This is a genomic window from Kitasatospora sp. NPDC091276, assembly GCF_040684355.1.
Classification (GTDB): domain Bacteria; phylum Actinomycetota; class Actinomycetes; order Streptomycetales; family Streptomycetaceae; genus Kitasatospora.
Window position 1 is genome coordinate 224,718 of sequence record NZ_JBFBFU010000006.1, and the last position, 56,686, is coordinate 281,403.

General features: G+C 74.2%; 50 protein-coding genes and 1 pseudogene (1 of these 51 running past the window's edge). 21 read left to right on the forward strand and 30 right to left on the reverse strand.

Features of this window, described 5'->3' with window-relative positions; translation table 11 throughout:
• The 4 genes from AB0O19_RS10265 to AB0O19_RS10280 form a co-directional block, all read left to right on the forward strand.
• A protein-coding gene (locus tag AB0O19_RS10265) for a carboxylesterase family protein (protein WP_363618985.1) crosses the window boundary here: on the forward strand, window positions 1-1,236 show its 3' portion. 324 nt of this gene lie to the left of the window's left edge; the window shows 1,236 of its 1,560 coding nt (coding positions 325-1,560); its start codon lies beyond the left edge, outside the window; it ends in the stop codon at window positions 1,234-1,236.
• 137 nt (window positions 1,237-1,373) lie between these two features.
• On the forward strand, window positions 1,374-1,829 hold the full coding sequence (locus AB0O19_RS10270; RefSeq protein ID WP_363584142.1) for a GNAT family N-acetyltransferase: 456 nt from the start codon (window positions 1,374-1,376) through the stop codon (window positions 1,827-1,829).
• A gap of 142 nt (window positions 1,830-1,971) precedes the next feature.
• Window positions 1,972-3,225 (forward strand): iron uptake transporter deferrochelatase/peroxidase subunit, encoded by a 1,254-nt coding sequence (efeB, locus tag AB0O19_RS10275; protein WP_363618986.1) that lies wholly within the window; start codon window positions 1,972-1,974, stop codon window positions 3,223-3,225.
• Window positions 3,226-3,423: 198 nt separating this feature from the next.
• Window positions 3,424-4,125, forward strand: a complete 702-nt coding sequence (locus tag AB0O19_RS10280; protein ID WP_363618987.1) for an exonuclease domain-containing protein — start codon at window positions 3,424-3,426, stop codon at window positions 4,123-4,125.
• A 34-nt stretch (window positions 4,126-4,159) separates the two neighbouring features.
• Here the strand turns inward: AB0O19_RS10280 and AB0O19_RS10285 are convergent, their stop codons facing one another.
• Entirely contained in the window at window positions 4,160-5,176 is a 1,017-nt protein-coding gene (locus AB0O19_RS10285) for a polysaccharide deacetylase family protein (RefSeq protein WP_363618988.1), read from the reverse strand.
• 269 nt (window positions 5,177-5,445) lie between these two features.
• The gene (locus tag AB0O19_RS10290; protein WP_363618989.1) at window positions 5,446-6,339 is read right to left on the reverse strand and encodes an aminoglycoside phosphotransferase family protein; all 894 of its coding nucleotides are present in this window, start codon (window positions 6,337-6,339) and stop codon (window positions 5,446-5,448) included.
• A 470-nt stretch (window positions 6,340-6,809) separates the two neighbouring features.
• Here AB0O19_RS10290 and AB0O19_RS10295 point away from each other — a divergent pair, with 470 nt between their 5' ends.
• From AB0O19_RS10295 to AB0O19_RS10315, 5 genes are all read left to right on the forward strand, one after another.
• Window positions 6,810-8,957, forward strand: coding sequence for an MMPL family transporter (locus AB0O19_RS10295; RefSeq protein WP_363619081.1), 2,148 nt, complete (start codon window positions 6,810-6,812; stop codon window positions 8,955-8,957).
• Between the two features lie 323 nt (window positions 8,958-9,280).
• Window positions 9,281-9,487: a cold-shock protein gene (locus tag AB0O19_RS10300; protein WP_350881634.1), complete on the forward strand. Its 207-nt coding sequence runs from the start codon at window positions 9,281-9,283 to the stop codon at window positions 9,485-9,487.
• Window positions 9,488-9,878: 391 nt separating this feature from the next.
• Window positions 9,879-11,393, forward strand: coding sequence for a DEAD/DEAH box helicase (locus AB0O19_RS10305; protein WP_363619082.1), 1,515 nt, complete (start codon window positions 9,879-9,881; stop codon window positions 11,391-11,393).
• 183 nt (window positions 11,394-11,576) lie between these two features.
• Entirely contained in the window at window positions 11,577-11,798 is a 222-nt protein-coding gene (locus tag AB0O19_RS10310) for a type II toxin-antitoxin system VapB family antitoxin (protein WP_363618990.1), read from the forward strand.
• Complete coding sequence (locus AB0O19_RS10315) at window positions 11,795-12,205, forward strand: PIN domain-containing protein (RefSeq protein WP_363618991.1); 411 nt, start codon at window positions 11,795-11,797, stop codon at window positions 12,203-12,205. Before AB0O19_RS10310 ends, AB0O19_RS10315 begins: the two co-directional genes overlap by 4 nt.
• A gap of 13 nt (window positions 12,206-12,218) precedes the next feature.
• Here the strand turns inward: AB0O19_RS10315 and AB0O19_RS10320 are convergent, their stop codons facing one another.
• From AB0O19_RS10320 to AB0O19_RS10370, 11 genes are all read right to left on the reverse strand, one after another.
• Window positions 12,219-12,947: a sirohydrochlorin chelatase gene (locus AB0O19_RS10320; protein WP_363618992.1), complete on the reverse strand. Its 729-nt coding sequence runs from the start codon at window positions 12,945-12,947 to the stop codon at window positions 12,219-12,221.
• 11 nt (window positions 12,948-12,958) lie between these two features.
• A complete protein-coding gene (locus tag AB0O19_RS10325; RefSeq protein WP_363618993.1) occupies window positions 12,959-13,897 on the reverse strand; it encodes an ABC transporter permease in 939 nt (312 codons plus the stop codon).
• Window positions 13,884-14,696, reverse strand: a complete 813-nt coding sequence (locus AB0O19_RS10330) for an ABC transporter ATP-binding protein (RefSeq protein ID WP_363618994.1) — start codon at window positions 14,694-14,696, stop codon at window positions 13,884-13,886. Before AB0O19_RS10330 ends, AB0O19_RS10325 begins: the two co-directional genes overlap by 14 nt.
• 232 nt (window positions 14,697-14,928) lie before the next feature.
• Entirely contained in the window at window positions 14,929-16,089 is a 1,161-nt protein-coding gene (locus AB0O19_RS10335; protein WP_363618995.1) for an aliphatic sulfonate ABC transporter substrate-binding protein, read from the reverse strand.
• Between the two features lie 195 nt (window positions 16,090-16,284).
• A complete protein-coding gene (locus AB0O19_RS10340; RefSeq protein WP_363618996.1) occupies window positions 16,285-17,619 on the reverse strand; it encodes a GTP-binding protein in 1,335 nt (444 codons plus the stop codon).
• 2 nt (window positions 17,620-17,621) lie between these two features.
• The gene (gene cysD, locus AB0O19_RS10345) at window positions 17,622-18,581 is read right to left on the reverse strand and encodes a sulfate adenylyltransferase subunit CysD (RefSeq protein WP_363618997.1); all 960 of its coding nucleotides are present in this window, start codon (window positions 18,579-18,581) and stop codon (window positions 17,622-17,624) included.
• On the reverse strand, window positions 18,578-19,174 hold the full coding sequence (cysC, locus tag AB0O19_RS10350; RefSeq protein ID WP_363618998.1) for an adenylyl-sulfate kinase: 597 nt from the start codon (window positions 19,172-19,174) through the stop codon (window positions 18,578-18,580). Before cysC ends, cysD begins: the two co-directional genes overlap by 4 nt.
• 34 nt (window positions 19,175-19,208) lie before the next feature.
• The gene (locus AB0O19_RS10355; RefSeq protein WP_363618999.1) at window positions 19,209-19,910 is read right to left on the reverse strand and encodes a phosphoadenylyl-sulfate reductase; all 702 of its coding nucleotides are present in this window, start codon (window positions 19,908-19,910) and stop codon (window positions 19,209-19,211) included.
• Window positions 19,891-20,139: a hypothetical protein gene (locus AB0O19_RS10360; RefSeq protein WP_363619088.1), complete on the reverse strand. Its 249-nt coding sequence runs from the start codon at window positions 20,137-20,139 to the stop codon at window positions 19,891-19,893. Before AB0O19_RS10360 ends, AB0O19_RS10355 begins: the two co-directional genes overlap by 20 nt.
• The gene (locus tag AB0O19_RS10365) at window positions 20,136-21,860 is read right to left on the reverse strand and encodes a nitrite/sulfite reductase (RefSeq protein ID WP_363619000.1); all 1,725 of its coding nucleotides are present in this window, start codon (window positions 21,858-21,860) and stop codon (window positions 20,136-20,138) included. The genes AB0O19_RS10360 and AB0O19_RS10365 overlap by 4 nt, the downstream gene beginning before the upstream one ends.
• Before the next feature lie 198 nt (window positions 21,861-22,058).
• Window positions 22,059-22,142: a putative leader peptide gene (locus AB0O19_RS10370; RefSeq protein ID WP_347878562.1), complete on the reverse strand. Its 84-nt coding sequence runs from the start codon at window positions 22,140-22,142 to the stop codon at window positions 22,059-22,061.
• Window positions 22,143-22,320: 178 nt separating this feature from the next.
• Here AB0O19_RS10370 and AB0O19_RS10375 point away from each other — a divergent pair, with 178 nt between their 5' ends.
• Window positions 22,321-23,613, forward strand: coding sequence for a YihY/virulence factor BrkB family protein (locus AB0O19_RS10375; RefSeq protein WP_363584111.1), 1,293 nt, complete (start codon window positions 22,321-22,323; stop codon window positions 23,611-23,613).
• Between the two features lie 188 nt (window positions 23,614-23,801).
• On the opposite strand, the gene AB0O19_RS10380 is transcribed toward AB0O19_RS10375, so the two are convergent.
• Window positions 23,802-25,478: an FtsW/RodA/SpoVE family cell cycle protein gene (locus AB0O19_RS10380; protein ID WP_363619001.1), complete on the reverse strand. Its 1,677-nt coding sequence runs from the start codon at window positions 25,476-25,478 to the stop codon at window positions 23,802-23,804.
• Between the two features lie 301 nt (window positions 25,479-25,779).
• On the opposite strand from AB0O19_RS10380, the gene AB0O19_RS10385 reads away from it, so the two are divergent.
• From AB0O19_RS10385 to AB0O19_RS10400, 4 genes are all read left to right on the forward strand, one after another.
• Window positions 25,780-26,775, forward strand: a complete 996-nt coding sequence (locus AB0O19_RS10385; protein ID WP_363619002.1) for a cytochrome c oxidase assembly protein — start codon at window positions 25,780-25,782, stop codon at window positions 26,773-26,775.
• 339 nt (window positions 26,776-27,114) lie between these two features.
• A complete protein-coding gene (gene rsgA / locus AB0O19_RS10390; protein ID WP_363619004.1) occupies window positions 27,115-28,248 on the forward strand; it encodes a ribosome small subunit-dependent GTPase A in 1,134 nt (377 codons plus the stop codon).
• Window positions 28,249-28,688: 440 nt separating this feature from the next.
• Window positions 28,689-30,206 carry an AlkA N-terminal domain-containing protein gene (locus tag AB0O19_RS10395; RefSeq protein ID WP_363619005.1) on the forward strand — a complete coding sequence of 506 codons (1,518 nt, stop codon included), beginning with the start codon at window positions 28,689-28,691 and terminating at the stop codon, window positions 30,204-30,206.
• Complete coding sequence (locus AB0O19_RS10400) at window positions 30,203-30,712, forward strand: methylated-DNA--[protein]-cysteine S-methyltransferase (protein ID WP_363619006.1); 510 nt, start codon at window positions 30,203-30,205, stop codon at window positions 30,710-30,712. The genes AB0O19_RS10395 and AB0O19_RS10400 overlap by 4 nt, the downstream gene beginning before the upstream one ends.
• Before the next feature lie 28 nt (window positions 30,713-30,740).
• Here AB0O19_RS10400 and AB0O19_RS10405 read toward each other — a convergent pair whose 3' ends face one another.
• Window positions 30,741-31,256 (reverse strand): GNAT family N-acetyltransferase, encoded by a 516-nt coding sequence (locus AB0O19_RS10405; RefSeq protein WP_363619007.1) that lies wholly within the window; start codon window positions 31,254-31,256, stop codon window positions 30,741-30,743.
• A 123-nt stretch (window positions 31,257-31,379) separates the two neighbouring features.
• Window positions 31,380-31,886 carry a MarR family transcriptional regulator gene (locus tag AB0O19_RS10410; RefSeq protein ID WP_363584097.1) on the reverse strand — a complete coding sequence of 169 codons (507 nt, stop codon included), beginning with the start codon at window positions 31,884-31,886 and terminating at the stop codon, window positions 31,380-31,382.
• Window positions 31,887-32,057: 171 nt separating this feature from the next.
• On the opposite strand from AB0O19_RS10410, the gene AB0O19_RS10415 reads away from it, so the two are divergent.
• Window positions 32,058-33,647, forward strand: coding sequence for an MFS transporter (locus AB0O19_RS10415; RefSeq protein WP_363619008.1), 1,590 nt, complete (start codon window positions 32,058-32,060; stop codon window positions 33,645-33,647).
• A gap of 23 nt (window positions 33,648-33,670) precedes the next feature.
• On the opposite strand, the pseudogene AB0O19_RS10420 reads toward AB0O19_RS10415, so the two are convergent.
• The 5 genes and pseudogenes from AB0O19_RS10420 to AB0O19_RS10440 form a co-directional block, all read right to left on the reverse strand.
• A pseudogene (locus AB0O19_RS10420) lies at window positions 33,671-34,555 on the reverse strand (IS5 family transposase).
• A 120-nt stretch (window positions 34,556-34,675) separates the two neighbouring features.
• Window positions 34,676-35,263 carry an aminoacyl-tRNA hydrolase gene (gene pth / locus AB0O19_RS10425; protein WP_363619083.1) on the reverse strand — a complete coding sequence of 196 codons (588 nt, stop codon included), beginning with the start codon at window positions 35,261-35,263 and terminating at the stop codon, window positions 34,676-34,678.
• 110 nt (window positions 35,264-35,373) lie between these two features.
• The gene (locus AB0O19_RS10430) at window positions 35,374-35,958 is read right to left on the reverse strand and encodes a DUF305 domain-containing protein (protein ID WP_363619084.1); all 585 of its coding nucleotides are present in this window, start codon (window positions 35,956-35,958) and stop codon (window positions 35,374-35,376) included.
• A 140-nt stretch (window positions 35,959-36,098) separates the two neighbouring features.
• A complete protein-coding gene (locus AB0O19_RS10435; protein ID WP_350881589.1) occupies window positions 36,099-36,764 on the reverse strand; it encodes a DUF3105 domain-containing protein in 666 nt (221 codons plus the stop codon).
• Window positions 36,765-36,867: 103 nt separating this feature from the next.
• Window positions 36,868-37,395: a hypothetical protein gene (locus AB0O19_RS10440; RefSeq protein WP_363619009.1), complete on the reverse strand. Its 528-nt coding sequence runs from the start codon at window positions 37,393-37,395 to the stop codon at window positions 36,868-36,870.
• A gap of 342 nt (window positions 37,396-37,737) precedes the next feature.
• On the opposite strand from AB0O19_RS10440, the gene AB0O19_RS10445 reads away from it, so the two are divergent.
• The gene (locus AB0O19_RS10445; protein ID WP_363619010.1) at window positions 37,738-39,234 is read left to right on the forward strand and encodes a hypothetical protein; all 1,497 of its coding nucleotides are present in this window, start codon (window positions 37,738-37,740) and stop codon (window positions 39,232-39,234) included.
• 521 nt (window positions 39,235-39,755) lie between these two features.
• Here the strand turns inward: AB0O19_RS10445 and AB0O19_RS10450 are convergent.
• The 4 genes from AB0O19_RS10450 to AB0O19_RS10465 all read right to left on the reverse strand — a co-directional run bounded on the left by AB0O19_RS10450 (window position 39,756) and on the right by AB0O19_RS10465 (window position 43,984).
• Window positions 39,756-40,355, reverse strand: coding sequence for a TetR/AcrR family transcriptional regulator (locus AB0O19_RS10450; protein WP_363619011.1), 600 nt, complete (start codon window positions 40,353-40,355; stop codon window positions 39,756-39,758).
• 124 nt (window positions 40,356-40,479) lie between these two features.
• Window positions 40,480-41,526, reverse strand: coding sequence for an agmatine deiminase family protein (locus tag AB0O19_RS10455; RefSeq protein WP_363619012.1), 1,047 nt, complete (start codon window positions 41,524-41,526; stop codon window positions 40,480-40,482).
• Between the two features lie 35 nt (window positions 41,527-41,561).
• Window positions 41,562-43,277 carry an urease subunit alpha gene (locus AB0O19_RS10460; RefSeq protein ID WP_363584086.1) on the reverse strand — a complete coding sequence of 572 codons (1,716 nt, stop codon included), beginning with the start codon at window positions 43,275-43,277 and terminating at the stop codon, window positions 41,562-41,564.
• Window positions 43,274-43,984 carry an urease subunit gamma gene (locus AB0O19_RS10465; protein WP_363584084.1) on the reverse strand — a complete coding sequence of 237 codons (711 nt, stop codon included), beginning with the start codon at window positions 43,982-43,984 and terminating at the stop codon, window positions 43,274-43,276. Before AB0O19_RS10465 ends, AB0O19_RS10460 begins: the two co-directional genes overlap by 4 nt.
• A 590-nt stretch (window positions 43,985-44,574) precedes the next feature.
• Between AB0O19_RS10465 and AB0O19_RS10470 the strand changes: the two genes are divergently transcribed.
• Both AB0O19_RS10470 and AB0O19_RS10475 read left to right on the forward strand, forming a co-directional pair.
• The gene (locus AB0O19_RS10470; protein WP_107452835.1) at window positions 44,575-45,090 is read left to right on the forward strand and encodes an ATP-binding protein; all 516 of its coding nucleotides are present in this window, start codon (window positions 44,575-44,577) and stop codon (window positions 45,088-45,090) included.
• A gap of 369 nt (window positions 45,091-45,459) precedes the next feature.
• Entirely contained in the window at window positions 45,460-47,811 is a 2,352-nt protein-coding gene (locus AB0O19_RS10475; protein ID WP_363619013.1) for a SpoIIE family protein phosphatase, read from the forward strand.
• Between the two features lie 6 nt (window positions 47,812-47,817).
• Here AB0O19_RS10475 and AB0O19_RS10480 read toward each other — a convergent pair whose 3' ends face one another.
• The 5 genes from AB0O19_RS10480 to AB0O19_RS10500 all read right to left on the reverse strand — a co-directional run bounded on the left by AB0O19_RS10480 (window position 47,818) and on the right by AB0O19_RS10500 (window position 52,938).
• Window positions 47,818-48,876, reverse strand: a complete 1,059-nt coding sequence (locus AB0O19_RS10480) for a DUF2637 domain-containing protein (protein WP_363619014.1) — start codon at window positions 48,874-48,876, stop codon at window positions 47,818-47,820.
• Window positions 48,877-49,090: 214 nt separating this feature from the next.
• Window positions 49,091-50,026 carry a (2Fe-2S)-binding protein gene (locus tag AB0O19_RS10485; protein ID WP_363619015.1) on the reverse strand — a complete coding sequence of 312 codons (936 nt, stop codon included), beginning with the start codon at window positions 50,024-50,026 and terminating at the stop codon, window positions 49,091-49,093.
• Between the two features lie 168 nt (window positions 50,027-50,194).
• Window positions 50,195-50,992, reverse strand: coding sequence for a hypothetical protein (locus tag AB0O19_RS10490; protein ID WP_363619085.1), 798 nt, complete (start codon window positions 50,990-50,992; stop codon window positions 50,195-50,197).
• A 318-nt stretch (window positions 50,993-51,310) separates the two neighbouring features.
• A complete protein-coding gene (locus AB0O19_RS10495) occupies window positions 51,311-52,162 on the reverse strand; it encodes a hypothetical protein (RefSeq protein ID WP_363584078.1) in 852 nt (283 codons plus the stop codon).
• Between the two features lie 164 nt (window positions 52,163-52,326).
• Entirely contained in the window at window positions 52,327-52,938 is a 612-nt protein-coding gene (locus tag AB0O19_RS10500) for an NTP transferase domain-containing protein (RefSeq protein WP_363584076.1), read from the reverse strand.
• A gap of 146 nt (window positions 52,939-53,084) precedes the next feature.
• Between AB0O19_RS10500 and moaA the strand changes: the two genes are divergently transcribed.
• The 3 genes from moaA (at window position 53,085) to AB0O19_RS10515 (ending at window position 56,591) form a co-directional block, all read left to right on the forward strand.
• Window positions 53,085-54,080 carry a GTP 3',8-cyclase MoaA gene (gene moaA / locus AB0O19_RS10505; protein ID WP_363619016.1) on the forward strand — a complete coding sequence of 332 codons (996 nt, stop codon included), beginning with the start codon at window positions 53,085-53,087 and terminating at the stop codon, window positions 54,078-54,080.
• Window positions 54,081-54,200: 120 nt separating this feature from the next.
• Window positions 54,201-54,959: an HNH endonuclease family protein gene (locus AB0O19_RS10510; protein ID WP_363619017.1), complete on the forward strand. Its 759-nt coding sequence runs from the start codon at window positions 54,201-54,203 to the stop codon at window positions 54,957-54,959.
• 60 nt (window positions 54,960-55,019) lie between these two features.
• Entirely contained in the window at window positions 55,020-56,591 is a 1,572-nt protein-coding gene (locus tag AB0O19_RS10515; protein WP_363619018.1) for an alpha/beta hydrolase, read from the forward strand.
• The last annotated feature ends 95 nt before the right edge of the window (window positions 56,592-56,686 follow it).

The window sequence follows — 56,686 nt, forward strand, 5'->3', positions numbered from 1 at the left end:
CCCGTCATGGTCTTCCTGCACGGCGGCGCGGACGAACTCGGGGCCGCCGGCCAGCCCGTCTTCGACGGCGGCCTGCTGGCCGAGCGCGGCGACGCAGTCGTGGTGAACCTGGACTACCGGCTCGGCATCCTGGGCTGGACGGAACTCGGCGCGCTCGACCCGTCCTACGCCGGCTCGGGCAACAACGGGCTGCGCGACGAGAGCGCCGCGCTGACCTGGGTGCGCCGGCACATCGGCGCCTTCGGCGGCGACCCGGGCAACGTCACCGTCTTCGGCCAGTCGGCCGGCGCGATCTCGATCAGCGCCCTGCTGGCCGGCGACCACCCCGAGCGCCTCTTCCGGCGCGCCATCGTCGAGAGCGGGCCCGGCTACCTGGTGCACACCGCGGCCGCCGCGCGGGCCACCGCCGGAAAGGTCTTCGCCACCGGCGGCATCCACACCGTCGCGGACCTCGACCGGCTGAGCACCCAACAGGTCCTCGAACTCCAGGAACAGGTCCAGCACGGGCTCTCCGGACTGTCCTCCGCGGTCTTCTTCGGCCCCTCCATCGACGGGGCGCTGGTGCCCGGCCCGGTCGTCGAACGGATCGCCGCCGGCAGCGCCCGCGACGTCGACGTGATGACCGGCACCACCGAGAACGAGACCGACTACTGGGCGCTGTTCGACCCCACGCTGCCGGACCTCCCGCTGAGCGCCTACCGCAACCTGCCCCCCGTGCTCGCCGACCGCAAACAGCAGATGTACGACCGGTACGCCGCCGACCGCCCCGGGGCCACCGAGGGCCGGGTGGTGAACGCGATGCTCACCGACCAGACCGAGCGGATCCCCACCCTGCGCCTGGCCGAGGCCCAGTCCCGCTGGCGGCCCACCCACGTCTACCAGTTCGACTGGCACGTGCCCTACGTCCCCGGCCTGCCCGCCGCCCAGAACCTGGGCGCCATGCACACCCTGGAACTGCCCTTCGTCTTCGGCGGCCTGGACCTCGGCGCGATTCCGCGCGGCGCGCAGACCGTCGCCGCCCAGCGGCCCGAACTCACCCGGCTGTCCGAGCGGATGGCCGACGCCTGGGCCTCCTTCGCCCGCCAGGGCGACCCGGGCTGGCCGTCCTACACCGCCGACGCGCGGGCCACCCGGATCTGGGACCTGAACCCCAGCGTCCGGTACGCCCCGCACGACGACGAACGCGCCCTCTGGGACGACTACTCCTTCCCCGCCCTGGACCTCGGCACCCGCTGAGGCCTTCCCGCCTTCCCGCCTTCCCGCCGGAGCAGGGGGCCGGGCCACCGCCCGGCCCCCTCGGCGCGCCCCGCCCCGGCGTCCGGCCCCTGAAACCCGCTGGCCAGGCCGGTGCGGCCGCTGCCACACTGCGAGCCGTGAACAGCCTTCCCGCCTGGACCCTGCGCCCCGCCACCGCCGCCGACGTCGAACCCGTCGCCGAACTCAAGGCCGTCGTCCTGCGCGCCGACCTCGAACGCCTCGGCCGCTACGACGACGACCGGGTCCGCCGGCGCCTGCGGGCGGGCTTCTCCAGCCGCCACAGCTCCGTCATCCTCGTCGACGGCGCCTTCGCCGGCTCCGTCACCGTCCGCCCCGCCGAGCAGGGCGGCCGCTGGATCGAGCACTTCTACCTCGCCCCCGCCCACCAGGGCCGCGGCCTCGGCACCGCCGTCCTGCGCCACCTCCTCGCCCAGGCCGACGCCGCCGGCGAGCCCGTGCGCCTCGACGTCCTCCAGGGCAGCCCCGCCCGCAGCCTCTACGAACGCCACGGCTTCGTCCTCGACCACGAGGACCCGATCGACGTCTACCTGGTCCGCGAGCCCGCCGCCTGAACCGGGGCCGGCCCGCTGGTCGGGGCGTGGCGCCCGGTGACGCTCGCCCGGGTGACGCGAGTAGGCCGGACGGATGGTGACCGGCGGTCGGGCGCGGCGCTCACCCGAGCACCGGGCCCGACGGCTTGTTAGCGTCCCGTCCATGATCGACAGCCCGCACTCCACCGGCTCCGAACACCCCCGCGCCACCCGCCGCGGCCTGCTGCGCACCGCCCTCGGCGCCACCACCGCCGGAGCCCTCACCCTCACCGGCGCCAGCCCCGCCCAGGCCGCGCCCCGCACCGCCACCCGGCGCATCGACTTCCACGGCCACCACCAGGCCGGCATCACCAACCCGCCCCCCGGCTACGGCACCTTCCTCGCCCTCGACGTCAAGGCCCGCGACCGCAAGGCCCTCGAAACCCTCCTGCGCACCCTCACCGACCGCATCCGCTTCCTCACCGCCGGCGGCACCCCGCCCGACCTCGGCCCCGCCGCCGCCCCCTCCGACAGCGGCACCCTCGGCCCCGACCTGCCCGCCGACGACCTCACCGTCACCGTCGCCGTCGGCGCCTCCCTCTTCGACACCCGCTACGGCCTCACCCGCCACCGCCCCCGCCGGCTCACCGCCATGCGGCCCTTCCCCGTCGACGCGCTGCGCCCCGCCGAATGCCACGGCGACCTCTCGCTCCAGATCTGCGCCGAGAACCGCGACACCGTCCAGCACACCATCCGCGACCTGCTGCGCAGCACCAACGGCCTGATCCGCCCGCGCTGGCAGCTCGACGGCTTCCAGAGCCGCTCCCGCCCCACCGGCGCCGCCCGCAACCTGCTCGGCTTCAAGGACGGCATCGAGAACCCCGACACCACGAACGCCCGCGAGCTGGACGCCCTCGTCTGGGTCGGCGAGGGCGGCGACGAACCGCGCTGGGCCGCCGGCGGCAGCTACCAGGTCATCCGCGCCATCCGCACCCTCGTCGCCGGCTGGGACGAGGTGCCGCTCAAGCAGCAGGAACGCCTGATCGGCCGGCGCAAGAACGACGGCGCCCCGCTCGGGGCGGCCGGCGAGACCGACACCCCCGACTACCGCAACGACCCCGACGGCGCCGTCATCCCCCTCGACTCCCACATCCGCCTCGCCAACCCCCGCACCGACGGCACCCGCGACAGCCGCATCCTGCGCCGCGCCTTCAACTACGACCGCGGCCTCGATTCCGACGGCGAACCCGACCTCGGCCTCGCCTTCTGCTGCTACCAGCAGGACGTGGCCCGCCAGTTCGAAGCCGTCCAGACCCGCCTCAACACCGAACCCCTCGCCCGCCACCTCCGCCCCACCGGCGGCGGCTACTTCTACGTCCTCCCCGGCGCCCACGACACCACCGACTGGCTCGGCCGCACCCTCCTCACCGCCACCTGACGCCCCGGTTCGCGCGCCCGTCGCCCAACCGGGGCGCGGGCGACCGCCGTTGGGGCGACCTGCCGAAACCGAGGGGACCGTCCGCCGCCGTCCGCCGCCGCACCGGCCCGCACCCCGACCGCCCCGGCGGCCGGGATGTCGGTGGGGCGGGTGATGATGGGGGCTGTTTCGAGAGGCAGGACGGAAGGACACCCCCTTATGAGCTGGTGGCAGCAGCCACTGGTCGGCTTCGACCTGGAGACCACGGGCACCGACCCGGCCGTGGACCGCATCGTCACGGCCGCGCTCGTGGACACCGTCGGGGCCCGCCGGGTGGGGGCCGCGCACTGGCTGCTCGACCCCGGGGTCCCGATCCCGGCCGAGGCGGAGGCGATCCACGGCATCGGCGACGACCTGGCCCGCGGCAAGGGCCGGCCGGCCAAGGAGGCGGTGGAGGAGATAGCCGGCGCGCTCTGCGAGCGGCTCGCCGCAGGGCGCCCGGTGGTCGCGTTCAACGCGCCGTTCGACCTGTCGCTGCTCGACGCCGAGCTGCGCCGGTACGGGCTGGTGCCGCTCGCCGAGCGCCTCGGCGCCCCGGTCGGGCCGGTGCTGGACGCGCTGGTCGTCGACCGGGCGGTGGACAAGTACCGCAAGGGCTCGCGCACCCTGCAACGGGTCTGCGAGGTGTACGGCGTCGAGCTGACGGACGCGCACGAGGCGGGCAGCGACGCGCTGGCGGCCGTCCGGGTCGCCGTCGCCCTCGCCGAGCGCTACCGGCCCGAGGTCGGCGACGTCGCGCCGGCCGAGCTGCACGAGCGCCAGATCGGCTGGTACCGGGAGTGGGCCGAGGGCTTGCAGGCGTGGCTGCGCCGCGGCAAGGACCCGCAGGCCGTGGTCGACCCGCGGTGGCCGATGAGGTGACCGCCCCCGGTGAGGCCGGCGGGCCGGGCGGGGCCTAGCCGGCCGGCCAGTCGAAGGTGTAGCCCTGGGCGACCAGCCAGGGCAGCAGCTGCTTGAGCGCGGCCACGGTCTGGGTGCGGTCGCCGCCGCCGTCGTGCATCAGGATCACGCCGCCGGGCTTGAGCTGCTTCTGCACGGTGGAGACGATGGCGGGCACGCCCGGGCGGGACCAGTCGCGCGGGTCGACGGACCAGCCGAGCGAGGACATGCCGAGGCTCGCGGTGATCTGCTCGTTGTCGGCGTTGAAGCCGCCGCCGGGGGCGCGGAACCAGCTGACCCGGGTGCCGGGGCCGCCGGCCTTGACGATCATGTCCCTGGCGGCGGAGATCTCGTAGGCGGCCTTGTCGTGGGGGAGCTTCGCGAACGGCTGCGGGTGGTGCACGCTGTGGTCGCAGAGCCGGTGGCCGGCCGCGAGGACGCGCTTGACCAGGGCCGGGTTGGCGGCGGCGTTCTGGCCGATCTCGCAGAAGGTGGCCTTGGCGTGGTACTGGGCGAGCAGGTCGAGGATCTGGCCGGTGGCGGGGCCGGGGCCGTCGTCGAAGGTGAGCGCCACGGTGTGGCCGCCGGAGGCGGTGGAGCCGATGACGGTGCCCGGCTTGACCGGCGCGGGCGTCGGCGCGGGGGTGCCCGAGGGCGTGGTCGCGACGGGGGTGGTGGTGACCGGGGTGCTCGGCGTGCCGCTGTGGGGCGCGGCGGTCGTCTCGGCCGGCGCCTTGGGCGTGCGCGGCTTCGGGACGGCCGGCGGGGCGGCGGAGGCGGGTGCGCTGTCGGAGCCGGGGGCGGGCGCGACGGTGGCGACGGGGCCGTCGGTCGGCCGGGAGTCGGTCGGCGCGATGGTGATCGGGGGCTGGGTGCTGACGCCGGCCGTCGGCTGGAGGGCTCCGCTGGCGGTGCCGCACGCGGCCAGGCCCAGGGTGGCGGCCGCCACGACGCAGCCTGCGACCAGCCGGCGGCGGGCCGTGAGGGCCGTACGGGTCGGAGGGGAGGGCCGGCGGGTGGCGGAGTGGGGCATGGCGGCGGCTCCTGTGGTGCAGAGGGGTGCAGAGGACGGGTGCCGATCCCTCGGTCAGGATGACTGTCCGATAGGACGCCGAGCGTACGTGCCCCGGTTGCGGAGCGGACCGGAGCGCCGTAGGAGTCTTCTCACACGCGCCCGGGTTGGCGCCCCCGCGGCCCGCCGGGTATCCCGGGGGCCGTGACGGGGGCGTCCCGGCACTTCAGAGGCCCGGCACTTCAGGAGCCCGTCACTTCGGAAGCCCGACGCCCCGGGAGCCCGACGCCTCAGAACGGGTACCAGCGCACCTCGGTGGCACCCTCCCGCAGCGAGGCGACCCGGCGCCGGAACTCCGCCAGCGCGGCCGGGTTGCCGGGCACCTGCTGGGCGACCCAGGAGGCGCTGGCGGTCTCCCGGGCCCCGCGCAGCACCGCGAAGCCGGGCCAGGCGCGCACGTCCCAGCCGTACGCCTCGACGAAGGCCCGGTACTCCTCGCCGGGCGCGCCGTACCGGTCGTGGCTGAGCGCGAGGACCACCAGATCGTGTTCGCGCAGGTCGTGCGAGACGTTCTCCAGGTCGAGCAGGACGGGCCCGTCCGGGCCGACGTGGACGTTGCGGGGCAGCGCGTCGCCGTGGATCACACCGGGGTGCAGGTGCGGGGCGAGGTCGGGCAGGGCGGCGGCGAAGCCGTCGCGGCGGTGGCGCAGGAAGGCGACGTCGGCCGGGTCGACGTGGCCCTCGGCGGAGGCCAGCCAGCGTTCGACGGGGGCCAGCAGGTCGCGGTGGGCGAGCGGGAAGGGCGGCAGCGGCAGCCGGTGCAGGGCGCGCAGCAGCGGGGCGAGGTCGGCGGGGCGGGCGGGGCGGACGGCGGGGGCGAGCCGGTGCCAGAAGGTGACGGGGTGCCCGTGGGCGAGCTGGGGCTCGGCTTCCACCGCGTCGTACGGGCGGACCACCGGGACGTCCTGGGCGGCGAGCCAGTGGGCGACGGCGAGTTCGTGCCGCGCCCGTTCGTACAGTTCGGGGCCGCGGCCGACCTTGGCGACGACGGCCGGGTCACCGAGGTCGAAGACGGCGTTCTCGCCGAGCGCGAGCAGCCGGGCGTCGCCGGGGCCGGGCAGTCCGGCGGACTCGCAGGCGTGGGCGAGCAGCAGCCGGGCGCGGCCTTCGTCGAAGGGGATCATGGCGGTGCTCCGTTGGGGCGGCGTTCATCCGGAGGCCTCCGGACGGTGATCATCATGACGGACCGGGGTGGGGTTTTCCCTACCCTCCCACCCTGACATCTCCTCCCAGGGGGTAGGGGAGAGATCCACCCTGAGGGGGAGCTGTCTCCACCCGGAGCACGAGGTCAAGGGGCGTGCGCCCGGGAGAGACTGGGTCGGGGCCGCTTCGGAGCGGCCTGACGGGGGTTGGACCACGGGGGCTCCTTGCCGGGCGGCAAGCAAGTACTCGTAGGATGACGCCCGAATCCACTTACCTGCCGACCGGCTAGGGGGCGCCGCCGCGCGTCTCCCACCGGTCCAGCCGTCGCCCGGCGTCCCGTCCCCCAAGGGCTGCGGTGAACCATGCCCAGGAGGCATCGAGCATGTTCCACCGACTAGGACAATTCGTCGTACGCCGTGCGTGGTGGGTGATCATCGCGTGGGTGATCGGAATGATCGCCGTCCTCATGACCGCGCCGAAGGTCAGTTCGCAGACCGACGAAGCCGCGTTCCTCCCCAAGCACTACGAGTCCATCCAGGCCGCACAGGTGCAGGAGCGGGCCTTCCCGGCCGCCTTCACCCCGGGCGCGCTCGCACTCTTCGAGCGCAACGACGGCGCCGCGTTCACCGACGCGGACAAGGCCGCGATGGGCAAGCTCGTCCAGGACCTGACGGCCAAGAAGATCGACGGCGTCGAGAAGATCATCCCGCCGTCCGACCAACTGGGCATATCCCCGGACCACAAGTACGCGATGGCCATGATCGCCGTCGACAAGTCGAAGCAGCAGGACCAGAACGGGACCGCGGACATCGCCAAGGCCCTCCGCGACGACGGCAAGGCACTGGCCTCCGGCACCGACCTGAAGTTCCAGCTCGGCGGCCCCGCCGCCCAGGCGCTCGACCAGAAGGAAGCCTCCGGCTCGGCCGAGGGCATCATCACCATGGCCACGGTGCTCCTGGTCATCGTGATCGTCGGCATCATCTTCCGCGGCATCCTGGCCGGCCTGCTGCCGGTCCTGGTCTCGCTGATGATCGCGCTGCCCGCCTCCATCGGCCTGATCAACTACGCGACCGACATCTTCAACCTCAAGAGCACACCCATCCTGATGGCGATCCTGATCGTCGTCGTGCTCGGCGTCGGCACCGACTACTTCCTGTTCCTCGCCTTCCGCTACCGCGAGCGACTGCGGGCCGGCGACGACCGCAACGCCGCCGTGGCCAACGCGGTCGGCCGGGTCGGCGAGGCGATCGCCTCCGCCGCCGGCGCCGTCACCATCGCCTTCGCCGCGCTGATCCTCTCCAGCCTCGGCATGTTCCAGGCGCTCGGCCCCGCGCTGGCGATCGCGGTCGTGGTCACCGCCCTGGCCTCGCTCACCCTGGCCCCCGCGCTGCTCGCGGTCATCCCCGCCCGCGCCGTCTTCTGGCCCGGCAAGAAGTGGACGGACGAGCCGAGCACCGCGCGCTTCACCGCGCTCGGCCGGGTCGTCCAGAAGCGCCCGGCGCTGGCCGCCGTCGCCTCCGGCGGCGTACTGGTCGCCCTGTCCGTGGGCGCGCTCGGCTACAACGGCCTCTTCGACATGGCGGGCAGCTCCATGCCCAAGGACAAGGAGTCGATGGTCGTCCAGGACAAGATGGCCAAGGGCTTCTCCGCCGGCGCCGCCGACCCGAGCCAGGTCTACCTGAGCAGCACCGACGGCAAGAAGCTCGACCCGGCCTCCTTCCCGGCCTTCGCCGACAAGCTGCAGGGCGTCGGCGGGGTGTCCAAGGTCTACCTGCCGAGCGCCGACGCCAAGAGCATCAGCGCCGACGGCGCCACCGCCCAGTTCACCGTCATGCTCAAGGACGCCCCGGCCAGCAACGAGGCGATCGACGCGGTGACCGAGCTGCGCACCGTCGCCCACGCGCAGGCCCCGGCCGGCAGCGAGGCCAAGGTCGGCGGCCTCACCTCGGTGTTCAAGGACATCAACCTGGCGATGACCCACGACTACAAGCTGGTCTTCCCGATCGCCGGGCTGCTGATCCTGCTCATCCTGGCCCTCCAGCTGCGCAGCGTGGTCGCCCCCTGGTACCTGATGGCCTCGGTTGGCCTCGGCTTCAGCGCCACGCTGGGCGCCACCACGCTGATCTTCCAGAAGATCGGCAACGAGACCGGCCTGATGTTCATGATGCCGATCCTCATCTACCTCTTCGTGGTGGCGATCGGGACGGACTACAACATCCTGATCATCGCCCGTCTGCGCGAGGAGGCCCGCGCGGGCCGCAGCCCGCGCGAGGCGGCCCGTGAGGCGCTGCGCCACGGCGGCCCGACCGTCGCCGCGGCCGGCTTCATCCTGGCGGCCTCGTTCGGGACGTTCATGCTCGCCGGCAACACCTTCATGATGGAGTTCGGCTTCGCGATGGCCTTCGGCATCGTGCTGGCGGCCTTCGTGATGGCGATGTTCTTCACCCCGGCGCTCACCGCGCTGATCGGCAACCGGGCCTGGTGGCCAGGCCACGGCGCCGACCCCGAGCACGGCCACGGCGGCAGCCACGGCGCAAGCCTCGGTGCCGGCCCGGCGGCGGACGCGTACGGCGTGCCGGAGCCGGCCGGACGGCGCTGATCGCCTCGTTCGGACACGGTCGACGCCCGACCGGCGCGCCACACAGGCGGCGTCCCGCTTCGGCGGGGCGCCGCTTGCCCCCTTTCCCTGGCCGTCAAACGTGATCTGTTGAGCACAAAAGTCCCCGGTCAATCGGGGTGTCGCCGTGCTACAGTCGACTCAGTTGCAGTTTTGGTTCCCATGAACGTATGTGTGCGCCTGCTGGTCCAACCAACAGGCGCATTTGTTTTGTCCGGTGTTTCAGTCTCCGGATGGGGATCGCGGCTACTCCGGGGTTCACGCGGTGTGAATCCCTGATGCCCCAGTTTTTTGAGGAGACGGTTATGGCTACCGGCACCGTGAAGTGGTTCAACAGCGAAAAGGGCTTCGGCTTCATCGAGCAGGCCGAGGGCGGCCCGGACGTGTTCGCGCACTACTCGAACATCCAGGCCAACGGCTTCCGTGAGCTCGTCGAGGGCCAGGCCGTCGAGTTCGACGTGACCCAGGGCCAGAAGGGCCCGCAGGCCGAGAACATCCGCGTCATCGGCTGACGTCAGCCTCCACGCTGACTCGCGATCTCGCGAAGCGGGGGCCCGTACCACACGGTGCGGGCCCCCGCGCATGCCGCCGTACGGCCGGGGCGGCGAGTTTCCTACCGACGGCCGACCAGCCCCCACCCGGGGCTGCCGACCGACGTACGGAGACTTCGTGACCACCCCTGCCCGCCCGCCGCGTGACCGCGCCGCCCGCACCACCGACCAGGCCCGCCGCGGCGAGAACCCGCGCCGCAGCGCCGGCGCCGGCCGCGGCGAGAACGCCGGCCGCACCGGCACCGGCGACCGCGCCCGCCGCGGCGAGAACCCGCGCGCCACCGGCGACGCCGAGCGCGCCCGCAAGCCGCGCGGCCGCACCGGCGCCCCCAAGAACACCCGCGCCGCCGCCGTGCCCGAGGCCGCCGACTTCACCGTCGTCGAGGGCACCCCGGCCCGGCCCCCGGCGGACACCTTCGCCGAACTGGACCTGCCCAAGGGCATCCTCAGCACGCTCACCCGCGAAGGCGTCACCGCGCCGTTCCCGATCCAGGGCGCCACGCTGCCCGACTCGATCGCCGGCCGCGACGTGCTCGGCCGCGGCCGCACCGGCTCCGGCAAGACCCTCGCCTTCGGCCTGCCGCTGCTCGCCCGCACCGCCGGGCGCCGCGCCGTCGCCCGCTACCCGCTGGCGCTCGTCCTGGTGCCCACCCGCGAGCTCGCCCAGCAGGTCACCGACGCGCTCACCCCCTACGCGACCGCCGTCAACCTGCGGATCACCACCGTCGTCGGCGGCATGTCGATCAACCGCCAGGCCAACGCCGTCCGCCGTGGCACCGAGGTCCTGGTCGCCACCCCCGGCCGGCTCGACGACCTGATCGGCCGCGGTGACGTCAACCTGTCCGACGTCGCCATCACCGTCCTCGACGAGGCCGACCAGATGGCCGACATGGGCTTCCTCCCGCAGGTCAGCAAGCTGCTGGAGCAGGTCGCCGAGGGCGGGCAGCGGATGCTGTTCTCCGCGACCCTGGACCGCAACGTCGACCGCCTGGTCAAGCGCTTCCTCACCGACCCGGTCACCCACTCGGTCGACCCGTCGGCCGGCGCGGTCACCACCATGGACCACCACGTCCTCCAGCTGGACCAGGCCGACAAGGCGTCCACCACCGCGCACATCGCCTCCCGCGACGGGCGCGTGATCATGTTCGTGCACACCAAGCACGGCGCCGACCGCCTCGCCAAGCAGCTGCTCGCCACCGGCGTCCGGGCCGCGGCCCTGCACGGCGGCAAGTCCCAGCCGCAGCGCAACCGGGTCCTCGACCAGTTCCGCGACGGCCACGTCACCGCGCTGATCGCCACCAACGTCGCCGCCCGAGGCATCCACATCGAAGGCCTCGACCTGGTCGTCAACGTCGACCCGCCGGTCGACCACAAGGACTACCTGCACCGCGGCGGCCGCACCGCCCGGGCCGGCGAGTCCGGCACCGTCGTCACCCTCGTCCTGCCCGAGCAGCGCCGCGAGGTCAACCGGCTGATGACGGTCGCGGGCATCCGCCCCACCGTCACCAAGGTCCGCCCCGGCGACGCCGACCTCGCCAAGATCACCGGTGCCCGCACCCCCAGCGGCGTCGCGGTCGCCGTCGCCGTCCCCGCGCCCGCCGAGGCCCCGGCCGCCAAGGCCGACGCCAAGTCCGGCAACCCGCGCCGCCGCCCCGGCAAGCGCTCCGCGCTGCCCGCCGACGTCGACATGAACGGCAACCCGCGACGCCCCCGCCCCAAGCAGCGCATGGGCGCCGCCGCCGCCCAGGGCGACCGCCCCCAGGCGGCCGGTTTCATCGGCCGCTCCTCCGGCCGCGCCAAGCCCGGCAGCGGCGCCAAGTCCGGCTCCAACTACGGCACCGGCCGCCAGCGCCGCGCCATCGACTGACCCCCGGCGACCGTCCGACGGCCCGGCCCCCTCGCACCGAGGGGGCCGGGCCGTTTCGTCGCGGGCCCGTCCGTCCGACGGACGCCGTCACCCTGCGGCGGTCCGACCCGGGCGAACCTCCGTTGATGTTGGTCATGTGCAATGCTATGTACATCACCACCATCGGTCGACGGAGGTATCCGGATGTCCGTGACACAGATCGACATCGATGAAGACGCGCTGGAACGAGCAATGACGCTCGCCGGAGTTCGGACCAAGAAGGACGCCGTCAACCTGGCACTGCGCTTCTACGCCGAGCGGCAGGAACGTGCTGCCCGGATCAGCCGGCATTTCGAGCGGGCTCGGCACTGGGGAGCCGTCGAGGACGCAGAGCGGATGCACCGAGCGGAGAAGGACGCCCGGTGATCTATCTCCTCGACACCTCCGGACTCGTCCGGTTGTTGGGCGAGCCCAAGCTCCTGGCCGTCTGGTACGACGCGATCGACGCAGGGGCGATCGCGTCGTGCTACCCGCAGCGCGCGGAGTTTCTGTACAACGCGCGCAGCGGCCGGGAGTACGACGAGATCACCGAGATGTTCGCCGACCTGTACCCGGACGTCTCGGTACCGAAGAACGCTGGGCGCTGGATCGACACGGTTCAGCGGCGCATGGCCCTCGCCGGGCAGCACCGTAGTGCCTCCGCGGTCGACCTCATGATCGCGGCGACGGCCGCGCACCACGGCCTCACGGTCCTCCACGACGATGCGGGCTACCGCGCGGTGGCGCGGCACGCCGCCGACCTGAGCGAGCACAGCGTCCTCGATCACGGGTGAGCCGGCCCCGTGGTCAGGCGGTGAGCGTCCGGGGCATCGTGGCAGCCGTACGCGCCTCGTCGTAGCGCTCCAGGAGGAGGGCGGCGAGTTCGGGGGCGGGGCCCAGGACGGCGGCGACGGCGTCCGCTCCGGCGGCGGCCTCGGCGATGCGGTCGGGCAGGAGGCCCGGGGCCAGCAGGTAGGGGGAGACGGCGGTGCGGGCGGCGCCCGCGGCGCGCAGGGCGGCCAGGGCGTCGGGCACGCGCGGGCCGGTGGCGGAGGCGTAGGCCACCTCGACGGCGGCCCAGCCGCGGCTGCGGCGCCACCCGGCGGCCACCGTGCGGGTGGCGGCGTCGGCGGCCGGGTCGGAGGAGCCGGCCGCCGCGAGCACCACGCCGGTGCGGGCCCGGACGGCGGCCGAGCGCACGTCCACCCCGGCCTCGGCGAGGCGGCGGTCCAGGGCGGCGAGCAGCAGCGGCGACGGGCCCAGGACGGCGGCGACGGGCAGGGCCGCGCCGGCCGTGCGCAGGGCGGCCGGGATGTCGTGCTTGGCGTGGTAGGCCCGGTTGAGCAGCAGCGGGACGGCCACCGCGTCTCCGAGCCGCCCGACGACCTGCGGGATGCGCGGCGCGCAGTGGTCCAGGTAGGCGGTGGCGACGTCCAGCCCGGGGCGCAGCGCCCGCACCTCCTGGACCAGTGCGGCCACGGTCGCGGCGTGCCGCGGGTCGCGGCTGCCGTGGGCGATCAGCAGGAGGGCGGGCATCGGCGTCGGCCTTACTTGACGGCGGCCAGCAGGCCGCGGTTGCGCAGCACCCGGCGCTCGACCGGGGTGAAGACGAGCAGTTCGATGGCGATGCCGACGAACAGGATCAGGATGATGCCGAGCAGCACCCCGGACATGTCGGAGAACTCGCGCTGGTCCTCCAGGAACCGGCCCAGGCCCCGGCCGAGGTCGGGGGAGGAGGCGACGAGTTCGGCGGCCATCAGGGAGCGCCAGGAGAACGCCCAGCCCTGCTTGAGGCCGGCCAGGTAGCCGGGCAGCGCGGCGGGGATCAGCACGAGCCGGGCGCCGGTGAGGCCGGTGGCGCCGATGGTGCGTCCGGCGCGCAGGAACAGCGGCGGCACCTGGTCGATGCCGGCGACCAGGCCGTTGGCGATGGAGGGGACGGCGCCGAGCAGTATGACCGCGTACATCATCCGGTCGTTGATGCCGAGCCAGATGACCGCGGCCGGCACCCAGGCGACCGAGGGCAGCGACTGCAGGCCCTGGAGGACCGGGCCGATGGCGGTGCGCACCGGCCGGACGCGGGCGACGACCAGCCCGATCGGGGTGCCGATGACGACGGCGAGCAGGAAGCCGGACAGGCCGCGCCAGACGCTGGTCCAGATGATCGAGAACAGCGTGCCCTGGTACCAGAGCTCCTGGGCGGAGTGCCACACGTCGGTCGGGCTGGGCAGCTTGTAGGCGGAGGTGAGGTGCAGGCTGTAGGCGCCCTGCCACAGGGCGAGCACCACGAGGACGCCGATCAGCGGCGGCAGGGCCTTGGTCCGCAGCGCCTGGCCGAGCGAGCCGCGCTGGGTGGAGACGGCGTCGAGGGCGTCCAGGCCGGCGCCGACACCGGCGGTGTCCGTGGCGGCGGCCCCGTCGGTCCTGTCGGCCCTGCCGGCCTTGCCGGTCTTCTCCAGGACCGGGGTGCTGTCAGTGCTGGCCATGGCGACGGATCTCCCCACGCAGTTCTTCGGTGATCTCGATGGACAGGTCGGCGACGCCGGCGGACTCGATGCGGCGCGGCTGCGGCAGGTCGATCCGCCACTCGCGGGCGACCCGGCCGGGGCGGGAGGAGAGCAGGACGACGCGCTGGGCCAGGCGCACGGCCTCGCGCACGTTGTGGGTGACGAACAGGACGGACAGCTGCCGCTCGGCCCAGATCCGGGTGATCTCGTCGTGCAGCACGTCGCGGGTGATGGCGTCGAGCGCGGCGAACGGCTCGTCCATCAGCAGCACCTGGCTGCCCTGGGCGAGCGCGCGGGCCATCGCGACGCGCTGGCGCATGCCGCCGGACAGCTCGTGCACGCGCTTGCCGTACGAGCCCTTGAGGCGGACGAGTTCGAGCAGGCGCTCGGCTTCGGCGCGGCGCTCGGGGCGGGGGACGCCGGCCAGCTTGAGGGCGAGTTCGATGTTGCGGCCGGCGGTGAGCCAGGGGAACAGCGCGTGTTCCTGGAACATCAGCGCGGGGCGGCCGCCGGGCACCTCGATGGTGCCGCGGCTGGGCTTGTCCAGGCCGGCGACCAGGTTGAGCAGGGTGGACTTGCCGCAGCCCGAGGCGCCGAGCAGGGTGACGAACTCGCCGGGCGCGACGTCGAGGGTGATGTCGTCCAGGACGTGGGTCTGCGCGCCCGGGCGGCCGAAGGACTTGTGCACGTGCGAGATCCGGACGGCGGGCGCGGCGCCGTCGGCGTCGGCGCCGGCGGCGTCGGCGGTGTCCGCCGAGGTGGTCAGTGCCGGTGTCATCCGGGCACCTCCTGCGTGAGTGGTCTGGCTGAGGGCTGGCGGAGCGGGAGCGGGGCCGGGGCCCGGCCCCGCCCGTCCCGGTGGGCATCGATCGCGGATCGACCGGGCGGGCGGGGGTCCGGACCGCGGAGTCGGGGGCGGAGTCTGGGGCGGACTCGGCGCGGCTCGGCGTTACTCGGCGCCGCTCGGCGCCGCTCGGTGCCGCTCGGTGCCGTTTCGGAGCCGGGTGGCGCTACTTGGCGCCGAGTCCGGCGTCCGCCACGGGGCCCTGGCCCTTGGCCGCGAGCACCTTGTCGAGCAGGGTGAGGTCGTAGATGCCGTTCAGGTTGGGCTTCTTGAGCAGCCCGGCGGTGACGGCGTGGTCGGCCTCGGCCTGGAGGGTGTTCGCCAGCGGGTCGTCGAGGAAGTCGATGTCGGCCCAGGCCGGGTCGAGGATGGCCGGCTCCAGCGCGTTGCCGGCCTCCTTCTTGATCGCGTCGTTGGCGTCGGCCTTGGCCTTGTCCGGGTTGGCCTTGATGAAGGCGTTGGTGTTCACCGAGCCGCGCAGCACGGCCTCCACCACGTCCGGGTGCTCCTTGAGGAACTTCTGCGAGACGATGATGTTGGTGATCACGAACTTCTTGTCCGGCCAGACGTCCTTCTCGTTGAGCAGGACCTTCGCGCCGAGGGTGACCAGCTTGGAGGCGGTGGGCTCGGGCACCCAGGCGCCGTCGATGGAGCCCTGCCGGTAGGCGTCGGGGGTGACCTTGTTGTCGGTGCGCACCACCGAGACGTCGCCGGCGCCGGACGCCGCGTCGACCTTGAAGCCCTTGCCGGCCAGGTAGTTGAGCAGCGCCACGTCCTGGGTGTTGCCCAGCTGCGGGGTGGCGATCTTCTTGCCCCTGAGGTCGTCCAGCGAGGAGATCTTGTCCGGGTTGACCACCAGCTTGACCCCGCCGGAGGCCGAGCCGCCGATGATCTTCAGGGACTGGCCGTCGGACTTGGTGTAGCCGTTGATCGCGGGGGAGGGGCCGATCCAGCCGATGTCGATGGAGCCGGCGTTGAGCGCCTCGATCTCGGACGGGCCCGCGTTGAAGACCTGGGTCTTGATCTGGGTGGCGCCCAACTCCTTCTGGAACAGCCCCTCCTGGAGGCCGACCAGGGCGGTGCCGTGGGTCAGGTTCGCGAAGTACCCGATCTTCACGGTGTCCGCGGACAGCTTCGCGCCGGAGGCGCCGGCCGAACTGGCGGCGGAGTCGGCGCCCGCCTTCTTGTCGTCCGCCTTGGAGCCGTAGCTGCACGCGGACAGCAGGGTCACGGCGGTCAGGCCGGCCACCGCGGCCACCGCGGAGCGTCTGATCCGGCCGGCGTCGGGGCGGGCACGGGTATGCGAGAGGGCCGGGTTCGGTGCCATGGTGAAGTCCTGTTCATCGACGGACCGTCAGGAGGCGGTCTCGGGGACGTGGCGGTCGCCCGTCGGGGCGGCCGGGGGTCGCAACTCAGCGCTGTCGGCCCGCACATCGGGTCAGGCCGCCCTGGCCGCTGCCGAGGACGCCGCTGCCGATGCGGCCGCCTTCCTTGTCCATGTCCGAGAACGCCTCGCTGGGCATCAGACCCAGTCCTCCTCAGCGGGTTCGGTGGCGCGTACGGTCGCGAAGGCCTCGCCCGCCATGCCGGCGGTGAGGGTGGTGCCGTCGGCCGGGTCGATCAGCAGGAACGAGCCGGTGCGGCGGTTGTCGGAGTAGGCGTCGAGCGCCAGCGGCTCGGCGGTGCGCAGCACCACGTGGCCGAGGTCGTTGACGTTCAACCCCTCGGCGCCGGAGCGCTGTTCGAGGGTGTCGCCCGCCTTGGTCGGCAGAGCGATGCGGTAGGTGATGTCCTTGACCAGCGCGCGCACGGTGCGGGTGGTGTGCTTGAGCAGGACCTTGTCGCCGGTGCGCAGCGGGCGCTCGTCGAGGTGGCTGACGGTGGCCTCGATGTCCCTGGTGGGCGTGGGGATCACGCCGGCCGCGATCAGGTCGCCGCGGGAGACGTCGAGGTCGTCGGCGAGCCGGACGGTGACCGACTGGGGTGCCCAGGCGAGGTCCGTCTCGCGGCCGAGCGCGTCGATCCCGGCGACGGTGGTGGTGTGGCCCGAGGGCAGTACCGTCACCGGGTCGCCGACCCGCAGCACGCCGGAGGCCAACTGCCCGGCGTAGCCGCGGTAGTCGGGGTGCTCCTCGCTCTGCGGGCGGATCACGTACTGGACCGGGAAGCGGGCCGGCTCGGCGCCCGGGTCGCTGCCGACCGGGACGGTCTCCAGGTGCTCCAGCAGGGTCGGGCCGCCGTACCAGTCCATGTGCGCGGACGGCTCGACGACGTTGTCCCCGGCGAGGGCGGAGATCGGCACGGCCACCACGTCGCCCACGCCGAGCGAGGCGGCGTAGGCGGTGAACTCCTCGGCGATGGCGGCGAAGACGGGCTCGGCGTAGTCGACCAGGTCCATCTTGTTGACGGCCAGCACCACGTGCGGCACCCGCAGCAGCGCGGCGACGGCGGCGTGCCGGCGGGTCTGCTCGACGACGCCGTTGCGGGCGTCGACCAGCACCACGGCCAGTTCGGCGGTGGAGGCGCCGGTCACCATGTTGCGGGTGTACTGCACGTGCCCGGGGGTGTCGGCGAGGATGAACCGCCGCCGGGGGGTGGCGAAGTAGCGGTAGGCCACGTCGATGGTGATGCCCTGCTCGCGCTCGGCGCGCAGGCCGTCGGTGAGCAGCGCGAGGTCGGGCGCTTCCTGGCCGCGGCCCAGCGAGACGCGTTCGACGGCCTCCAACTGGTCGGCGAGCACGGACTTGGAGTCGTGCAGCAGGCGGCCGACCAGGGTGGACTTGCCGTCGTCGACGGATCCGGCGGTGGCGAAGCGCAGCAGCGACGTGGCGGTTGCTTCCTGGGTGGTGCTGGTCATCGTTAGAAGTACCCCTCGCGCTTGCGGTCTTCCATCGCGGCCTCGGACAGCTTGTCGTCGGCCCGCGTCGCGCCGCGCTCGGTGAGGCGGCTGGCGGCGATCTCGGCGATCACGGCCTGGATGTCGGTGGCGTCCGAGTCGACGGCGCCGGTGCAGGACATGTCGCCGACGGTGCGGTAGCGGATCAGCCGCCGCTGGACGGGCTCGTTCTCCCTGGGGCCGCCCCACTCACCGGCGGTCAGCCACATGCCGCCGCGGGCGAAGACGTCCCGCTCGTGGGCGTAGTAGATCTCCGGGAGGTCGATGCCCTCGCGCTCGATGTACTGCCAGACGTCCAGCTCGGTCCAGTTGGACAGCGGGAAGACGCGCACGTGCTCGCCGACGGCGTGCCGGCCGTTGTACAGCGACCACAGCTCGGGGCGCTGGCGGCGCGGGTCCCAGGCGCCGAACTCGTCGCGCAGGGAGAACACCCGCTCCTTGGCGCGGGCCTTCTCCTCGTCGCGGCGCCCGCCGCCGAACACCGCGTCGAAGCGGTTCGTCTCGATGGCGTCCAGCAGCGGCACGGTCTGCAGCGGGTTGCGGGTGCCGTCCGGGCGCTCGCGCAGCCGGCCGTCGTCGATGAAGTCCTGGACGTGGGCGACGTGTAGGCGCAGGCCGTGCTCGGCCACGACGCGGTCGCGGTAGGCGATCACCTCGGGAAAGTTGTGGCCGGTGTCGACGTGCAGCAGCGAGAACGGCACGGCGGCCGGGTGGAAGGCCTTGAGAGCCAGGTGCAGCATGACGATGGAGTCCTTGCCGCCTGAGAAGAGGATCACCGGGCGCTCGAACTCCCCCGCGACCTCGCGGAAGACGTGCACCGACTCGGCCTCCAGCACGTCCAGGTGGGACAGCGCGAAAGGGCCCCCGGCCGGCTGGTTCTGGGCGTCGGCGGTGCGGAGCGGGCCGTCGGTCGCGGTGGTCATGCGAGACCCCTCTCGGTCAGGAAGGCGTGCAGCTCGGCGGCGGACTCGGCGACCGCGCGGCCCTGCGTCTGGATCCGCAGCTCCGGCTTCTCCGGCGCCTCGTACGGGTCGTCCACGCCGGTGAGGCCGGCCAGCTCCCCGGCGGCCTGCTTGGCGTACAGGCCCTTGACGTCGCGTTCGGCGCACAGCTCGACCGGGGTGGCGACGTGGACCTCCAGGAACTCGGTGCCGGCCGCCGCGTGCCGCTCGCGCACCGCGGCGCGCGAGTCGGCGAACGGGGCGATCACCGGGGCGAGCACCTTGACGCCGTGGGCGGCGAGCTTCTCGGCGACGAAGCCGATCCGGGTCACGTTGGTGTGCCGGTCCTCGCGGGTGAAGCCGAGGCCCTTGGAGAGGAACTCGCGGATCTCGTCGCCGTCCAGGACCTCGACCCGGTGGCCCTCGGCGCGCAGCCGTCCGGCCAGCGCGAAGGCGAGCGTGGTCTTGCCCGCGCTCGGCAGCCCGGTCAGCCACACGGTGGCGCCGCGCTCGCAGGGGGTGGCCGCGGGGGCCGCCTCCGCGGCTCCGTCGGCGGCCCGGGTGTGAGCTGTCACAGTCTCAAGTCCTTCGTCGGTAGTGGGGAGTGGGTCAGAGGTGGATGCCGCACTCGGTCTTGCCGGAGCCGGACCAGCGCCCGGCCCGGGCGTCCTCGCCCTCGGCGGGCTTGCGGGTGCAGGACAGCGGCGAGCAGCCGATCGAGGTGTAGCCCTCCCACAGCAGCGGGTTGAGCAGCACCCCGTGGGCGGCGACGTAGGCGTCCACGTCCTCCTGCGTCCACCGGGCGATCGGGGCGATCTTGACCTTGCGGCGCCGGGCGTCCCAGGACACCACCGGGGTGTCCGCCCGGCTCGGGGACTCGTCGCGGCGCAGCCCGGTCGCCCAGGCGTCGTAGCCGCCGAGGCCGCGGTTGAGCGGCTCGACCTTGCGCAGCGAGCAGCACAGGTCCGGGTCGCGGTCGTGCAGGTGCGGCCCGTGCTCGGCGTCCTGCTCGGCCACGGTGCGCAGCGGCCTGAGGGTGATGACGTTGACCGGCATGGTCGCGGCCACCGCGTCCCGGGTGCCGATGGTCTCCGGGAAGTGGTAGCCGGTGTCCAGGAACACCACGTCCACGCCGGGGAACACCGAGGAGGCGAGGTGGGCGACGACCGCGTCCTCCATCGAGGAGGTGACGCAGAAGCGGCGGCCGAAGGTGTCGGCGGCCCAGGCCAGGATCTCCTGGGGCGTCGCCTCCTCCAGCTCGAGGCCGGCCCGGACGGCTATCTCCTCGTGGTCAGTCGTCGAGCTGGTCACCGGACGAACCCCCGTCGTTCGCAGTCGAGTTGGCCGAAGTCGTGGCGGCCGAAGCCGAGTTGGCCGCGGTCGAGGCGGTCGAGGCGGTAGGGGACAGCAGGCCGAGGAACTTCAGCTGGAAGGCGCGGCGGCACCCGTGGCACTCCCAGGCGCCGTGCCCGGCCTCGGAGGGGCGCAGGTCCTCGTCCCCGCAGTACGGGCAGAAGAACGGCGCGGCACGCTCACTCACGACAGCTGCTCCTCGTCGGCCCGGGCCGCCCACTGGGCGAAGCGCTCGCCCTCGGTGCGGTCGGCCTGGTAGCGGGTCAGGACGCGCTCGACGTAGTCGGGCAGGTCGTCCTTGGTGACCTTGAGTCCGCGGACCTTGCGGCCGAACCCGGCCTCCAGGCCGAGCGCGCCGCCCAGGTGCACCTGGTAGCCCTCGACCTGCTCGCCGTTGCCGTCCGGGACGAGCTGGCCCTTGAGGCCGATGTCGGCGACCTGGATGCGGGCGCAGGCGTTCGGGCAGCCGTTGATGTTGATGGTCAGCGGTTCGGCGAAGTCCGGCAGGCGCTTCTCCAGCTCGTCGATGAGCGTGCGGCCGCGCTCCTTGGTCTCGACGATGGCGAGCTTGCAGTACTCGATGCCGGTGCACGCCATGGTGCCGCGGCGGAACGGCGACGGGGTGACCCGCAGGTCCAGCGCTTCCAGGCCGGCCACCACCGAGTCGACCTGGTCCTCGGCGATGTCGAGGACCAGCATCTTCTGTTCGGCGGTGGTGCGCAGCCGGTCGCTGCCGTGCGCGGCGGCGAGGTCGGCGATCTGGCCGAGCAGCCGGCCGTCGACCCGGCCGACGCGCGGCGCGAAGCCGATGTAGTACCGGCCGTCCTTCTGCCGGTGGACGCCGACGTGGTCGCGCCAGCGGCCGCTGGGCTCCTGCGGCGCGGGGCCGTCGACCAGCCGGTACGCGAGGTACTCGTCCTCCAGCACCTGGCGGAACTTCTCCACGCCCCAGTCGGCGACGAGGAACTTCAGCCGGGCGCGGTTGCGCAGCCGGCGGTAGCCGTAGTCGCGGAAGATGCCGATGACGCCGCCGTAGACGTCGGCCACCTCGTCCAGCGGGACCCAGGCGCCCAGGCGCACGCCCAGCTTGGGGTTGGTGGACAGCCCGCCGCCGACCCAGAGGTCGAAGCCGGGGCCGTGCTCGGGGTGGACCACGCCGACGAAGGCGATGTCGTTGATCTCGTGCGCGACGTCCAGCAGCGGGGAGCCGGAGACGGCGGACTTGAACTTGCGCGGCAGGTTGGAGAAGTCCTTGTTGCCGATGAAGCGCCGCTGGATCTCCTCGATGGCGGGGGTGCCGTCGATGATCTCGTCCTCGGCGATGCCGGCCACCGGGGAGCCGAGGATGACGCGCGGGGTGTCGCCGCAGGCCTCGGTGGTGGACAGGCCGACGGCCTCCAGCTTCTGCCAGATCGCCGGGACGTCCTCGATCCGGATCCAGTGGTACTGGACGTTCTGGCGGTCGGTCAGGTCGGCGGTGTTGCGGGCGTACTGCTCGGAGACCTCGGCGATCGCCTTCAGCTGGGCGACGGTCAGCCGGCCGCCGTCGACCCGCACGCGCAGCATGAAGTACTCGGCGTCGAGCTCGTGCGGCTCCAGGATCGCGGTCCTGCCGCCGTCGATGCCCTCCTTGCGCTGGGTGTACAGGCCCCACCAGCGCATCCGGCCGCGCAGGTCGGCGGGGTCGATCGAGTCGAAGCCCCGATGGGCGTAGATCGTCTCAATACGTGTCCGTACGTTGAGACCGTCGTCGTCCTTCTTGAACTGCTCGTTGGCGTTCAGGGGGGTGAAGTGGCCCATGCCCCACTGGCCCTCGCCGCGGTGACGGGTCACCTTGCGAGGCGCGGCGGGGCGGCGCGCGGCGGCGCGGTCGGCCGTGGGCTCGGCGGTCTCGGGGGTGGTGGCCATGGTGAAGTCCTTCGGGGCAGATGGCTCTGACGCCGGGTGGGTCGCTGGGGGTGCGTGGCGGTGCGGTGCTGCTGTGACCTGCGGGTATTCCCAGGGCCGGGGAGAGCAGTGACCGTGGCCGGCCGGGCGCCCGCGCGTCCGCTCCAGCGGGGACTGCGAGGTGGGTGGCGCCGGGTGCGGTGGTGCGGCGGGGTGGGCTCAGATCGCCGGACAGATGGCGCTGGACACGCGAAGGAGATCGACGTGGAGTCGACCAACTAGGGTGGTTCCGGCGCTCGGCATGGCAAGAGATTGGCACGGCGCGGGACTCGCGGTCCACTAACATCCGGATGGCGGACGCTGATGTTTCGCCATGTGAGACTGCCGGGGATCCCCGCCGCTCCCCGCCCCGACGTCCGTCCACGCGCCCGTACCCCGGGGGAGACCAACCGCGCGGCCCCGGCCCGATACCGTTAGACCCGTGCAAGCAGCAGGCGAGACGAGCAGACCGAACCCCGAACGGCCCTCCCGGCGCCGGGGCAAGGGCTCCCGACGCGCGGCCAAACAGGCCGCCTGGCGCCGCACGGCGTGGGAGCTGGTCAAGGACACCACCAACACCTGCGTCGAGTACCGGGTCACCGGACTCGCCGCGGAGGCGGCCTTCTTCACCCTGCTGTCGATCCCACCGCTGCTCCTCGGCCTGGCCGGCACCCTCGGCTACCTCGACGAGTTCCTCGGCGCCGGCACCATCGACCGGCTCAAGCACGACATCGTCTCGGCCTCCGGGACGGTCCTGTCGGACTCGTCCGTCAAGGAGGTCGTGGTGCCGCTGCTGGACCAGGTCTTCGCCCACTCCCGGCCCGACCTCGTCTCGATCGGCTTCCTGCTGTCGCTGTGGTCCGGCTCCAGAGCGCTCTACATCTTCATCGACACCATCACCGTCATGTACGGGCTCGACGGCAAGCGAGGCATCGTCAAGACCCGGCTGATGTCCCTCGGCCTCTACTTCGGCGCCCTCGTCATCAGCTCCCTGGTGCTGCCGCTGCTGATGGCCGGACCCGGACTCATCGAGAACGCCGTGCCCGGCGTCGCCGGACTGGTCGGCGCCGCCTACTGGCCGGTCGCCATCGTGCTGCTGATCGTCTCCCTCACCACCCTCTACCACCTAGCCGTCCCCGTCTCCACCCCCTGGCGCGAGGACGTCCCCGGCGCCCTGGTCGCCCTCGTGGTGCTGGTCGTCTGCAGCGTCGCCCTGCGGATCTACCTGGTCAGCTCGGTCGAGGTCCCCTCGGTGTACGGCTCGCTGGCCGCGCCGGTGGCCGTACTGCTGTGGATCTTCGTGGTCGCCCTGGCCGTCCTCATCGGCGCCGCCATGAACGCCGCCATAGACCGCCGCTGGCCCACCCTGGAGACCGCCGACGCCCGCGCCGAGAACGAGCGCGCCCAGGAGGAGGCCGCCGCCGCCGTGGTCCGCGAGGTCGCCGCCCGGCGCGCCGCCGAACGGGCCCGGCGCGCCCGCGAACTCGGCCTCGCCGAAGGCGCCGAGGAGGAGTGGGGCGAGGAGGACGGCGACGACGTCGACGTCCCCTCCGAGTACCCGGAGCGCTGGGCCGACGTCCTGGCCGCCGACAACGTCCGCGGCCGCCTCACCGCCCGCGGCGGGCCCCACCACCGGCCCGGCCCGCCCCCGCCGGACAGCGACCGGCCGTCCGGGCCGCCGCCGGAGCGGCGGGCGCCCGACTACCCGCCCCGGCCGCCGTGGGAGCGGCAGTAGGGGCAGGCTGCGGCAAACCACGACGGACGGCACAGGGCCTCCCCCGCGGGATGCGGGGGAGGCCCTGTGCCGTCCGTCGTCTCCTGACGTCCGGTCGTCTCCTGGTGCCGGTTCACCGGTTCGCCGGTTCGCCGTCGCCCGTCGCCCGGAGGGCGGCCCGGGGCCCCGGCGGTGGGTCAGGCGGTGGGTCAGGCGGTCGCCGGATTCGGCGGGAAGGGGGACTGCGGGGCCGGGTGGTACCCGTACGGGGACTGCTCGGCCGGAGGGTGCGGGGCGGCCGGGTTGACCTCGGTCCGGTCCGGATCCGGGCCCGGGGCGGCCGGGCGTGGGAGCGTCAGCTCCGGGGCCGTCGGGTTCGGGCCGCTCGGCGCGGTCGGGCTCGGGTTCGGGTTCGGGCTCGGATCCATCGCGGCCGGACCGCCCGGGGCCGCCGACCGGCCCGCCGGCCCGGCCTGCGCCGGGAGCGGATCGGGGCTCGGCGGCGCCGGCTCCAGCGCCGTGCGCCCGGCCGAGTCGCTCAGCTTGATCAGCAGCGCCACGATCAGCCAGTTCGCCAGCAGCGACGAGCCGCCCGCCGCCAGGAACGGCAGCGCCTTGCCGGTCAGCGGCACCAGCCCGCTCACCCCGCCGACCACCACGAACACCTGCAGCGCCAGCGCCGTCGACAGCCCCGTCGCCAGCAGCTTGCCGAACGGGTCGGTCAGCCCGACCGCCGTCCGCAGCCCGCGCTGGACCAGCAGCAGGTACACCAGCAGCACCGCCGTCACCCCGGCCAGGCCCAGCTCCTCGCCGATCGTGGTGAAGACGAAGTCGCTGCGCCCGGCGAAGCCGATCAGCCACGGCCGCCCCGAGCCCAGGCCCGTCCCGGTCAGGTGCCCGGTGCCCAGGCTGAACAGCGCCTCGGCGGGCTGGTCGGAGATGATCGCCGGGTCGTGGTGCTCCTTGTAGATGTCGAGCGGGTGCAGCCAGGCCTCGACGCGCCCGTGCACGTGCGGCTCCACGGTGCCGACCACGGCCGCGCCGCCGACCGCCATCAGCAGGCCGAGCACCACCCAGCTGGTGCGCTCGGTCGCCGCGTACAGCATCACGACGAAGACGCCGAAGAAGATCAGCGAGGTGCCGAGGTCGCGCTCGAAGACCAGCACCAGCAGGCTGACCACCCAGATCGCCAGCACCGGGCCGACGTGCCGCCCGCGCGGCAGGGTCATCCCCCAGATCTTCCGGCCGGCCAGCGCGAGCGCGTCCCGGGAGGCCATCAGGTAGCCGGCGAAGAAGATCGTGATGGCGACCTTCACGAACTCGTCCGGCTCGAAGGAGAGCCCGAACAGGCGGATCCAGCGCTTGGCGCCGAAGTCCTCCGCCCGGCCCGGGAAGAACGCGGGCGCCGCCAGCAGGATCAGCGCCCCCGTCATCAGCAGGTACACGTACCGCTGGAAGAACCTGTGGTGCTTGATCAGCACGATCAGCGCGATCGCCACCGCGACCGAGATGAACACCCACATCAGCTGCGAGGGCGCGGCCGGGAGCTTCTGGTAGTCGCCCTTCCTGGCGTGCGCCGCCGCGTAGGAGATGTCCAGCCGGTCCAGCAGCATCAGTCCGAAGCCGGTCAGGAAGACGCCCAGCGGCAGGATCAGCGGATCCGCGTACGGGGCGAACCGCCGCACCGCCAGGTGCGCCACCCCGGCCAGGCCGCCCAGCGCCAGGCCGTGGACCAGCAGCCCGGGCGGCATCTTGCCGGTCAGCGCCAGATCGGCGTCGATGTGTCCCGCCAGACAGACGGCCACCGCGAGCGCCAGCAGGCCCAGCTCGATGTTGCGGTGGCGCGCCGCCAGCCGGCGGCCCTCGCCGCGTGCAGTGCTTTGCACCCTTGTCGTCCCCTTGTCATCACCCGCGTGGCCGGTATCGCCGACGGTGCATCCTGCCAGACGAACACGGCCCTGCGCCGGTTGCGGTCCGGGGGCCGTCGAGGCCGGAACTTTGCCTGGGCAAAGCTTTTTCCGGGCTCGGTAAAGCTTTGTCCAGGTGCAGGTATAGAGGCGGGCCCCGGGCGCGGCGGGCCCCGGCCGGGAGGCCATCATGGCCGGGCGCCGCGGTCCGGTCCGCGGCGTCCGACGGACCGCCGGACGGCGCGGGCGGCGGCAGGGCGCGAACGAGGTGGGTGGACGGATGGACGGCGCGGTGCGAGTGCTCGCCTACAGCGGACCGCCGCCCTGGCAGTGGTCCGACCTGGCCACCTCGTGGACGGCCGAACCGCTCGTGCTCGCCCTCTCCGTGCTGCTCGGCGGCTGGTACCTGGCCGCGGTGCGCACCGTCCACCGGGCGGGCGGCGAGCGCTGGCAGCCGTCCCGCACCGCCGCCTTCCTGGGCGGGCTGCTGCTGTGGATCTGGTGCACCTGCTCCGGCCTCGGCGTGTACGAGCGGATCCTGTTCACCGACCGGGCCGTCCAGGTCGTGCTGCTGCTGATGCTCGTCCCGCTGCTGCTCGCCCTCGGTGCGCCGGTCTCGCTGCTGGTCGCGGCCGCGCCGCCGGCCCGGCGCGAGCGCATCCTGCGGGCGCTGCGCAGCCGGCCGTCCAAGGTGCTGATGTTCCCGGCCGTCTCCACCGCGCTGCTGATGGCCCCGCCGTGGCTGCTCTACTTCACGCCCTGGTACGAGGAGTCGGTGTCCAGCGCGTTCGGGAACGTGCTGCTGCACCTGGCGCTGGTGCTGCTCGGGCTGGCGTACTTCTGGCCGCGGCTGCAGATCGACCCGGTCGGGCGCGAGTACCCGCACCTGGTCGGGCTGTTCATCACCTTCGCCGAGGTGATCTTCGACGCGGGGCTCGGGCTGGTGCTGATCTACGGCGGCCACCTGGTCGCCGAGCACTACTACGTGGCGCTCGGGCGGCCGTGGGGGCCGAGTCTGGCGCAGGACCAGACCTGGGGCGGCAACATGCTCTGGGTGCTGGGCGACCTGGTCGGGCTGCCGTTCCTGGCCGCGCTGGTGCGGCGGATGGTGGTGCAGGGGCGGGAGGAGATCAAGGCGGTGGACGCCGAACTCGACGCCCGTTTCGAGGAGGCCGCGGCGCGGGCGCAGGAGGCGGGGCTGCCGGCCGAGGAGGAGGCCGGGATGCGGCCCTGGTGGCTGGACGACCCGAACCTCAAGCACCGGTACGGCGGGTAGCCGGCTCCGGAGGGTAGCCGGCTCCGGCCGGTTCCTGAACGAGGGCCCGCACTTCTGTAGGTCCAATGCTGGCCCCCTGTGGATCCCTTCACCGCGTTTCCGCAGGTCAAAAATCAGTTGGCCCTGCCACCCCGACCCGCTAGCGTTTCTCCCGTCCGGATCGGGGGCCTTCACGGCCGCCCGAGGAGTAGAGAGCAGGAGGTGAACCCCGTGGTCGTTGTCGCCCCGATAGCTGCCTTGGGCAGTACTCGCGTTCACCTCCTCTTCCCGGCCGCCGGCTGACCTTTCCGCGCCAGCCGCAGCCCGCCGGGATCATCTCCTCCCGAAGGGCCCACCGCGTTGTTCAACGCTGCCTCCACTTCGTCGTCCCCCTCCACCTCCCCCTCTGGCTCCCTCTCTGACGAGCTGCCGCTGTCCGGCTACGGCTGGACGCCCGAGCTCGCCGAACTCTTCACCCCGCTCGCCGAGGCCGGGCTGATCCCGGCCCGGATCGTCCGGGTCGACCGCGGCCAGTGCGACGCCGTGCTCGCCGATCCGGAGACGGGCGAGCCGCGCACCGTACGGCTCGACACCCGCCCGGTCGGCGACGTCGACATGATCAACTGCCCGTGCACCGGCGACTGGGCCGCCGTGGACCTCCACGCCCAGCCGATGGCCGCCGTCACCGCACTGCTGCCCCGCTCGACCGCGATCATCCGCAAGGTGGCCGGCAAGCGCTCCGACGGCCAGGTGCTCGCCGCCAACGTCGACACCGTCCTGATCGCCGCCTCGCTCGCCGCCGATCCGGACCTCGGCCGGATAGAGCGCTTCCTCGCCCTGGCCTGGGAGTCCGGCGCCGACCCCCTGGTCGTCCTCACCAAGGCCGACCTGGTGGACGACGCCGAGTTCATCCGCGCCGACGTCGAGGCGGTCGCGCCCGGTGTCACCGTGCTCGTGGTCAGCGCCGGGACGGGCGAGGGCATGGACGTGCTGCGCGCCTGCGCGCCCGGCACCACGGCCGTGATCGGCCAGTCCGGCGTCGGCAAGTCCACGCTCACCAACGCGCTCGCCGGCGTCACGGCGATGGCCGTCCAGGAGGCCCGATCGGTCGACCAGAAGGGCCGCCACACCACGACCACCCGTGAACTGATCCCGCTGCCCGGCGGGGGCGTGCTCATCGACACCCCCGGGCTGCGCGAGGTCGGCCTCTACGGCGGCGAGGGCGTGGACCTGGCCTTCGCCGACATCGCCGGACTGGCCGAGGACTGCCGCTTCCATGACTGCGGCCACCACACCGAGCCCGGCTGCGCGGTGCAGGCGGCGCTCGCCGACGGCACCCTGCCGCAGCGCCGGATGGACAGCTACCTCAAGCTCCAGCGCGAGAACGAGTGGATCGCCTCCCGCTCGGACGCCCGACTGGCCTCGGCCCGGGCGAAGAAGTGGAAGTCGCTCTCCAAGTCGATGCGCGCCGCAGGAGGCCCCGTGAAGCGCTGACCAGGAAAGCCGACCAGGAAAGCCGACCAGGAAATCAGGAGGCCGCGGCCGGCCTCCGCCCGGGCCACCCGGCTCGGCGGAGGCCGGGCGGGCCGGCAGCCGGAAGTGCTTCAGGGCCACTGCGGTGGCGTCGTCCACGGTGAAACCCGGGTCACCGAGGGCGGCGAGCCGCCCTGGCCGGCGGCCAGACCGCGAGCAACGCGCGCGTGCGCCGAGCGCTGCGGCGCGGTCTTCCCCCGGCGTGGACCCGGGGCGGGCTCGCCGGTGCGGGTCTCCGGCGCGGGCCCCAGCGCGGGCCCCCGGCGTGGGCCCTCCGGGCCGGTGCTCGGGATGGGTGGGCGGAGGTGGGGGGAGGGGGGTGGGGGGAGGGGGAGGGCCCCCAACGGCCATGTCCGATTTCCGCCAGTCACCCCCCGCCCCAGTGCCGCAGACTGGACAGCGTGATCGACGACGACATCCGGTACCGAGCCGTGGACAGCCGAGACGCCCGCTTCGACGGCGTCTTCTTCACGGCCGTCACCTCCACCGGCATCTACTGCCGACCGAGCTGCCCCGCCGTGACCCCCAAGCGCGTCAACTGCGTCTTCTACCCCAGCGCCGCGGCCGCCCAGGGGGCCGGTTTCCGCGCCTGCCGCCGCTGCCGCCCCGACTCCGTGCCGGGCTCCCCGGAGTGGAACCACCGCGCCGACCTGGTCGGCCGCGCGATGCGCCTGATCGGCGACGGCGTGGTGGACCGCGAGGGCGTCGCGGGCCTGGCCAGCCGCCTCGGCTACAGCTCCCGCCAGCTCCAGCGCCAGCTCATCGCCGAACTGGGCGCCGGCCCGATCGCGCTGGCCCGCGCCCGCCGCGCCCAGACCGCCCGCCTGCTGCTGCAGACGACCGAACTCCCGGTCACCGACATCGCGTTCGCCGCCGGCTTCGCCTCGGTGCGGCAGTTCAACGACACCGTCCGCGAGGTCTACGACCGCACCCCCAGCGGTCTGCGCGCCGAGGTCGTGGCCGGCCGCCGCGTCGCGACCCCGGCCGGTGGCCTCACCCTGCGCCTGGCCTACCGCGGCGCGCTCGACAGCGACCACCTGATCGACTTCCTCGCCCTGCGCGCCGTCCCCGGCGTGGAGGAGGTCGTCCCCGGTCCGCGCCCCGGCGTCCGCACGTACCGGCGCACCCTGGCGCTCCCGTACGGGCACGGCATCGCCGAAGTCGACGGGCTGGCGCCGGGCGAACCGCGCACCCGCGGCTGGCTCGACTGCCGTCTGCTGCTCGGGGACCTGCGCGACCTCCCGACCGCCGTCCAGCGCCTGCGCGGCCTGTTCGACCTGGACGCCGACCCGGACGCGGTCGACGAGCAGCTCGGCGCCGATCCCCTGCTCGGCCCCCTGGTCCGGGAACGCCCCGGCCTGCGCTCGCCCGGCCACGTGGACCCGCACGAGCTGGCCGTCCGCGCCGTGCTCGGCCAGCAGATCACGGTCGGCGCCGCCCGCACGCTGGCCGGCCGGCTGACCGAGAAGTACGGTACCGAGCTGCCCGAGCCGAGCGGCGGCCTGCGGCTGCTGTTCCCGACGGCGGCGGTGCTGGCCACCGCGGACCCGGAGGACTTCGCGATGCCCGCCGCCCGCCGCCGCGCGCTCACCGGCCTGTGCGCGGCCCTGGCCGAGGGGGCGGTGCGACTCGACGGCGGGGTGGACCGGGAGGAGTCCGCGGCCCGGTTGCTGGCCCTGCCCGGCATCGGTCCCTGGACCGTCGGCTACCTGAGGATGCGGGCCCTCGCCGACCCGGACGTCTTCCTCCCGGGCGATGTGGGCGTCAAGCACGGCCTCGTCCGGCTCGGCGCCCCCGGCGACCCGAAGAACGCCGCCCGCGCGGCCGAGGAGTGGGCCCCGTGGCGCTCCTACGCCGTGCACCGGCTGTGGGCCGGGCCCACGAGCGCCAGCACTGGAACGGAGAAGGCAGAGGCATGAGCACCACCGTCTACACCACCATGGAGAGCCCGTTCGGCCGGCTGCTGCTGTCCGGCGTCCTGCCCGAGGGCGGCGGCGCGGCGGCGCTGGCCGCCGTCACCGCGCCCGGGCAGAAGTACGCTCTGGCCGAGCCCGCCGACGACTGGGTCCTCGACCCGGAGGCGCTCGCCGAGCCGGTCGCCCAGCTGACCGCCTACTTCGCGGGCGAGCGCACCTCCTTCGACCTCCCGCTCGCCCCGGCGGGCACCGAGTTCCGCCGGCGGATCTGGGCCGCCCTGGACGAGATCCCGTACGGCGAGACCGTCACCTACGGCCAACTCGCCGATCTGGCGGGGGAGTCGCCGCGCGCGGTGCGGGCGGTCGGCGGCGCGGTGGGCGCCAATCCGCTGCTCATCGTCCGCCCCTGCCACCGCGTCATGGGCGCCAACGGCTCGCTGACCGGTTTCGCGGCGGGCGTGGACTGCAAGCGCCGGCTGCTGGAGCTGGAGAGCGGCACGCTGTTCTGACACGTCCGCCCGGGCGGCGGCGCGGGGCTCAGCCCGCCGCCCGCAGGTCCACCCGCCAGTTGTGGCTGCGCATGAACCGCCCGGGCGGGAACTCGAAGTCCGTCTCGCCGACGAGGCTGAACCCGGCCTTCGCGCAGACCGCGTTGGAGGCCGGGTTGTCCACCGAGGGGAAGGCGTGCAGGTGGCGGTGGGCGGCCTCTCGGCGGGCGGCCGCGACGGCGGCGCGGGTGGCGGCGACGGCGATGCCCCGCCCCTGGTGGCCGGGCAGGACGTTCCACCCCATCTCGTGGACGGTCTCGTCCTCCCAGGTGCGGGTGCCGTAGCCGACGGTTCCGACGGCCTCGCCCTCGGGGAGCAGCACGATCCGGTACATGCAGCCCAGGCCGGACGGGACGAAGTCCAGGTAGCGCCGGTGCCGGACGAGGAGTTGCTCCTCGGTCTCGGGGCCGCCGACGTGCTTCTTCATCTCCGGGGTGTTGACCCGGCGCAGCAGTGCGAGGTCGGCGTCCGTCCAGGGCTCGATCTGTACCTGTGCTGTGCTCATGCCGGGGACGGTAGCGGTCCGTACGGGTAGGTGACCAGCGGTTTTGCAGGCATCCGGGGGTGCTGGCCGGGGTTCGGCCCCGGCTCGGCCCCGGCTCGGCCCCGGTTTGGGCCCGGCCGGGGTTCAGGCCTGGTCGGGGCCCTGGCCGGTCTCGGCGAGGGCGCGGGCGAGCTGTTCGAGGGCGGGCAGGGCGTGGACGACGGCGTCGCGGTCGGTGGGATCGAGGGTGTCGAGGGCGGTGGCGATGCGGCGCTCGTGGGCGCGCTGCCAGTCGTCGAGCTGGCGCCGGCCGGCCGGGGTGAGGGCGATGCGGGCGGTGCGACGGTCGCCGGGGTCGGCCTGGCGGTCGACGAATCCGGCGTCGAGGAGCTTGCCGATCAGCCCGCTGACGGTGTTGGGGGCGAGCCGCTGCCGGGCGGCGAGTTCGCCGACCCGCAGGGGGGCGGCGGCGAGGGTCTGGAGGAGTTCGACCTGCGCCATGGGCAGGGACTCCCACGGGTAGTCGGTGCGGATGCTGCTGCGCAGGGCGCGGCGCAGGCGGGTGACGGTGTCGGTGAGCCGCCGGGCGTGGTCGACCGCCGTTTCGGGGGTTTCGGTGGCGGGGTCGGGGACGTGTGGTGACGACGGCATGGCGGACAGCGTATCGCCTGGTACGGGCCGGTCCGGCGGGTTGTCCACCGTCGAGCGGGGGCCTCCCGGAACTCTGCGGGGCCTCGTGGAGCGCGGTGGAACTCTGCGGGCTCCCGTCGGAAAGCGAGCAGCTCGTAGAAAGAACATATCTGCGTCCGATATATTTGTGGCATGAACGCCACCGCCCTTGCCGCGCGGCTGCTCACCGAGCGGCCCCGGCCCCGCGGCATAGCCGGCTGGCGTCACGCCCACTGGCTGGCCGTCGGCACCGTCTGCCTCGGGGCCTTCCTCGGCCAGCTCACCGCCAGCGTCACCGCCCTCGTCTTCCCGGCCCTCGGCCGGCACTTCAACGCCGGCTTCGCGGCCGTCGAATGGGTCGCCCTCGCCTACCTCCTGGTGCTGGTCGCCCTGCTCGCCCCGGTCGGCTGGCTCTCCGACCTCGTCGGCCGCAAGACCATGTACCTCGGCGGCTTCGCCGTCTTCGCCCTGGCCTCGCTCGGCGCCGGATACGCCGGAAGCCTCGGCGTGCTGGTCGCCTGCCGGGCCGTCCAGGCCGTCGGCGGCGCGATGATGCAGGCCAACAGCGTCGCCCTGGTGGCGCGCGGCGTCCCCGAGCACGCGATGCGGCGCGCGCTCGGCATCCAGGCGGCGGCCCAGGGGCTCGGTCTGGCGCTGGGCCCCAGCCTCGGCGGGCTGCTGGTGGAGCACGCCTCCTGGCGGTGGGTGTTCTGGATCAACGTGCCGATCGGGGTGCTGGGCATCCTGGCCGGATGGTTCCTGCTGCCCCGTACCCGCACCGGGCCCCCGCCCGCCGCCGGTGCCGCCGCCGGTGCCGGTGCCGGGAAGCAGCTCATCGCCGGTGCCGGGGCCCCGCTCACCGCCGATTCCGGGACCCCGCCCGCAGGAGCCGCCGCGAGCCTGCCCGCTCCCCGCGCCGGGGGCGCCCCCCGCGCGAGTGCCGCCGCGAGCCCTCCCGCCACCGTGCCCGCCACCGCGTCCGGAGCCCGCTTCGACCTGCCCGGCCTGCTGCTGCTCACCGGCTCCACCACCGCGCTGCTGCTCGCCCTGTCCACCGCCTCCGGACTGCCGCTGCCCGGCTGGGCCGCCGCCGCCCTGCTGCTCGCCGCCGCCGTCCTCGCGCTCGCGCTGGTCCGTCAGGAACGGCGGGCCGCCCGGCCGATCCTGGCGCCCGGCCTGGTCAACACCCCCGGGGTGCGGTCCGGGCTGGTGGTTTCGCTGATCGGCTACCTGCTGCTGTTCTGCCCGCTCGTGCTCGGCCCGGTGCTGCTCACCGGCGCGGGCGTGCCGGTGGCCCGGGCCGGCCTGGTGATCACCCTGCTGCCCGCCGCGTTCGCGCTCGCCGCGACCGTCGGCGGCGCGCTGCTGCCGCGCGGCTGGTCGGACGTCGCCCGCTGCCGCGCGGGCGCGGCGCTCGCGGGCGCGGGGCTGCTGCTGTTCGCCCTGCTGCCGGTCTCCGGGGCGGCCGTGGCGGTGCCGCTGCTGCTCGCCGGCTACGGGCTGGGACTGCTGCTGCCCGCCAACAACGCGCTGGTGATGCGGGCGATCCCGGCGCAGTGCTCGGCGGTCGGCGGCGGCATGGTGAACATGGCCCGCAGCCTCGGGACGGCGCTCGGCACCGCGCTGCCCGTCCTCGGAGTCCATCTGGCGGGCCCGGCGTCCGGCGGCCGGACGGTGCTGCTCGCTCTCGCGGCGGTCGCGGTGGCGGCCGTGGCCCTGACCCGGCCGGTCCGCCAGGCCTGAGAAAGTGTTGGGTAATCGGGTGATCACTCGTTCTTGAGGTCGTCGGCGAGGCGGCGGGCGGCTTCGGTCTCGATGGGGCCGCGCGGTTCGACCTCCTCGCCGGCGAGGCGGGCGGCCATGAGCCGGATCATGGCAACCTTGATCATCGCTTCGGCATGCGCGGTCTTGCGCTCGTAGTCCCGTGCCAACCGTCTGCACCGTCCCAGTCAGGAGAATGTCCGCTCGACCACCCACCTGCGGGGCAGCACCTGGAAGCCTTTCACATCAGCGTTGCGCGGCACCGCGACGATCTCCAGGTTCTCGTGCTCAGCCGCCCAGCCGACCAGGCCCGCATCGACGATGTTGACGTAGCCGCCGTCGACCCAGACGAGCCCGACCTGCGGGAACAGCTCACGGATGCCGGAGAGGACGAGCTTCGCGCCCGCCCGGTCCTGCACCGAGGCCGAGTGCACCACCGCCCGCAAGACCAGCCCGCAGGTGTCCACGAGCAGGTGGCGCTTGCGGCCCCGCACGCGCTTGCCCGCGTCGTAGCCGATCGCCTCGCCGCCCTGATGGCTGCGGGCCGACTGCGAGTCCAGCACCGCCGCCGAGGGCTGCGGGTCCCGGCCGTCCGCCACCCGGACCCGCTCACGCAGCACGTCGTGGACCCGATTCCACGTGCCGTCGGCCGTCCAGGCGCGAAACCACCGGTAGGCCACGTCCCACGGCGCCAGATCGTGCGGCACCAGCCGCCACGAACACCCGCTGACCAGCACGTACAACACGGTGTCCACGACCAGCCTGCGCGGGAACTTCAGCGGACGGCCACCCCGACGCGGATCCCGCTCCGGCAGCAACGGCTCGATTACCAGCCACTGAGCATCCGTCAACGACGATTCATAGGACGGCTTGCACGAACAGACACACATGGCGGTGATCGTCGCGGATGCCTCGCCCGCGACGATCACCACCAGTGCATCACGCCACGAAGTTGATCAATTACCCAACACTTTCTGAGCCGGGGCCCCTTCCTCTCGGCCGGACAGGGCCTAAGCCTGCGAGCGGACGTTCAGCGCGTCCTGGGCCCGGTTGAGGCCGCGTCGCACCAGCGTGTCCAGCGCGTCCGCGCACCGGTCCAACACCCCTGGCAGGGCGGCCTGTTCGTGGTCCGAGAACTTCTTCAGCACGAAGTCGCCGACGCTCTGCCCCTTCGGCGGGCGCCCGATGCCGAAGCGCAGCCGCACGAAGTCGGGGGTGCCGAGCACCTCGCCCACCGAGCGCACGCCGTTGTGGCCGCCGGGGCCGCCGCCGCGCTTGAGCCGTCCGGTGCCGAACGCGAAGTCCAGGTCGTCCTGCACGACCACCAGGTGTTCGACCGGGACGCCGTAACGCCGCAGCAGGCCGGACACCGGCCGGCCGGACAGGTTGACGAACCACTGCGGCTTGGCCAGCACCACCCGGTGGCCGTCGACCTCGATCTCCGCCACCAGGGCGCCGATCCCGCGCCGACGGAACCGCGCGCCGTGCCGTTCGGCCAGCCGCTCCACGGTCAGGAAGCCGGCGTTGTGCCGGGTCAGCCGGAACCACGGGCCGGGGTTGCCCAGTCCGGCGATCAGCCAGGGTGCGGCGGGGGTCATCGGGAACTCCAGGGGCTTGTCGCGGACGCGGGACGGCCGGGGCACGGTACGCACGGTACGGGACCGTCGACCGCGCCCCGGCCGTCCGAGGGCACGCGCAGTGGGGTGGGTCAGGACTCGGGCACGCCGGGGGCGGCGCCGCGCTCCGTGAGCATGTCGGTCATCAGCTGCACCTCCGAGGTCTGTGCGACCACCATCGACTGGGCGAGCCGCTTCTCGGCGTCGTTCTTCGCCAGGTCCACATAGCCCTGGGCCATTTCGACGCCGCCCTTGTGGTGCTGGATCATCAGCTGCAGGTAGTACACCTCGGCGTCCCGCCCGCTGAGCGAACGCAGCTTCGCCAGTTGGGTGTTGGTGGCCATGCCGGGCATCAGCGAACCGTCGTGGGCCTGGTAGTCGTGGCCCATCTTCATCCACGCCATCGGCTTGGCCGCCGAGTGCTGCGGCAGCCCCCACTGGTCGATCCAGCCCATCATCATCCCGCGCTGGTTGGCCTGGGTGTTGATGATGTCGAAGGCGAGGGTGCGGGTCGCGTCGTCGCCGGTGCGGTCCCGGACGATGAACGACAGGTCCACCGCCTGCTGGTGGTGGGTCGCCATGTCGCGGGCGAACCCGGCCTCGGGCGAGTCGTCCGCCGGGACGGCCACCGAGGCCGACCCGGACGCCGACGTCCCGCTCGCCACCAGGGCGGGCACCCCGAGGGCCAGCGCGAGGGCGGCGGCCAGCGCGGCCGGCCACCACAGCCGCCGACGGGCCGGGCGCGGCGCCCCGGCCTCGTCCGCGAACTCCTCGGCGGCGCGCTCGGAGCCGTCCTCGGGCGGCGCCGCGTCGGCGGTCACATCTGCCCCATGGTGCAGGAGGCGCCCGGCTCCTGGGTCTGCTTGCCCTGGACGTACTTGGTGAAGAACTGGTTCACCCGCGGGTCGCTGGCGCTCTCCACGATCAGCTGGGTGCTCCAGGCGTTCAGGGTGATGGTGCCCTTCTCGTCCGGGTACGGGCTCATCAGCGAGTACGGGGTGGTCTTGACCTTGTCGGACAGGGTCTTGATGTCGTCCGGCGTCGCCTTGCCGTTGTACGTCACCCAGACCGCGCCGTGCTCCAGCGAGTGGACGGCGCGCTCGTTCTCGACCGGCTGGTCGTAGACGTGGCCCATGCAGTCCAGCCAGATCGCGTTGTGGTCGCCGCCGACCGGCGGGGTCATCGGGTAGCTGACCTTGTCCTTGACGTGGGTGCGGCTCAGCTCGCCGAAGGTCTGCACGCCCGGGATGTCCGCGTTGGCGGCGGCCTGCTCCTTCTTCTTGCTCTGGTTGGCGTCCATGACGATCCAGGTGCCGGTGGCGATCGCGCCGATCACCAGCACACCGGCCGCGACCGAGGCGATGACCTTGTTGCGGCGGTCGCGGCGCTGCTCGCCGGCGCGCAGCTCGGCTATCCGGGCGCGGCGGTCGGTCGGGCCGGGCTTGCCGGACTGCTTGCCGGACTGCTTCGAGGCGGAACCCATGGTGGTTGTCCTTGTCCCCGCCGCGCACTGCTGGAGGCGCGGCGGTCAGCTGAAAGAAGGGGAGGGGCGGATCCGCCGGCGGATGCCGGGCGGTGGGTTCCGCTCAGGACCGGTGTACTTGCAGCTCGTGTAGATCGGGTGCCGGATGCGGACCGTCCAGCAGCCCGGCGGGCACCACCCTGGGCAGCGCCTCGGCTGCCGGAGCGAGCGGTGACGCGGCCGGCTGCGGATGCGGCGGCGGGTTCGGCAGCTGGGCGTCCTGCGCGCAGTACGGGTGGCTGGAGCAGCCGTTGTCACGGCGCGGCTGCCCGCCGTCGGCGGTGCACCACGTCCAGTGCCGCTGCTCCCCGGCGCGCTGGCGCTGGTCGGAGGCCTTGGCGGCGGGGCCGGCGTGCGGGGCGTGACTGGCGACCGTCGTGACGGTGACGGCGGTGACGGCGGTGACGGCGGTGACGGCGGCGGTGACGGTGGTCGGCGTCGGAGCGGCGTGCGCGCCGACCGCCTTCGACTGACCGGCGCACGGCAGCGTCGTGAGTAGCGCGACCAGCAGCAGGACCCACAGCACACCCACCGGGCGGCCCGCCGGTGCGGCCCTCCCCGGTCGAGGTGAGCTGGGGGCCGACGCGGTCATGCGCACATTTAATCAGCCGAACGAGTGAAGCGATGCCCCTCCTCCACCCCCATTTTCGGCCGCTCGCGGACCCGAACACCCCGGAAACGCCCTGCTCCGGGCACATCCGGCAAGCACGGACGGAACGGGACCGAACGCGGGGGTGAACCCGGGGGTGGACGCGGGGCCGGACGCGGGGCCGGATTCCCCGGTGAAACCCGAGGTGGGCGCGGTGGCCGGGAACGGCCCGGCGCTGACCGGTTGTCGCCGAAACCCGGACAGCGTCGTTGCACTTGGAGACAATGACGTCGAGTCCGGCCCCGCCGGGGGCGGCGCGACCACGGACCGACCAGGAGCCGCCAGATGAGCAAGCAGGGTGCCCCCGCACAGTCGCACCGGCCGGACGACGGCTGGTGGGACACGGTCTACGACGGCCCGGCGGGCACCCTCCCCGACACCCCGCACGCGGACCCCGGCGACGGCAGCGTCGACGACTGGTTCGACACGGCGGTCGGCCTCATCGGCCAGCAGCGCACGGCCGAACCGGAGTCGGTGCTGGACACGGGGCCGGTGCTGGACGCGGTGCCGGAGCCGGAGTCGGCAGCGGTGCCGGCAGCGGCCGAGGTGCTGGAACGGGACAGCATCGACGACTGGTTCGACACCGCGATCGGCGTCATCGGACCCCAGCGGGCGGACGAGGAGCGGGTCCTCGCCCCTGACGTCCAGGAAAGCGAAGCCGACACCCTCCCCACACCGGTCTCCCTGGACAAGCCCACCTCCGAGCCCGCGCCGCAACCTGAGCCGGAACCTGAGCCGGAACCCGAGCCGGAACCCGAGGCCGAACCGGAGGCCGCCGCTGAGGAGCCCGAGCCCGAAGCCGAGGCGGCCGAGGAACCCGACGCCACCCCCACCGTCCCCGACCCGCGCCCGGCCGTCCGCTCGCCGCTCGCCGACGGCGCCCCCACCGTGCCGCACATCGGCGAGCGCCCGCCGACCTACGGACCGGAGCCGACCGCCGTCCCGGAGGCGGACCCGGGCGTCCTCGGGGCACTCGTGCCGGACACCGTCCTGGAGGGCGCCCAGTACGGGCCGTCCGTCCTGCGCGCCGTCTCCGTCCGCGGCGACTCCGCCCGCTACCGGGGCGAGTCGCGGCGCGATGCGCTGCTGATCACCAGGTTCGGGGACGGCCCGGACGGGCTGCTGCTCGCCGTGCTCGCCGGCATCGACCGGACCGGCACCGCCGCGGACGAGGCGCTCGCCCCGGAGGCCGTCGCCACCAGCACCCGCGAGGCCTGCCGCCATCTGGCCGCCGCGGTCGGCCGCAGCCGCGAGGGCCTGGCCGCCGACCTGCGCGACGGTGCCCGGGACCGGCTGCGCTACGGCCTCCAGCGGCTCGCCACCGGCGCCGTCGCCCCGCTGCGCGCGCTCGTGCCCGGGAACGAGGAGGACGGCACGCCCTCCCCGGCCTCGCTGCACTGCCTGCTGCTGTCGCTCGACCCGGCGGTCGGCCACCGGGCGGCCTTCGGGGTCGGCCCGGGCGGGCTCTACCTGCTGCGCTCCGGCCACTGGATCGACGCCTACGCGGCCCGCCTGCTGCACCACCCGGACGGCCGGCAGCCGCCGGAGGAGCCGAGGCCGTTCCGCTTCCGGCTGGTCCCCGCCACTCCGGGCGACGTGCTGCTGCTCTGCACCCCCGGCCTGGCCAGCCCGATCGCCGACGAGCCGGCCGTCGCCCACTTCCTGTCCACCCACTGGGCCCACCCGCATCCGCCCGGCACCGTCGACTTCCTCCGCCAGGTCCAGGTCCGCGCCAAGGGATACGCCGACGACCGTACGGCGGCCGCCGTCTGGACCGAATGACGACCGCATGACGACCGCGGGACGGCTGGAGCACCGCCGGCCCGCCGGTGCCGCGCCGCGGACGGTGACCGCGGCCCGGAGGGCGGGCAGCGCGCGGACGACCTGCACCGCGGCGTGCCAGGGCGGGCAGGCGCCCGGGATCGGTTGCCGCCGATGACGGCGATCGGCAGGACGAGGGTGAGGGCGGCATGACCGACGACGACACCGACCGCCGCGTCCGCGCCGTCCTCACCTACCTGAGCAAGCCCTAGCTTGATCCGGGCCCCTCCCGTGGCGAAATATGTAGACCGACCGACATATTTTTCCCTGGTCACGACCGCGCCGACCGCGCCGACGGGAGTGGATCGCGCAGGAAGTCGACCGGGCCGACTTCCTGTGCACTGCGCGCACCCACGCGCCCCACGTCCCACGCCACGCGCCCCACACGCCACGCATCACGCGCGCGCATCGCGCCGTCGCGTCACCGAGGAAAATCTATAGACCGGTTGGTATATTTTCTCCCTCGCCGCCGCAGCCCCTGGTCAGGTGCGCAGGAGGATCGCGGTGACGGCGGTGGCCTGGGTGAGGGCGGCGGGGCGGTGGGTGCCGGGGAGGCCGATGGCGAGGGGGACGGCCAGGCCGTCGAGGAGGGCGCGGATCTGAGTGGCCCGGTCGGCGGAGGGCCCGGGGGTGAAGTGGCCGGTGGCGGTGCCCTCCTCGATGAGGGCGACCAGGTCGGCCTGCCAGGGCGCCTCGATCTCCTGTTGCCCCTGGCGGATCTCGGCGCTGGCGGGAGAGCGCCCCCACACCTCGACCCACAGGATCCAGCGCGGATCGCCCGCCCCGTCGGGCAGGTAGAGGCGCAGGTAGGCGTCGAGCCGCTGCCAGGGGTCGCGCGAGCGGTCGGCGAGGGCGTCGCGGCGCCGGGCCCCGAGCTGGTCCTCGCTCCAGCGGAGGGTTTCCAGCAGCAGCTGGTCCTTGCTGCCGAAGTAGTAGAGCAGGTGTCCGGCGCTCATCTGGAGCTGTTTGCCGAGCCCGGCCATGGTGAGTTTGGCGAGCCCGTGTTCGGCGATCGCGGCCCGGGCGGTGGCGAAGACCTCCTCGCGGGGGCGTGCCGGCCGGCGCGGGCGGGGGTCGGCCATGTGCGGTGCGCTCCCTCGGTGGTGCGGAGGTCGGAAGGCTGTCGGGGCGGGGGAGGTGCCCCCGCCCCGGCAGCCGGGTGGCCCAGGTGCCCAAGGTGGCCCAGGTGCCTCAAGTGGCCTGGGATCAGGCGGACTTCGGCTGCTGCTGCGTGATGCAGTGGATGCCGCCGCCGTTGGCGAAGATCTCGCGGGCGTCGACGAGTTCGACGGTGCGGCCCGGGTAGGCGCGGCCGAGGACGGCGGCGGCCTCCTGGTCGCGCGGGTCGTCGAAGGCGCACAGGATCACGGCGCCGTTGGCCACGTAGTGGTTGATGTAGGAGTAGTCGACCGGTTCGCCGTCCTCGTCCAGCAGGACGGTGGGGGCGGCCAGTTCGACGACCTCCAGCGCCCGGCCCCGGGCGTCGGTGGCGGCGCGCAGGATGGCGACGAGCTCCTGGCAGACCGCGTGGTCCGGGTGGGCGGGGTCCGGCTGGACGTGGGCGACGACGACGCCGGGGCGCACGAAGGAGGCGACGATGTCGATGTGCCCGCGGGTGCCGAACTCGTCGTAGTCGCGGGTGAGTCCGCGCGGCAGCCAGATCGCCTTGGTGGTGCCGAGGAAGGCGTGCAGCTCGGCCTCGACCTCCTCCTTGGTCCAGTCCGCGTTGCGGCCCTCGCCGAGCTGGACGGTCTCGGTGACCAGGACGGTGCCCTCGCCGTCGACGTGGATGCCGCCGCCCTCGTTGATCAGCCGGGAGGCGAAGCGCTGGACGCCCGTCAGTTCGCTGATGTGCTCGGCGATGTGCTGGTCGTGGTCCCAGCGGGCCCAGGACTGGGCGCCCCAGCCGTTGAAGATCCAGTCGGTGGCGGCCAGCGAGCCCTTGCCGTCGATCAGGAAGGACGGGCCGATGTCGCGCATCCAGGCGTCGTCGAGCGGGCGCTCGACGATCTCGACCTGCTCGGAGACGTACCGGCGGGCGTCCGCGGTCTCGCCGGTGTTGACGACCAGGGTGACCGGCTCGTACCGGACGATGGTGTTGGCGACGGCGGCCCAGGCCTCGCGGCCCGCGTGCAGGTTCTCGGGGGTGTCGAAGGTGGGGTTGGCGGTGGGGAAGGCCATCCAGGTGCGGTCGTGCGGGTGCCACTCGGCGGGCATCCGGTAGCCGAGGGAGGCGGGCGTGGGGGTGGTCATCCGGGAGTCCTAGGGGGAGGCGTTCGGCGGAAGTGTCAGAGGAAGTAGAGGCGGCTGAGCGAGACGCTGTCCGCGGGTTCGGAGCGCAGCGGTTCGCCGTCCAGCGAGACCAGGCCGGTCTGGGTGACGTCGACGCGGCCGACCCGGGCGTTGCGGACCATGTCGCGCGGGCCGATGCCACGGGTGTTGCGGACGCCGACGCGGCGGCGGCGGGTGGGCAGCCCGTCGGCGGGGCGGTCGAGGTAGGCGCCGTCGGCGGCGGCCTGGGCGACGAAGGCGACCGAGATGTCGGCGGCGGTGGCGCCGTGGGCGCCGAACTGCGGTCCGAGGACGAGGGGTTCGCAGGTGTCGGTGGAGGCGTTGGGGTCGCCGACCACGCCGTAGGCGGGGAAGCCGGCCTTCAGGACCAGCTGCGGCTTGGCACCGAAGTGGTCGGGGCGCCACAGCACGATGTCGGCGAGTTTGCCGACCTCGATGGAGCCGACCTCGTGGGAGAGGCCGTGGGCGATGGCGGGGTTGATGGTGAGCTTGGCGATGTAGCGCAGGACGCGCTCGTTGTCGTCGCCGCTCTCGGTGGTGCCGTAGCCACCGTCCAGGGGGCCGAGTTCGGCCTTCATCTTGCCGGCCATGGCGAAGGTGCGGCGGACGGTCTCGCCGGCGCGGCCCATGCCCTGGGCGTCGGAGGAGGTGATGCCGATGACGCCGAGGTCGTGCAGGACGTCCTCGGCGCCCATGGTGCCGGCGCGGATGCGGTCGCGGGCCATGGCGGCGTCGCCGGGCAGGTCGGTCTTGAGGTCGTGGGCGGAGACGATCATGTCGAAGTGCTCGCCGAGCGCGTCGCGGCCGAACGGCAGGGTGGGGTTGGTGGAGGAGCCGATGACGTTGGGCACGCCCGCCATCTTCAGCACGTTGGGGACGTGTCCGCCGCCGCAGCCCTCGATGTGGAAGGCGTGGATCGTCCGCCCCTCCAGCACCTTGAGCGTGTCCTCCACCGACAGGCACTCGTTCAGGCCGTCGGTGTGCAGGGCGACCTGGACGTCGTACTCCTCGGCGACGCGCAGCGCGGTGTCCAGGGCGCGGGTGTGGGCGCCCATGTCCTCGTGGACCTTGAAGCCGGAGGCGCCGCCCTCGGCCAGGGCCTCGACGAGCGGGGCCGCGTCGGAGGACGAACCGCGGCCCAGGAAGCCGATGTTGACGGGCCAGGCGTCGAAGGCGTTGAAGGCGTGGCGCAGGGCCCAGGGGGAGTTGACGCCGACGCCCCAGACCGGGCCGAACTCCTGGCCGATGATCGTGGTGACGCCGGAGGCGAGGGAGGCCTCCATGATCCGCGGCGAGAGCAGGTGGACGTGGGTGTCGATGGAGCCGGCGGTGGCGATCATGCCCTCGCCGGAGACGATGGTGGTGCCGGTGCCCACGACGACGTCCACGCCGTCGAGGGTGTCGGGGTTGCCGGCGCGGCCGATCGAGGCGATCCGGCCGCCGATCAGGCCGATCGAGGTCTTGCGGATGCCCTGGATGGCGTCGATCACCAGGACGTTGCTGATCACCACGTCGCAGGTGTCGCGGACGGCGGCGGCCTTGAGGTGCAGTCCGTCGCGGGCGGTCTTGCCGAAGCCGGCCAGGAACTCCTCGCCGGGGGCCTGGGAGTCGGACTCGACGCGGACGATCAGGCCGGAGTCGCCGAGCCGGATCCGGTCGCCGGCCCGGGGGCCGTGCACCGAGATGTAGTCGTGGGGGGTGATGGACGTCATGACGGCACCTCCGCGTCGTCGAAGGTGGTCAGGTAGCCGGTCGCGCGGGCCTTGGCCAGGGCGGCCTCCTTCGCGCCGGGCGCGTCCAGCGGGCCGTCGACCAGGCCGGCGAAGCCGATCGCGACGCGCTCGCCGCCGATCGGCACCAGGCCGACCTGGACGGTGGCGCCCGGGTCGAAGCGCACCGAGGAGCCGGCCGGGACGGCCAGGTGGGTGCCGTAGGCGGCGGCGCGGTCGAAGGCGAGGCGCGGGTTGGCCTCGAAGAAGTGGAAGTGCGAGGTGACCGAGATCGGCACCTGGGAGGTGTTGTGGACGGGCAGCAGCACCGTCTCCTCGACCGGGTCGTAGCCGGCGCCGTCGCCGATCAGCGCGCCGCCGGGGGCCTCGTCGCCGAGCGAGCCGGCGCCCCGGAACGGGTCGTTGACGACGGCCAGGCGGGTGCCGTCGTCGAAGACGGCCTCGACCTGGACGACGGTGACGACGTCCGGCACGCCGGGCAGCACGTCGGCGGCGGTGAGCACGCTGCGGCCGGCCTCGATGGCCTCGGCCAGGCGCCGGCCGTCGCGGGCGGCCTCGCAGACGGTGTCCGCGATCAGGGCGGTGGCCTCGGGGATGTTGAGGCGTACGCCCCGGGCGCGGCGGGCGCGGGCCAGTTCGGCTGCTGTGAAGATCAGCAGCCGGTCCCGCTCGGTGGGGGTCAGTCGCACGGTTCCTCGCTCGCGGTCGCCGGGGGAGGGGGTCGGCTTTCGGGGGCGATGTTAGAACGTCGTTCAAACATCTCGGGCCATTGAACCCGGACCGGGCCGCCGTGTCCAGCGTTGCCGGTCCGCAGGGGTTCGGCCCGCCGGGCGCGCGGCTGGGGTGAAGCCCCGGAGCGGCGGGGGTGGAGCCCTGGAGGGGGCGGGGGCGAGGGCCCCGTCACGGTGGTGGCGGAGCCCTGGAGGGGAGGGCGCGCGGCCGGGGTGCGCCGGGCGCGCGGAGCAGGACGGGGCCTGGCGCGCGGCGGGGTGCGACGGGGAGCGGGAGGGCGGCGCGGGCCGGCGCCCGGGCGCCGGGTGTGCGCGGGATCGGGCGGGGGCGGGCTCGAAAACAGGCTCTGCGCTTCGCAAACCTGTCCGGCGCGGGCAGTTGGATCACGTGAACCTCCCCGTGCCCCTTTCACCCCACGTGATCGGACGCACACTGTTGCAAACGCCGTCAACTGGGCATGAGGATGGGTGGTCAGAACGTGGGGGCCACCCGGCCGGCGGGGGATCCGGAGGCGGGGGCTCGGATTCGAGGGCGGGGGCATGTGTTGATGGACGGTCAGTCGCGATTCCCGCGGCAGCGGACGAGTTCGGGTGACGCCTACCGGTCCGGGCCCGCCCCGGGCGCGGCCGGCGGCACCGGGACGACCCTGCCGGGCACCTCGGCCCCCGGCTGCGCCCTGCACCGCCGGCTGCACCTGACGCTCGACCCGGCCGACCTGGTCGCGGTCGGCTCGGTCCGCCGGCGGCTGCGGACCGCGCTCAGCCACTGGGGGGTGCCGGAGCTGTCGGACACCGCCGAACTGCTCTCCTCCGAGCTGGTGACCAACGCGCTGCTGCACACCGGCAAGGGCGCGGTGTTCGACGCGGTGCTCGGGTCGGACCACCGCCTGCGGATCGAGGTGCAGGACGGCACGACCCGGCTGCCCGGCCGGCGCCGCGATCCGGACGCCGAGTACGCGACCTCGGGGCGCGGCCTGCTGCTGGTGGAGTCGCTCGCGGACGCGTGGGGCGTGCAGCTGCGGGGCGACGGCAAGGTCACCTGGTTCGAGCTCGCCCTGCCCTGAGCCCGGCCGCTCGCGGGGCACGGGTACGGGGCGCGGGCACGGAGCGCGGAGCGCGGGCCCAGGGCGCTCGGGGCGCGGGGCATGCGGGTGCGCGTGGCCCGCCGTACCGTTCGCCGTCGATTCATTCGCCTTCGAAGCATGCCCAGAACAGAAGGCGGAGCGGAAGATTTCCGGCCCGTTGCCATTGCCGCTCGGCCCAACATTGGACAGGATGGTGGGAATGTGTGTCCACGTGCGGGAAGCAGCGGGGAGACCGAACCTCGACCGACCCCGCCCGTCGACACCGTCCGATCCAGCACCACCCATCACACCGCCACGCGGCCCGTCCGGACGGTCGGCGCGGTCCGCCACGGCAGCGGCAGGAGCAGCATGCCCACTGAGCCCGAGTCGCCGGGGCCGGCGCTTCCATCCGGTGCGCCCACCGCCGAACCGCAGCAGGCAGCCTCCACCCACACCACCGGTCCGAACCCCGCCGGCCCCACCGCTCCCGTGACGGTCGACCAGCCCCCCGCCGGCCGCCCCGCGGCCGGGCCGGGCCGGGCGAAGCCGCCCGCGCAGGCGGTGCGCCGGCCCGTGCCGCGCCCGGCGCCCGCGCTCGCCGCCGGACGGCTGGCGACGGTGCTCCCCGGCAGCCTGCCGCCCGCCTCCGCGGACACCATGCCGGACTGGCTGGAGCCCGCGATGGCCGCCAACGGCATCGGCTCCTTCGACTGGGACATCCGCCGCGACGTCCTGGAGGGCGACCACCGGGCCTGCGCGATCATCGGCCTGGACAGCATGGACCAGGGCCGCTTCGACCGCACCGCCGGTTCCTTCCTGGCCCTGCTGCACCCCGAGGACGCGCCGGTGGTACGCCGCCGGGTCGAGCGCGCGGTGGCCGAACTGGGCCAGTGCGGCGCCTACTACCGCACCGTCGGGCCCAACGGCACCATGCGCGCGGTGCGCTTCCGCGGCCGGGTGCTCGCGGACGCCTTCGGCCGGGCCTCGCGGATGGTGGGCTTCGTCTGGGACGCCACCGTCGAACTGCACAAGCGCGACCGCGCCGACCGGATGGCCCTGCTGCGCGAGGAGCGCTCCCGGTTCATCAAGGAGGCGGCCCGCGCCCTCTCCGAAGCCGTCACCGTCCGCGACGTGGCCCGGGTGTTCACCGGACTGCCGCTGCCCGGACTGCCGCCGGACGGCCTGGTGCTGGCCTCCTTCGAGGCCGGCCGGGCGCAGGTGCTCGGCGCCTCCGGCTACCGGACCGAGGCGCTGGCGGTCTGGGACCGCACGGTGCTGCCGGCCGGGCACCCGGCCGCGGAGGCGGTGCGCCACCGGGCGCCGGTGTTCATCCCGACCCGCGAGGAGTTCCGCGCGTCCTACCCCGAGGTCTGGGAGCCGACCAGCCGTACCGGGCGCGGCTCCTGGGCGTTCCTGCCGCTGGTGGCCAGCGGGCGGGCGATCGGCGTCTGCGTGGTCAGCTTCGACGACGAGCGCGAGCTGGACGCTGACGAGCGCACCCTGCTGTCCACCCTGGGCGGGCTGGTCGCCCAGTCCCTGGCCCGGGCCCGGCTGCACGACGCCGAGCACGAACTGGCGGCCGGCCTCCAGCGGGTGATGCTGCCGCGCACCGTGCCGTCGGTGCCGGGGGTGACGACCGCCGTGCGCTACCTGGCGGCCGGCTCCGGCCTGCAGATCGGCGGCGACTGGTACGACGTGGTGCCGCTGCCGGGCGGGCACGTCGGCCTGGTGATCGGGGACGTCCAGGGCCACGACGTGCACGCCGCCGGGATCATGGGCCAGCTGCGGATCGCGCTGCGCGCCTACGCGGCCGAGGGACACCCGCCGGCCGCGGTGATGGCCCGCGCCTCCCGCTTCCTCGCCGACCTGGACACCGACCACTTCGCGACCTGCGCCTACGCCGAGGTCAACGTGGACTACGGCGTGGTCTACGCCGTCCGGGCCGGCCACCTCGACCCGGTGGTGCGCCGGGCGGACGGCACCGCCGCCGTGGTGCCGGTGGCCGGCGGGCTGCCGCTGGGCATCGACCCGGACCAGGAGTACCGGGTCACCCGGTTCAGCCTGGACCCGGGCGAGACGGTGCTGCTCTGTACCGACGGCCTGGTCGAGGCGCGCGGCATGGACCTGGACGAGGGCATCGCCCGGCTCACCCGGGCGCTCGCCCGCCCGATGCCGCCCGCCGAGGAGGCGGCCCGCGACCCGCTGGAGGACCTGGCCGACCGGATCGCCTCCCAGGCCGCCGACTCCAGCGAGCGCGAGGACGACATAGCGCTGCTGCTCCTGCGCTGGGACGGTCCGGCCGGCGGCCTGGCCGCCCAGCAGCTGCGCCGCCGGATCGGCCAGGCCGACCTGGCGCGGATCTCCGAGGTCCGGGCCGAACTGCGCGACGCGCTGCGCCGCTGGGGCGTCGCCGAGTTCATCGACGCCGCCGAACTGCTCTCCTCCGAACTGGTCACCAACGCCATCCGGCACACCGACCGGGACGCCATGTTCACCGCCCGGCTCTACCGGGAGCCGGCCTCGGACGGCGGCCGGGCCCGGCTGCGGGTCGAGGTGGAGGACGAGTCGGACCTGTGGCCGACCCGCCGGACCCCGGGGGAGCAGGCCTCCTCCGGGCGCGGGCTGATGCTCGTCGAGGCGCTGGCGGACGCCTGGGGCGTGGAGCCGCGCGGCTCCGGCAAGCGGATGTGGTTCGAGCTCAGCGGCACGCCCGCTACCTAGGTCCGGTCACCCGAACTGCTGCTCCAGGTCCTTCAGTTTGCGCTCCAGCGAGTCCAGCCGGGGCAGCGTCACGGTGTCCTCGTCGACGGTCAGGTCGATGGTGCGCCGCTCCGGGCGGGCGGGCAGGCCCGGCTGCGCCACCGTGCCCTCGGCGGGTACCACCGCGCCCTCGGCGGCCTCGACCTCGCGCGGCCCGGCGGGCCGCTCCGCCGCGGGCCCGCCGGCTATGGCGGATTCCGAGCCGGACTCCAACTGCCGTGCGCCGCCGCCGCGTCCGCGCCAGGCGCTGTTGCTGCGGCTGATCGCCCGGATCTCCGCCCGCTCGCGGCGCCCGGCGAGCCTGCGGCGCTCCCGCTCCACGGCCCTCTCCCGCTTGTCCTCGCGGACCTCGTCCACCGCCTCGTCGAGGCTGCGGACGCCTTCCAGGAGCATCAGCGACCAGGCCGCGTAGGTCTCGCGCGGGGCGCGCAGCCAGCGCACGATGCGGATCTGCGGCAGCGGGCGGGGGACGAGCCCCTGCTCGCGCAGCGCGGCCCGGCGGGTCTGCTTGAGCGCCCGGTCGAACAGGATGGCCGCCGAGAGGGACATGCCGGAGAAGAACTGCGGGGCGCCGGCGTGGCCGAAGCCGCGCGGGGCGTGCACCCAGTTGAACCAGGCCGAGGCGCCGGCGAACAGCCAGACCAGCAGCCGGGAGCCGAGCGCGGCGTCGCCGTGGCTGGCCTCGCGGACGGCGAGCACCGAGCAGAACATCGCGGCGCCGTCGAGGCCGAACGGCACGAGGTACTCCCAGCCGCCGGACAGCCCGAGGTTCTGCACCCCGAAGCCGACCAGCCCGTGGAAGGACAGCGCGGCGGCGACACCGGCGCAGCAGAACAGCAGCGTGTACGAGGCGCCGCCGTACAGGGATTCCTTGCGGCGGCGCCGTTCCTCGGAACGCTCCCAGGAATCCGGCCCTCCGGCGGCGGCGGATCCCCGGCTCCGGACCAGGGCCACCAGGAGCGCGCTGACCAGCAGCCCCGCACCTCCGGTGACGGCCCAGCCGAGCGGTATGTCGGACAATTTCATCGCCGGAACCAGCCTCGCTTTCCTGCGTCGCGTTCCTGCGTCGTGATGGCGGGGACCATCATGGCGGATGCTCGGCGGGGGAATGGCCGATTCGGTGCCAATGCGCTGAGTAGAGGGATTTCTGACCCCGCGACAATCGCATTTTCTTATGCATTCGAAGCGGGTTATTCCCGGAATTCCGGGCTTTCCGGATCCGGCCTCGCACGTGTTTTCGTCAACCCCGCATGACGCGGGGGCAGCCGCCGCAGATGTCCTCCGGTTGGGCGGTGTACACGAGGCAGCAGCTGGCCCGGGCCCGGTCGGTGCCCGAAGCACCCCCGCACCCGGCCGCCGGCGCGGCGAAACCGGCACCCGGGGTGAAGGGGGACGGGGCAGGAGCGGGGCCGCCGGTCACGCCGGGCGCGCACGCCGGTGCCGCCGCCGCGCCGCCCGCCTGCGAGGGCTCCAGCAGCGCGGACAGCTCGGCGCGCGCCCGCTCCTGCTCCCCGAGCAGCCCGCCGGCGTACCAGAGCCCCTCCACCGCCGCGTCCGTGGCCATCGCCCACAGCACCCGCGGCCCGCGCCGCACCTCGGGCCGGAAGGCGGCCAGCACCGGTTCCAGGAACCCGCCCAGCGCGCACCGCAGTTCGGCGGCCAACGCGTTCGCGTCCGGCACCGTACGGGCCCGCGGCACGCCGCCCGCCGGGTCGTCCGGCAGGCAGGCGAACGCCTCCGGGCGGACCGTCAGCTCCACCCGGTCGGCACCGCGGCGCACCGAGACGTCCTCCGGGCCGAGCAGCAGGACCCGGCGCTCCAGGAACCACGGCAGCGTGAACAGCAGCGAGAGCGGCCACACGACGCGGTGCAGGCCGAAGCCGGCCGCCACGTCCGGGCGCAGCGGCCGCCCGTAGCGGGCCAGGCCCTGCCGGGCGTCGTGGGCGATCAGCTCGCGGACCGCCTCGGGCCGGGTGGTCAGGTCGGCGGCGGGGATCCAGCCGTCGCCGCGGCGGGGCGGGGCGCAGCGCACCCGCAGGACGGGGGCGAGCGCGGTGAGCCGGTGGTACGAGGTCGCGCCGGGGGCGTCGGCGGCCGGCGGGGGAGTGAGGGCGTGCGCCTCGGTGGTGCGGGGGGCGCACGGCGTGGGGCCGGGCCGGGTGCTGCTCGCGGTCATGGGCGGGCCCCATCGGGTCGACCGGGGACCGCCCATGGACCGCCCGGCGGTGCCCGGTCGGGGTGGTGGCCCGCCCGGGCCCGGCCGGACCGGGGCATGGCGGTGCCCGGGGAACGGCAAGGCGAACCCGGCCGGGGTACTGCTCACCCCGGCCAGGTTAGGCTCACCTTAGCTGATCGTCCCCCAGGTCTCGCGGGTGATGCGCCCGTCCGGGGGAGGCCCCGGCGTGCGGGCCCCTTCCGGGGCAGGCCCCGGCGTGCGGGCGGTGCCCAACTGGCGCGCGAGCCAGACCGGCACGCCGCCCAGGGCGTGGACGAGCCGGGCCGCCTCGGCGCGCAACCGGGCGGCCTCGGCCGGCTCGGACACCTCGGCGAGCGCCGCGAGCGCCGGCGCCACCCCCACCGTGAAGCCGAGTTGCTCGCGCAGCCGCAGCGAGGCGTCGAAGCCCTCGCGGGCGTGGTCGCGGTCCCCGCGGGCCAGGGCCAGTGCCGCCAGGTGGCGCCAGGTGTACGAGCGCAGCAGTTCGTCCCCGCGTTCGCCCGCGCCGTCGTGCGCCCGGCGGTAGGCGATCCAGGCGGCGCCGCGGTCGCGCAGCAGGTTCTCGGCGACCAGTCCGCGCCGGAAGTCCAGCAGCGGGCGGCCCGGCGCGTCCGGCGGCAGCAGTGCCGAGGTGCGTCCGAGCGCGGCCTGTGCCTCGTCCAGCCGGTCCCGGGGGCCGAGCACGCTGGCCACGTACGCCAGGAAGCCGCGGGCGCAGGCCGCGGCCGCGCGCTGTTCGGTGCTGGCCACCACGGCCTCCGCGAGGCGCAGCGCCTGTTCCGCCTGGGTCCACTGCGCGGCGGTGAACAGGCACTGCTCGATGAGGAGTTCGGCCCGTGCCAGGGCCGCCGTCGGGTCCTGTTCGGCGGCCGGGCGCAGCAGTTCGGCCGCCTCCTGCCAGCACCCCCGGGACCTCAGTCGCCACACGGTGTCGCCCGGCTCCTCCGCTGCCGCCCGCCCCCGCCCGTTCGGGCCGTTCGGGCCCCATCCGTGCTCTGACAACGCCACCTCCTTGTGTGCGCCATCCAGCGGGGCGCGGCCCTGCCCGGCGTCGCCGCCGTCGACTGTCGGCGGCACGGCGACGGCAGCGCAAGGGCCCGCGCTGTGGCGGCAATTCAACACGGGGGTGAGCTTGTGCACCAGATCACGAGCGGAGGTTCTTGCATTCGCGGGGGAAATGATCTAGGGCCTGGCCTGATCCACAAGGCACGCCCTGGCGGACGCGCCCCGGCGGCCTCCGGTCGGTCAGGACGTCCAGCCGGTTTCCATCAGGGCCTCGGCGGCGCCGTTGGCGGGCTGCGGCACCCCCGCCAGGTCCAGGCTGAACAGGGCGACCAGCAGCTGTTCGCCGCGCACGGTGGCCTGGTGCGAGTAGCCGGCCAGGGTGAACATGGCGGCGGCCATCTCCTCGGCGTGCAGGGTCTGCAGCCACAGGCACTCGACCGACTTCACGTCGGCCGGCTCGGTCCAGGTGTCCACCTGGGCGACCATCCGGCTGCCCAGCAGGGTCACCCCGTCGCGCTCCTGGGCCTCGGTCAGCTCCAGGTCGTCGAAGCCGAGCCACTCCAGGTAGCGGGCGGCGGTGAAGACCGCGTCCTGCGAGGTGCGCACCGGGTGCGGGCGGAACGGCGCGCGGTGGCGGAACGGCTTGGGCTGGCCGCCGGAGCCGCCGGGCGGGGCGGGCACCGGGGCGCCCATCGGGTGGGCCGGGTACGGGCGGGAGGACTGCGGGCCGGGGGTGGCGAGCGGGCCGGCCGTGCCGCCGCCGAGCCGGGTGGTGCGGTCCACCGGCAGCCGGACGGTGGCGCCGCAGTTGCAGGTGAACTCGGGCTGCGGCCACTGGTCGGAGCGGCCGCAGTGCGGACAGCGCATGCTCAGCCAGGAGTCCTCCCAGGAGCGGAACCGCACCTGCACCGGAACCCCGCCGCGCAGCAGCGGCACCTTCAGCGAGGCGCCGCACGGACAGGGCAGCGACGGCGGCTCGTAGAGGTGCTCGCGGCGGCAGGCGGGGCAGCGGATCGCCCGGGCGCCACCGCCCGCCCCGTGCCCTGGCCTCGCGGGGTCGTGTCCGGTGAAGTCTTCGGGCAGTCCGGCCATCGCGGGCTCCGTCCGTTCGAGTCGGGTGGTGGAACGGTTTCCATGCTCCCCGAAACGTTGGGTCCTTGGCACGGAATGGGGCAATCCTCAGGGTCGGATCAGGGGTGTGCGCCCGGCCGGTTCCCACCACGGGTGCTTCGGACACCCCGGTCGGCGGGGTGCGGTCAGCCGGCGGACCAGCGGGCCAGGTCGGCGGGGGTGTCCAGGTCGTCCGGGACGGCGACGTCGGCGCACTCGACCAGCGTGACCGCGCCCGGGTGCGCGGCCAGCAGGGTGCGGGCCCCGGCGTCGCCGGACGCGCCGGCGGCCGCCTCCGCGAAGTGCCGGGCGCCGATCAGCACCGGGTGCCCGCGCCGCCCTCCGTAGGCCGCCGCGGCCAGTTCCGCGCCGGCCCGGTGCGCGGCCAGCAGCCGGGCCACCGCGGCCGCGGTGACGCCCGGGGTGTCCACCAGCATCACCAGCACCGCCGACACCTCCGGCGCCAGCGCGGCCAGCCCGGCGCGCAGCGAGGAGCCCATGCCGCCCGCCCAGTCCGGGTTGGCCACCAGCCGGCAGCCCGGCAGGTGCGCCGTCGAGCGGACGCGTTCGCCGGCCGCGCCCAGCACCACCGTGACGTCCGCGCAGCCGCCCGCCCGCACCACCGCCACCGCGTGCTCGACCAGCGGGCGGCCCGCGTACCGGATCAGGGCCTTGGGCCGCCCGCCGAGGCGTCGCCCGCCCCCGGCGGCGAGCACCAGCGCGGCAACGGGCCCGGTCGGGTCTTCGGTGGTCTGCATGGGCCCAGCCTGCCCGCCGGGGCCGCCGCCGCGCAGCCGTACGAACCCACAGTTGTACGAATGTACAAGGGGAACCCGCAGGTGGTGGCCGCCCCCCGGCGGTTCGGCCGCTGGTCCTGCGGCCCGCCGGCCCCTGTACTGGGTCGATGAACACCGCACCGCGCCCGCTGCTGGACCGTTTCGGCCGGGTCCACACCGACCTGCGGGTCTCGCTGACCGACCGCTGCAACCTGCGCTGCACCTACTGCATGCCGGCCGAGGGCCTGGACTGGCTGCCGAGGGCGCAGGCACTGGGCGACGACGAGGTGGTGCGGCTGGTGCGGATCGCGGTCGGGCGGCTGGGGATCGCCTCGGTGCGGCTGACCGGCGGGGAGCCGCTGTTGCGGCGGGGCCTGCCGGAACTGGTGGGGCGGATCGCCGCGCTGGGGCCGGAGGTGTCGCTGACGACGAACGGGATCGGGCTGGCCCGCACGGCGGTGGCGCTGCGGGCGGCGGGGCTGGAGCGGGTGAACGTCAGCCTCGACACGCTGCGCCCGGAGCGGTTCGCGCGGATCACGCGGCGGGACCGGATCGCGGACGTGTTCGCGGGCCTGGCGGCGGCGCGGGCGGCGGGGCTGGGGCCGGTGAAGGTGAACGCGGTGCCGGTGCGCGGGGTGAACGAGGACGAGATCCCGGAGCTGGCGGCCTTCGCGGTGGAGCACGGGTACCGGATGCGGTTCATCGAGTCGATGCCGTTGGACGCGCAGGGCGCCTGGGACCGTTCGGCGATGGTCACCGCCGCGGAGGTCCTGGAGCGGCTCGGGGAGCGCTTCGACCTGCTGCCCGTGGGGCGGCGGGGCAACGCCCCGGCGGAGGAGTGGCGGGTCGCGGGCACGGACGCCGTCATCGGGGTGATCGCCTCCGTGACCCGCCCGTTCTGCGGGGGCTGCGACCGGGTCCGGCTCACCGCCGACGGCCAGTTGCGCAACTGCCTGTTCGCGACGGAGGAGTCCGATCTGCGCGCGCTGCTGCGCGGCGGTGCCGACGACGACCGGATCGAGGCGGCCTGGCGGGCCTCGGTGGCCGGGAAGGGGCCCGGACACGCCGTCAACTCCGCCGGCTTCGTCCGGCCCGACCGCCCGATGTCCGCCATCGGCGGCTGACGCCCGGGGTGTGAGCTTCGACATGGTCGGCGGGGTTCGCGTGGCGTCGCCTTGACCTGCTCTCGGGGTGGCTGATCTGCTGGTTCGCCGTCAACCCGCCCCAGATCCCGGGAGTTATCCGTGCCCGCCCGCCGCACCGCCCTTTCCGCCGCCACCGTGTTCCTGATATGCGCGCTCGCGCTGGCCGGCTGGCTGCTCGGCGGCCGTGACCACAAGAGCGGCGACTCCGCCGCGCCCGCCGGGGGCCTGGGCACCAGCCCGCTGCAGAACCCGGACGGCACCAAGCCCGGACTGGCCCCGCTGACCACGCCCGAGGAGCAGAAGGCGGGCCGGGACGTGATAGCCAAGGTCGCCACCGCCGCCGCCGGCCCCAAGGACGGCTACGACCGCAACGAGTTCGGCCCCGCCTGGACGGACAACGTCGACGGCGTCCCGCTCGGCCACAACAACTGCGACACCCGCAACGACCTGCTCGCCCGCGACGGCGCCGCCGTCGAGCGCAAGGACGGGTCGAACTGCGTCGTCACCGCGATGACCATCTACGACCCGTACACCGGCAAGAACGTCCAGTGGACCAAGCAGCAGGCCACGAAGATCCAGATCGACCACGTGATGCCGCTGTCCTACGACTGGCAGCTGGGCGCCGCCAAGTGGGACAAGGCCAAGCGCGTCCAGATCGCCAACGACCCGCTCAACCTGATCCCCGCCGACGGCTCGCAGAACGCCTCCAAGGGCGACTCCGGCCCGGCCACCTGGCTCCCCGCCAACACCGCCGTCCGCTGCTCCTACGCCGTCCGCTTCGCCCAGGTCTCCCTGAAGTACCAGCTCCCCGTCACCGCGGCCGACAAGCAGGCCATGCTCCAGCAGTGCGGCGGCTGAGGAATCGTTACGGCAGGTGCTGGTGTGACGGGAGCGGGCGCCGGGTGGTATTCGTGGGCGGTGCACTCGTCGAACCCCCGGCGCCCGCTCCGCGCCCTGCTCACCGTCGCCCTCCTCGTGCTCGCCGCGGGCTGCACCGGGCCGTCGGACCCGGGCGCCCGCCGGCCCGGCACCGCGGCCGCGGCCGGGCCCCAGGAGCTGGTGCCCGGCACGGCCGCCCCCGCGCTCGCGGCCCTGTACCTCCAGCCGCTGGACTGGAAGGACTGCCCGGACCGGCCCGAGCGCCCGGCCGGGGAGCCGGTCGCGCAGTGCACCGGACTCAAGGTCCCGCTGGACTACGCCGATCCGGGCGGCGAGACGATCGACGTCGCCGTCTCCCGGATCCGCGCCACCGAGGCCGACCGGCGGATCGGGGCACTGGTGCTCAACCCCGGCGGGCCGGGCAACTCCGGCGTGGACCGGGTCGTCTGGGGCTGGGAGGACTACCGCGGCACCCTCTCCGACCACTTCGACCTGGTCGGCTTCGACCCGCGCGGCGCCGGCCGCACCACCCCCGTGCACTGCCTCGACGACCGCACCCGGGACGAGTGGACCAGCACCGACGACCCCGGCTACGACCGCGGCCGGGTGCTCGCCGACGCCTGCCAGGCCCGGTACGCCACGCTGCTGCCCCACCTCTCCACCCGCGACACCGCCCGCGACCTGGACGTGCTGCGCGGCGCCCTGGGCGAACGGCGGCTCGACTTCCTCGGCAGCTCCTACGGCACCTACCTGGGCGCCCTCTACGCCGAGGAGTTCCCCGCCCGCACCGGCCGCCTCGCCCTGGACGGCGCCTTCGAGCGCAGCCTCGACCCGGTCCGGATGAACGTCGAGGCCGCCGCCGCCACCGAGACCGCGCTGCGGGACTTCGCCGCCGACTGCGCGGGCCGCGACGGCTGCCCGCTCGGCCGCGACCGCGCCGCCGCCCCGCAGCGGCTCGCCGACTTCCTGGACGGCCTGCGCGCGCACCCGCTGCCCGCCGCCGACGGCCGCCGCCTCACCGCCACCCTGGCCTGGAACGGCACCCTCGACACCCTCTACGACGGCCACCGCTCCTGGGAGCGGCTGCGCCAGGCCCTCGACCCGGCGATCACCCGCGGCGACGCCGCCGAACTGCTCGCCCTCGCCGACGGCGCCAACGGCCGCGCCGAGGACGGCGGATACTCCACCGCGGCGGACGCCTTCGTCGCCATCAGCTGCGCGGACGCCCTGATGGCCCCCGGCGCCGGGGACCTGCGCACCGACCGCGCCGAACTCGCCGCCCGTGCCCCGCTGATGAGCCGGCACGACACCTCGGCGGCGCTGTTCGCCCCGGACTGCCGCTCCTGGCCGTACCGCACCGCCGAACGGCCCGCCCGGATCCGGGCCGAGGGCAGCGCCCCGATCCTGGTGGTCGGCTCCACCGCCGACCCGGTCACGCCGTACCCGTGGGCGCAGCGGATGGCCTCCGCCCTCGCCGACGCCGTCCTGCTCACCCGGGACGGCGACGGGCACACCGGCTACGACAAGAGCGGGTGCGTGCGGGACGCGGTGGCCGCGTTCCTGGTGGACGGCACGCTGCCCGCCGCCGGGACGCACTGCCCGTCCGCCTGACGGGAGCTGACGGGAGCTGACGGGGGCCGGCGGGAGCTGGCCAGGGGCAACGCGAAGGGGGCGCACCGCCGGCTGCGGTGCGCCCCCTGGGGTGG

Coding starts and splice junctions, on each gene's coding strand:
- efeB (WP_363618986.1), top strand. CDS start 1,972: ATGATCGACAGCCCGCACTCCACCGGCTCCGAACACCCCCGCGCCACC.
- AB0O19_RS10280 (WP_363618987.1), top strand. CDS start 3,424: ATGAGCTGGTGGCAGCAGCCACTGGTCGGCTTCGACCTGGAGACCACG.
- AB0O19_RS10285 (WP_363618988.1), bottom strand. CDS start 5,176: ATGCCCCACTCCGCCACCCGCCGGCCCTCCCCTCCGACCCGTACGGCC.
- AB0O19_RS10290 (WP_363618989.1), bottom strand. CDS start 6,339: ATGATCCCCTTCGACGAAGGCCGCGCCCGGCTGCTGCTCGCCCACGCC.
- AB0O19_RS10295 (WP_363619081.1), top strand. CDS start 6,810: ATGATCGCCGTCCTCATGACCGCGCCGAAGGTCAGTTCGCAGACCGAC.
- AB0O19_RS10300 (WP_350881634.1), top strand. CDS start 9,281: ATGGCTACCGGCACCGTGAAGTGGTTCAACAGCGAAAAGGGCTTCGGC.
- AB0O19_RS10310 (WP_363618990.1), top strand. CDS start 11,577: ATGTCCGTGACACAGATCGACATCGATGAAGACGCGCTGGAACGAGCA.
- AB0O19_RS10320 (WP_363618992.1), bottom strand. CDS start 12,947: ATGCCCGCCCTCCTGCTGATCGCCCACGGCAGCCGCGACCCGCGGCAC.
- AB0O19_RS10325 (WP_363618993.1), bottom strand. CDS start 13,897: ATGGCCAGCACTGACAGCACCCCGGTCCTGGAGAAGACCGGCAAGGCC.
- AB0O19_RS10330 (WP_363618994.1), bottom strand. CDS start 14,696: ATGACACCGGCACTGACCACCTCGGCGGACACCGCCGACGCCGCCGGC.
- AB0O19_RS10335 (WP_363618995.1), bottom strand. CDS start 16,089: ATGGCACCGAACCCGGCCCTCTCGCATACCCGTGCCCGCCCCGACGCC.
- AB0O19_RS10340 (WP_363618996.1), bottom strand. CDS start 17,619: ATGACCAGCACCACCCAGGAAGCAACCGCCACGTCGCTGCTGCGCTTC.
- cysD (WP_363618997.1), bottom strand. CDS start 18,581: ATGACCACCGCGACCGACGGCCCGCTCCGCACCGCCGACGCCCAGAAC.
- AB0O19_RS10365 (WP_363619000.1), bottom strand. CDS start 21,860: ATGGCCACCACCCCCGAGACCGCCGAGCCCACGGCCGACCGCGCCGCC.
- AB0O19_RS10370 (WP_347878562.1), bottom strand. CDS start 22,142: ATGCCGAGCGCCGGAACCACCCTAGTTGGTCGACTCCACGTCGATCTC.
- AB0O19_RS10385 (WP_363619002.1), top strand. CDS start 25,780: ATGGACGGCGCGGTGCGAGTGCTCGCCTACAGCGGACCGCCGCCCTGG.
- AB0O19_RS10400 (WP_363619006.1), top strand. CDS start 30,203: ATGAGCACCACCGTCTACACCACCATGGAGAGCCCGTTCGGCCGGCTG.
- AB0O19_RS10405 (WP_363619007.1), bottom strand. CDS start 31,256: ATGAGCACAGCACAGGTACAGATCGAGCCCTGGACGGACGCCGACCTC.
- AB0O19_RS10410 (WP_363584097.1), bottom strand. CDS start 31,886: ATGCCGTCGTCACCACACGTCCCCGACCCCGCCACCGAAACCCCCGAA.
- AB0O19_RS10415 (WP_363619008.1), top strand. CDS start 32,058: ATGAACGCCACCGCCCTTGCCGCGCGGCTGCTCACCGAGCGGCCCCGG.
- pth (WP_363619083.1), bottom strand. CDS start 35,263: ATGACCCCCGCCGCACCCTGGCTGATCGCCGGACTGGGCAACCCCGGC.
- AB0O19_RS10435 (WP_350881589.1), bottom strand. CDS start 36,764: ATGGGTTCCGCCTCGAAGCAGTCCGGCAAGCAGTCCGGCAAGCCCGGC.
- AB0O19_RS10440 (WP_363619009.1), bottom strand. CDS start 37,395: ATGACCGCGTCGGCCCCCAGCTCACCTCGACCGGGGAGGGCCGCACCG.
- AB0O19_RS10445 (WP_363619010.1), top strand. CDS start 37,738: ATGAGCAAGCAGGGTGCCCCCGCACAGTCGCACCGGCCGGACGACGGC.
- AB0O19_RS10450 (WP_363619011.1), bottom strand. CDS start 40,355: ATGGCCGACCCCCGCCCGCGCCGGCCGGCACGCCCCCGCGAGGAGGTC.
- AB0O19_RS10455 (WP_363619012.1), bottom strand. CDS start 41,526: ATGACCACCCCCACGCCCGCCTCCCTCGGCTACCGGATGCCCGCCGAG.
- AB0O19_RS10460 (WP_363584086.1), bottom strand. CDS start 43,277: ATGACGTCCATCACCCCCCACGACTACATCTCGGTGCACGGCCCCCGG.
- AB0O19_RS10470 (WP_107452835.1), top strand. CDS start 44,575: ATGGACGGTCAGTCGCGATTCCCGCGGCAGCGGACGAGTTCGGGTGAC.
- AB0O19_RS10475 (WP_363619013.1), top strand. CDS start 45,460: ATGCCCACTGAGCCCGAGTCGCCGGGGCCGGCGCTTCCATCCGGTGCG.
- AB0O19_RS10480 (WP_363619014.1), bottom strand. CDS start 48,876: ATGAAATTGTCCGACATACCGCTCGGCTGGGCCGTCACCGGAGGTGCG.
- AB0O19_RS10485 (WP_363619015.1), bottom strand. CDS start 50,026: ATGACCGCGAGCAGCACCCGGCCCGGCCCCACGCCGTGCGCCCCCCGC.
- AB0O19_RS10495 (WP_363584078.1), bottom strand. CDS start 52,162: ATGGCCGGACTGCCCGAAGACTTCACCGGACACGACCCCGCGAGGCCA.
- AB0O19_RS10500 (WP_363584076.1), bottom strand. CDS start 52,938: ATGCAGACCACCGAAGACCCGACCGGGCCCGTTGCCGCGCTGGTGCTC.
- moaA (WP_363619016.1), top strand. CDS start 53,085: ATGAACACCGCACCGCGCCCGCTGCTGGACCGTTTCGGCCGGGTCCAC.